The 56,039-nt window shown below is 65.0% G+C and carries 53 protein-coding genes and 1 pseudogene (1 of these 54 running past the window's edge); 34 read left to right on the top strand and 20 right to left on the bottom strand.

Annotated features, from left to right (window positions below; translation table 11 throughout):
- The 6 genes from AB4Z37_RS28715 to AB4Z37_RS28690 form a co-directional block, all read left to right on the top strand.
- A protein-coding gene (locus tag AB4Z37_RS28715; RefSeq protein WP_441520127.1) for a pilus assembly protein N-terminal domain-containing protein crosses the window boundary here: on the top strand, window positions 1–175 show its final stretch. Its footprint begins 365 nt before the window's first position; the window shows 175 of its 540 coding nt (coding positions 366–540); its start codon lies off the left edge, out of view; its stop codon occupies window positions 173–175.
- Window positions 162–737: a TadE/TadG family type IV pilus assembly protein gene (locus AB4Z37_RS28710; RefSeq protein WP_441520126.1), complete on the top strand. Its 576-nt coding sequence runs from the start codon at window positions 162–164 to the stop codon at window positions 735–737. The genes AB4Z37_RS28715 and AB4Z37_RS28710 overlap by 14 nt, the downstream gene beginning before the upstream one ends.
- Before the next feature lies 1 nt (window position 738).
- A complete protein-coding gene (locus AB4Z37_RS28705; RefSeq protein WP_441520125.1) occupies window positions 739–1,263 on the top strand; it encodes a hypothetical protein in 525 nt (174 codons plus the stop codon).
- Window positions 1,264–1,474: 211 nt separating this feature from the next.
- Window positions 1,475–2,782 carry a pilus assembly protein TadG-related protein gene (locus tag AB4Z37_RS28700; RefSeq protein WP_441520124.1) on the top strand — a complete coding sequence of 436 codons (1,308 nt, stop codon included), beginning with the start codon at window positions 1,475–1,477 and terminating at the stop codon, window positions 2,780–2,782.
- Window positions 2,783–2,931: 149 nt separating this feature from the next.
- Window positions 2,932–3,330: a PaaI family thioesterase gene (locus tag AB4Z37_RS28695; protein ID WP_441520123.1), complete on the top strand. Its 399-nt coding sequence runs from the start codon at window positions 2,932–2,934 to the stop codon at window positions 3,328–3,330.
- A 42-nt stretch (window positions 3,331–3,372) separates the two neighbouring features.
- Window positions 3,373–4,248, top strand: coding sequence for a sulfurtransferase (locus tag AB4Z37_RS28690; protein ID WP_441520122.1), 876 nt, complete (start codon window positions 3,373–3,375; stop codon window positions 4,246–4,248).
- Between the two features lie 21 nt (window positions 4,249–4,269).
- On the opposite strand, the gene AB4Z37_RS28685 is transcribed toward AB4Z37_RS28690, so the two are convergent.
- Window positions 4,270–5,625 (bottom strand): protoglobin domain-containing protein, encoded by a 1,356-nt coding sequence (locus tag AB4Z37_RS28685; protein ID WP_441520121.1) that lies wholly within the window; start codon window positions 5,623–5,625, stop codon window positions 4,270–4,272.
- Window positions 5,626–6,081: 456 nt separating this feature from the next.
- On the opposite strand from AB4Z37_RS28685, the gene AB4Z37_RS28680 reads away from it, so the two are divergent.
- The gene (locus AB4Z37_RS28680) at window positions 6,082–6,735 is read left to right on the top strand and encodes a Crp/Fnr family transcriptional regulator (protein ID WP_441520120.1); all 654 of its coding nucleotides are present in this window, start codon (window positions 6,082–6,084) and stop codon (window positions 6,733–6,735) included.
- Between the two features lie 30 nt (window positions 6,736–6,765).
- Here AB4Z37_RS28680 and AB4Z37_RS28675 read toward each other — a convergent pair whose 3' ends face one another.
- Window positions 6,766–9,039: a putative bifunctional diguanylate cyclase/phosphodiesterase gene (locus AB4Z37_RS28675; protein WP_441520119.1), complete on the bottom strand. Its 2,274-nt coding sequence runs from the start codon at window positions 9,037–9,039 to the stop codon at window positions 6,766–6,768.
- 287 nt (window positions 9,040–9,326) lie between these two features.
- Between AB4Z37_RS28675 and AB4Z37_RS28670 the strand changes: the two genes are divergently transcribed.
- On the top strand, window positions 9,327–10,637 hold the full coding sequence (locus AB4Z37_RS28670) for a TadE/TadG family type IV pilus assembly protein (RefSeq protein WP_441520118.1): 1,311 nt from the start codon (window positions 9,327–9,329) through the stop codon (window positions 10,635–10,637).
- An 87-nt stretch (window positions 10,638–10,724) separates the two neighbouring features.
- Complete coding sequence (locus tag AB4Z37_RS28665; protein ID WP_441520117.1) at window positions 10,725–11,621, top strand: hypothetical protein; 897 nt, start codon at window positions 10,725–10,727, stop codon at window positions 11,619–11,621.
- 241 nt (window positions 11,622–11,862) lie between these two features.
- On the opposite strand, the gene AB4Z37_RS28660 is transcribed toward AB4Z37_RS28665, so the two are convergent.
- Window positions 11,863–15,264, bottom strand: coding sequence for an acyl-[ACP]--phospholipid O-acyltransferase (locus tag AB4Z37_RS28660; protein WP_441520116.1), 3,402 nt, complete (start codon window positions 15,262–15,264; stop codon window positions 11,863–11,865).
- Between the two features lie 214 nt (window positions 15,265–15,478).
- Window positions 15,479–15,733 (bottom strand): hypothetical protein, encoded by a 255-nt coding sequence (locus tag AB4Z37_RS28655; RefSeq protein ID WP_441520115.1) that lies wholly within the window; start codon window positions 15,731–15,733, stop codon window positions 15,479–15,481.
- A gap of 116 nt (window positions 15,734–15,849) precedes the next feature.
- On the opposite strand from AB4Z37_RS28655, the gene AB4Z37_RS28650 reads away from it, so the two are divergent.
- The 3 genes from AB4Z37_RS28650 to AB4Z37_RS28640 all read left to right on the top strand — a co-directional run bounded on the left by AB4Z37_RS28650 (window position 15,850) and on the right by AB4Z37_RS28640 (window position 18,631).
- On the top strand, window positions 15,850–16,464 hold the full coding sequence (locus AB4Z37_RS28650) for a TetR/AcrR family transcriptional regulator (RefSeq protein WP_441520114.1): 615 nt from the start codon (window positions 15,850–15,852) through the stop codon (window positions 16,462–16,464).
- A 167-nt stretch (window positions 16,465–16,631) separates the two neighbouring features.
- On the top strand, window positions 16,632–17,726 hold the full coding sequence (locus AB4Z37_RS28645; protein WP_441520113.1) for a hypothetical protein: 1,095 nt from the start codon (window positions 16,632–16,634) through the stop codon (window positions 17,724–17,726).
- A gap of 275 nt (window positions 17,727–18,001) precedes the next feature.
- Entirely contained in the window at window positions 18,002–18,631 is a 630-nt protein-coding gene (locus AB4Z37_RS28640; protein WP_441520160.1) for a trimeric intracellular cation channel family protein, read from the top strand.
- A 62-nt stretch (window positions 18,632–18,693) separates the two neighbouring features.
- On the opposite strand, the gene AB4Z37_RS28635 is transcribed toward AB4Z37_RS28640, so the two are convergent.
- Window positions 18,694–20,121: a CoA transferase gene (locus AB4Z37_RS28635; protein ID WP_441520112.1), complete on the bottom strand. Its 1,428-nt coding sequence runs from the start codon at window positions 20,119–20,121 to the stop codon at window positions 18,694–18,696.
- 251 nt (window positions 20,122–20,372) lie between these two features.
- The gene (locus tag AB4Z37_RS28630; RefSeq protein WP_441520111.1) at window positions 20,373–20,855 is read right to left on the bottom strand and encodes a winged helix-turn-helix transcriptional regulator; all 483 of its coding nucleotides are present in this window, start codon (window positions 20,853–20,855) and stop codon (window positions 20,373–20,375) included.
- Window positions 20,856–20,968: 113 nt separating this feature from the next.
- Between AB4Z37_RS28630 and AB4Z37_RS28625 the strand changes: the two genes are divergently transcribed.
- The 3 genes from AB4Z37_RS28625 to AB4Z37_RS28615 all read left to right on the top strand — a co-directional run bounded on the left by AB4Z37_RS28625 (window position 20,969) and on the right by AB4Z37_RS28615 (window position 23,124).
- Window positions 20,969–21,847 (top strand): dienelactone hydrolase family protein, encoded by an 879-nt coding sequence (locus AB4Z37_RS28625; RefSeq protein WP_441520110.1) that lies wholly within the window; start codon window positions 20,969–20,971, stop codon window positions 21,845–21,847.
- 48 nt (window positions 21,848–21,895) lie between these two features.
- Window positions 21,896–22,285 (top strand): hypothetical protein, encoded by a 390-nt coding sequence (locus tag AB4Z37_RS28620; protein WP_441520109.1) that lies wholly within the window; start codon window positions 21,896–21,898, stop codon window positions 22,283–22,285.
- Between the two features lie 140 nt (window positions 22,286–22,425).
- Window positions 22,426–23,124, top strand: coding sequence for a hypothetical protein (locus AB4Z37_RS28615; RefSeq protein ID WP_441520108.1), 699 nt, complete (start codon window positions 22,426–22,428; stop codon window positions 23,122–23,124).
- 178 nt (window positions 23,125–23,302) lie between these two features.
- On the opposite strand, the gene AB4Z37_RS28610 is transcribed toward AB4Z37_RS28615, so the two are convergent.
- Window positions 23,303–23,524, bottom strand: coding sequence for a hypothetical protein (locus tag AB4Z37_RS28610; protein ID WP_441520107.1), 222 nt, complete (start codon window positions 23,522–23,524; stop codon window positions 23,303–23,305).
- A gap of 92 nt (window positions 23,525–23,616) precedes the next feature.
- On the opposite strand from AB4Z37_RS28610, the gene AB4Z37_RS28605 reads away from it, so the two are divergent.
- A complete protein-coding gene (locus AB4Z37_RS28605) occupies window positions 23,617–24,516 on the top strand; it encodes a helix-turn-helix transcriptional regulator (RefSeq protein WP_441520159.1) in 900 nt (299 codons plus the stop codon).
- 91 nt (window positions 24,517–24,607) lie between these two features.
- The gene (locus tag AB4Z37_RS28600) at window positions 24,608–25,345 is read left to right on the top strand and encodes a YbhB/YbcL family Raf kinase inhibitor-like protein (RefSeq protein ID WP_441520106.1); all 738 of its coding nucleotides are present in this window, start codon (window positions 24,608–24,610) and stop codon (window positions 25,343–25,345) included.
- Between the two features lie 104 nt (window positions 25,346–25,449).
- Here the strand turns inward: AB4Z37_RS28600 and AB4Z37_RS28595 are convergent, their stop codons facing one another.
- The 4 genes from AB4Z37_RS28595 to AB4Z37_RS28580 all read right to left on the bottom strand — a co-directional run bounded on the left by AB4Z37_RS28595 (window position 25,450) and on the right by AB4Z37_RS28580 (window position 27,362).
- The gene (locus AB4Z37_RS28595; RefSeq protein WP_441520105.1) at window positions 25,450–26,208 is read right to left on the bottom strand and encodes a sulfite exporter TauE/SafE family protein; all 759 of its coding nucleotides are present in this window, start codon (window positions 26,206–26,208) and stop codon (window positions 25,450–25,452) included.
- 4 nt (window positions 26,209–26,212) lie between these two features.
- Entirely contained in the window at window positions 26,213–26,395 is a 183-nt protein-coding gene (locus AB4Z37_RS28590; RefSeq protein ID WP_441520104.1) for a hypothetical protein, read from the bottom strand.
- A 362-nt stretch (window positions 26,396–26,757) separates the two neighbouring features.
- On the bottom strand, window positions 26,758–27,216 hold the full coding sequence (locus AB4Z37_RS28585) for a DUF3237 family protein (RefSeq protein ID WP_441520103.1): 459 nt from the start codon (window positions 27,214–27,216) through the stop codon (window positions 26,758–26,760).
- Window positions 27,216–27,362 carry a hypothetical protein gene (locus AB4Z37_RS28580; protein ID WP_211968933.1) on the bottom strand — a complete coding sequence of 49 codons (147 nt, stop codon included), beginning with the start codon at window positions 27,360–27,362 and terminating at the stop codon, window positions 27,216–27,218. The genes AB4Z37_RS28585 and AB4Z37_RS28580 overlap by 1 nt, the downstream gene beginning before the upstream one ends.
- A 286-nt stretch (window positions 27,363–27,648) precedes the next feature.
- Between AB4Z37_RS28580 and AB4Z37_RS28575 the strand changes: the two genes are divergently transcribed.
- Window positions 27,649–28,563 (top strand): LysR family transcriptional regulator, encoded by a 915-nt coding sequence (locus AB4Z37_RS28575; protein ID WP_211968934.1) that lies wholly within the window; start codon window positions 27,649–27,651, stop codon window positions 28,561–28,563.
- Between the two features lie 108 nt (window positions 28,564–28,671).
- Here AB4Z37_RS28575 and AB4Z37_RS28570 read toward each other — a convergent pair whose 3' ends face one another.
- A complete protein-coding gene (locus AB4Z37_RS28570; protein ID WP_441520102.1) occupies window positions 28,672–29,997 on the bottom strand; it encodes an epoxide hydrolase family protein in 1,326 nt (441 codons plus the stop codon).
- Between the two features lie 86 nt (window positions 29,998–30,083).
- Window positions 30,084–30,767, bottom strand: coding sequence for a hypothetical protein (locus AB4Z37_RS28565; RefSeq protein WP_441520101.1), 684 nt, complete (start codon window positions 30,765–30,767; stop codon window positions 30,084–30,086).
- A gap of 393 nt (window positions 30,768–31,160) precedes the next feature.
- Between AB4Z37_RS28565 and AB4Z37_RS28560 the strand changes: the two genes are divergently transcribed.
- The 3 genes from AB4Z37_RS28560 to AB4Z37_RS28550 all read left to right on the top strand — a co-directional run bounded on the left by AB4Z37_RS28560 (window position 31,161) and on the right by AB4Z37_RS28550 (window position 34,289).
- Complete coding sequence (locus AB4Z37_RS28560) at window positions 31,161–31,622, top strand: (2Fe-2S)-binding protein (RefSeq protein WP_211968937.1); 462 nt, start codon at window positions 31,161–31,163, stop codon at window positions 31,620–31,622.
- 5 nt (window positions 31,623–31,627) lie between these two features.
- A complete protein-coding gene (locus AB4Z37_RS28555) occupies window positions 31,628–33,805 on the top strand; it encodes a molybdopterin cofactor-binding domain-containing protein (protein WP_441520100.1) in 2,178 nt (725 codons plus the stop codon).
- 76 nt (window positions 33,806–33,881) lie between these two features.
- A complete protein-coding gene (locus tag AB4Z37_RS28550) occupies window positions 33,882–34,289 on the top strand; it encodes a hypothetical protein (RefSeq protein WP_441520099.1) in 408 nt (135 codons plus the stop codon).
- A 266-nt stretch (window positions 34,290–34,555) separates the two neighbouring features.
- On the opposite strand, the gene AB4Z37_RS28545 is transcribed toward AB4Z37_RS28550, so the two are convergent.
- Window positions 34,556–34,903, bottom strand: a complete 348-nt coding sequence (locus AB4Z37_RS28545) for a hypothetical protein (RefSeq protein WP_441520098.1) — start codon at window positions 34,901–34,903, stop codon at window positions 34,556–34,558.
- Between the two features lie 68 nt (window positions 34,904–34,971).
- Entirely contained in the window at window positions 34,972–35,385 is a 414-nt protein-coding gene (locus AB4Z37_RS28540; protein WP_441520097.1) for a class I SAM-dependent methyltransferase, read from the bottom strand.
- A gap of 143 nt (window positions 35,386–35,528) precedes the next feature.
- Here AB4Z37_RS28540 and AB4Z37_RS28535 point away from each other — a divergent pair, with 143 nt between their 5' ends.
- The 4 genes from AB4Z37_RS28535 (at window position 35,529) to AB4Z37_RS28520 (ending at window position 40,761) form a co-directional block, all read left to right on the top strand.
- Complete coding sequence (locus tag AB4Z37_RS28535; protein WP_441520096.1) at window positions 35,529–36,413, top strand: LysR family transcriptional regulator; 885 nt, start codon at window positions 35,529–35,531, stop codon at window positions 36,411–36,413.
- Between the two features lie 351 nt (window positions 36,414–36,764).
- Window positions 36,765–37,469 (top strand): LuxR family transcriptional regulator, encoded by a 705-nt coding sequence (locus tag AB4Z37_RS28530; protein WP_441520095.1) that lies wholly within the window; start codon window positions 36,765–36,767, stop codon window positions 37,467–37,469.
- 410 nt (window positions 37,470–37,879) lie between these two features.
- Complete coding sequence (locus AB4Z37_RS28525) at window positions 37,880–38,572, top strand: hypothetical protein (RefSeq protein WP_441520094.1); 693 nt, start codon at window positions 37,880–37,882, stop codon at window positions 38,570–38,572.
- 284 nt (window positions 38,573–38,856) lie between these two features.
- On the top strand, window positions 38,857–40,761 hold the full coding sequence (locus AB4Z37_RS28520; protein WP_441520093.1) for an autotransporter outer membrane beta-barrel domain-containing protein: 1,905 nt from the start codon (window positions 38,857–38,859) through the stop codon (window positions 40,759–40,761).
- Window positions 40,762–41,074: 313 nt separating this feature from the next.
- On the opposite strand, the pseudogene AB4Z37_RS28515 reads toward AB4Z37_RS28520, so the two are convergent.
- A pseudogene (locus tag AB4Z37_RS28515) lies at window positions 41,075–41,185 on the bottom strand (DUF2285 domain-containing protein); the annotation flags it as partial.
- Between the two features lie 132 nt (window positions 41,186–41,317).
- On the opposite strand from AB4Z37_RS28515, the gene AB4Z37_RS28510 reads away from it, so the two are divergent.
- The gene (locus AB4Z37_RS28510) at window positions 41,318–42,166 is read left to right on the top strand and encodes a hypothetical protein (protein ID WP_441520092.1); all 849 of its coding nucleotides are present in this window, start codon (window positions 41,318–41,320) and stop codon (window positions 42,164–42,166) included.
- A gap of 2 nt (window positions 42,167–42,168) precedes the next feature.
- On the opposite strand, the gene AB4Z37_RS28505 is transcribed toward AB4Z37_RS28510, so the two are convergent.
- Genes AB4Z37_RS28505 through AB4Z37_RS28495 form a run of 3 tightly spaced genes read right to left on the bottom strand, consistent with a single transcriptional unit; the run spans window position 42,169 to window position 45,360 of the window.
- Window positions 42,169–43,122: a glycosyltransferase family 2 protein gene (locus AB4Z37_RS28505; protein WP_441520091.1), complete on the bottom strand. Its 954-nt coding sequence runs from the start codon at window positions 43,120–43,122 to the stop codon at window positions 42,169–42,171.
- Window positions 43,119–44,339: a DegT/DnrJ/EryC1/StrS family aminotransferase gene (locus AB4Z37_RS28500; protein ID WP_441520090.1), complete on the bottom strand. Its 1,221-nt coding sequence runs from the start codon at window positions 44,337–44,339 to the stop codon at window positions 43,119–43,121. The genes AB4Z37_RS28505 and AB4Z37_RS28500 overlap by 4 nt, the downstream gene beginning before the upstream one ends.
- Window positions 44,329–45,360, bottom strand: coding sequence for a dTDP-glucose 4,6-dehydratase (locus AB4Z37_RS28495; RefSeq protein ID WP_441520089.1), 1,032 nt, complete (start codon window positions 45,358–45,360; stop codon window positions 44,329–44,331). The genes AB4Z37_RS28500 and AB4Z37_RS28495 overlap by 11 nt, the downstream gene beginning before the upstream one ends.
- A 292-nt stretch (window positions 45,361–45,652) precedes the next feature.
- Here AB4Z37_RS28495 and AB4Z37_RS28490 point away from each other — a divergent pair, with 292 nt between their 5' ends.
- From AB4Z37_RS28490 to AB4Z37_RS28460, 7 genes are all read left to right on the top strand, one after another.
- Window positions 45,653–46,243, top strand: a complete 591-nt coding sequence (locus AB4Z37_RS28490) for a class I SAM-dependent methyltransferase (RefSeq protein WP_441520088.1) — start codon at window positions 45,653–45,655, stop codon at window positions 46,241–46,243.
- A gap of 4 nt (window positions 46,244–46,247) precedes the next feature.
- Complete coding sequence (locus AB4Z37_RS28485) at window positions 46,248–46,724, top strand: acyltransferase (protein WP_441520087.1); 477 nt, start codon at window positions 46,248–46,250, stop codon at window positions 46,722–46,724.
- Window positions 46,721–47,701, top strand: a complete 981-nt coding sequence (locus AB4Z37_RS28480) for a Gfo/Idh/MocA family protein (RefSeq protein WP_441520086.1) — start codon at window positions 46,721–46,723, stop codon at window positions 47,699–47,701. The genes AB4Z37_RS28485 and AB4Z37_RS28480 overlap by 4 nt, the downstream gene beginning before the upstream one ends.
- 4 nt (window positions 47,702–47,705) lie before the next feature.
- Window positions 47,706–49,655 (top strand): hypothetical protein, encoded by a 1,950-nt coding sequence (locus tag AB4Z37_RS28475; RefSeq protein WP_441520085.1) that lies wholly within the window; start codon window positions 47,706–47,708, stop codon window positions 49,653–49,655.
- Window positions 49,656–49,849: 194 nt separating this feature from the next.
- Window positions 49,850–51,916, top strand: a complete 2,067-nt coding sequence (locus AB4Z37_RS28470) for a ParB/RepB/Spo0J family partition protein (protein ID WP_441520084.1) — start codon at window positions 49,850–49,852, stop codon at window positions 51,914–51,916.
- 133 nt (window positions 51,917–52,049) lie between these two features.
- Entirely contained in the window at window positions 52,050–52,472 is a 423-nt protein-coding gene (locus AB4Z37_RS28465) for a hypothetical protein (RefSeq protein ID WP_441520083.1), read from the top strand.
- Between the two features lie 65 nt (window positions 52,473–52,537).
- A complete protein-coding gene (locus AB4Z37_RS28460) occupies window positions 52,538–53,029 on the top strand; it encodes a hypothetical protein (RefSeq protein WP_441520082.1) in 492 nt (163 codons plus the stop codon).
- A 574-nt stretch (window positions 53,030–53,603) separates the two neighbouring features.
- Here the strand turns inward: AB4Z37_RS28460 and AB4Z37_RS28455 are convergent.
- The gene (locus tag AB4Z37_RS28455) at window positions 53,604–54,641 is read right to left on the bottom strand and encodes an IS110 family transposase (RefSeq protein ID WP_441520081.1); all 1,038 of its coding nucleotides are present in this window, start codon (window positions 54,639–54,641) and stop codon (window positions 53,604–53,606) included.
- Between the two features lie 843 nt (window positions 54,642–55,484).
- Here AB4Z37_RS28455 and AB4Z37_RS28450 point away from each other — a divergent pair.
- The gene (locus AB4Z37_RS28450; protein WP_441520080.1) at window positions 55,485–55,808 is read left to right on the top strand and encodes a DUF736 domain-containing protein; all 324 of its coding nucleotides are present in this window, start codon (window positions 55,485–55,487) and stop codon (window positions 55,806–55,808) included.
- Window positions 55,809–56,039 lie beyond the last annotated feature (231 nt).

The following is a 56,039-nucleotide window of genomic DNA, read 5'->3' as shown; positions in this document are numbered from 1 at the left end:
CATGTCCTACAGCTGCGCCGATCAGTGCCAGCCGGTGCTGCAGCTCGGCGACACGGCACGGCAGGCGAACGATCTCGATACGCAGGTCCTCGGCCGCAACGGCCAGGCCGCGGCGCCCTCGGCGGCGGCGAAGCCGGCCGCGAACAGGATCGTGGGCAAAGATGGCGCGCTCTAGCGGATGGCCATGGCGGCGGGCGCGTATCGCGCCCGGTCCGCACCGGCAGCGGCTCGCGCGTTTCGTGCGCACCGAGCGCGGCGCGACCGCGGTCGAGTTCGCGATCGTCGCGCCGATCTTCATCGGGCTGCTGATCTCGGTGCTGCAGACCGGCATCTTCTTCTTCGCCCAGGAAACGCTGCAGGCCGCGGCGATGCAGTCCGGCCGCCTGCTCATGACCGGACAGGCGCAGAGCAGCAACATGACCCAGACCCAGTTCATCAACCAGGTCTGTCCGTCGGTCCAGGCGCTGTTCAACTGCAGCCAGCTGATGGTCGACGTGCAAAGCTACACTTCGTTCAGCGGCGCCAACACCGGCAGCCCGACATTGACCTACAACGCCCAGGGGCAGGTCACCAACAACTGGGCGTTCAGCCCGGGCACGCAGGGGCAGGTGGTGGTGCTGCGGCTGATGTATCAGTGGCCGCTGATCGGTGGGCCGTTCCAGCTGATCCTGCCGAACCTGTCCAACGGCACCGCCCTGATGATGGGGGTGGCCGCCTTCCGCGTGGAGCCCTACTGAGATGACAGCGGTGCGCGTGATTCGCCGTTTTGTGGGCTCGACACGCGGCGTTGCCGGCGTCGAGTTCGCCATGATCGTTCCGCTGCTGCTGCTGGCGCTGCTGGGGTTCTACGACGCCGGAACGGCGATGGCGATTTACACCAAGACGCGCTACGCCACCGCGACCCTGGCCGAGATCACCAATCAGTACACCACCATCCACGATTCCGACATGCAGCAGATCATGGGGGCGACGGCGGCGGTGATGGCGCCCTATGCCAGCACGCCGGCCACGGTGAGCGTGTCCCAGATCGCCATCGACGCCAACGGCAAGGCGACCGTGAGCTGGAGCACCACGCTGACGCCGGGGGCGTCGTTCAGCCTGCCCGCCGCGCTCGCGGTTCCCAACTCGTGGCTGATCTACAGCCAGGTCGGCTACACCTTCACCCCGGTCACCGGCTTCTTCATCCGCACGCCGCTGACGCTGTCCGACAGCCTCTATGTCGCGCCACGCAAGAGCGCGTCGATCTCGCGTATCTCGCCGTAACCGCCGTGCGTTGTCGCGGGCGGTCATCTCCAGACACATTCAGCAATATCGCTCGTCGCGGCGGCGAACTTCGTGGGTGGCGTTGCCGGTTCCCGAGCGAATGCAGCCGTATCCGGTAAGCTTCTATTAGCTGACCCTCCCCATACTACCGCCCGCTGTCGGTCGGATTGCGGTTTTTAAGTCAGTTCATTTTGGGCAAGGCAGGCCGTTCATGTTGTCATGGCCATACAAATTGTCGGGTCGCGCGTCGCGCTGGACCGCCGACACCCGCGGTGGCGTCGCGCTGACCTTTGCGATCGCGCTGATCCCGATGGCGCTCGCCACGCTCGGCGTGCTGCAGTACGCCATGATCATCGCCACCCGCGCCAAGCTCAATGCCATCGCCGACGCGGCGGCGCTGCAGGCCGTCTCCAATGTCGCGATGCTCACCTATGTCAACTCCGGCACCACGGGCCAGAGCCAGGCCCAGGCCATGTTCAATACCCAGGCGGCCCAGGTCAGCGGCGTCACCATCACCACGCTGAATGTCAGCGTGGTGAACAACGCCGCCTCTACCGGCGCGGCGGCATCGCTCACCGCCACCGTGAGCTACGTGGCCAAGATCCCGAGCCTCGTGCCCGGGCTGATCGGCTCTGCGTTCACCACCGTCGGCGGCACCTCCACCGCGAACTCGTCGCTGCCGGCCTATGCCAACTTCTATCTGCTGCTCGACGACTCGCCGTCGATGGGAATCGGGGCGATGCCGTCGGACATCACCGCCATGCAGAACGCCAACAATGGCTGCGCCTTCGCCTGCCATTCGCCCAACGCCTACAACGGCACTTATCCCGGCTACACGCTGCCGAGCGTGCCCGGTACCCAGCTGCGCATCGACGCGCTGCGCAACGCGACCGCCCAGCTGATCTCCACCGCGATGAATCAGCAGACCATCCCGAACCAGTTCGGCATCGGCCTCTATACCTTCGACAATACGGTCACCACAGTCAGTCCGCTGACCACCAACCTCGCCACCGTGCAGGCGGCGAATGCGGCGATCCAACTGCCGACCACCGATCTCGGTACCCAGATCGGCGACGCCATCGACTGGCTCAGCCGCAAGGTCGTGACCACCAACTCCGGCAATGGCACCAAGTCGTCGCCGTTCGAGTTCGTGTTCCTGGTGACCGACGGCGTCGAGGACCAGGCCTTCAATTTCACGCCGGGCAACTACGATACGCTGAGCAATCCCTATGGCAGCTGGTATGGCACCCCCTACAGCGGCTATCTCAACTCCGCCGCCTGCACCAGCCTGAAGAACAAGGGCGTCACGGTCGCGGTGCTCTACACCAACTACAATCCACTCAGCGACAGCCGCTACACCAACATGGTGCAGCCATTCGCCAGCAATATCATGCCGGCGCTGCAGGCCTGCGCGTCGCCGAACTTCTTCTTCCAGGCCGACAACGCCAGCGACATCAACACCGCCATGCAGCAGATGTTCGCGCTGGCGCTGCAAAAGACCGCGCACCTGACCAACTGACCGCGGGCCGGTCTGCCGGTTACGCAAAACGCTGACCTTCCCAAATCGCGCGGTCTGGCGTTACTGTGCCGGCCTCCATGCGCGGACGCCGGGCGCTGCGCGGAGGGCAGCGAAAAACACGCCGGTCACGACAATCGGGGAGACATGCAGTGAGCCTGCTGGAGCAACTGAAGGCGCAACCGCTGCCGTTCGCGGCGCTGCTTGGCATCGATCTGGTCAGCGCCGAGCCGGACAGGATCGTCGCGCATATGGACGTGCGGCCCGACCTCTGCACCCGCCCCGACGTGGTTCATGGCGGCGCGCTGATGGCGTTCGCCGACACCCTCGGCGCCATCGGCACCATCGCCAACCTCAAGGAAGGCGCGGGCACCACCACGATCGAAAGCAAGACCAATTTCATCGGCGGCGCGCCGCTGGGCACGCGGCTGGTGGGCGAGAGCACGCCGGTGCATCGCGGCCGGCGCACCATGGTCTGGCAGACGCGGATCACGACCGCGGACGGCAAGCTGGTTGCGCTGGTGACGCAGACCCAGCTGGTGCTCGGCTGATCGAGCGGGCGTGATGCGGGCGGTGAACAGGAGACGCCGGACATGACCGACCGGGGAGGTGTGATCACCACGGCGGAGCTCGCCGAGGCGCTCGGCGCGGTGGAGCTGCGGGTGTTCGACTGCACCACCTATCTCGAACCGGCCCCGGACGGGCATCCCGGGCCCTATGTCACCGTGCCGGGCCGCGCCAGCTTCGAGGCGGCGCACATCCCCGGCGCGGATTTTCTCGACCTGCAGGGCGAGTTTTCCGATCGCGATTCGGCGCTGCATTTCATGATGCCGTCCACGGCGCAGCTCGCAGCGGCGTTCGGTCGCCACGGCGTCGGCCCGGGCACGCGGGTCGTACTCTACAGCATTGGCAGCATGATGTGGGCGACGCGGGTGTGGTGGATGCTGCGCGCGCTCGGCTTCGACGAGGTGGCGGTGCTGGATGGCGGGTTCGAACGCTGGACCGCGGACGGCCGGCCGACGGAAAGCGGCCATGCGCGCGGCTATCCGCCGGCGACATTCGTGGCGGCGCCGCGCGACGGCCTGTTCGTCGATCGCGGGCAGGTGCTGGCGGCGCTCGGGCGTGCCGATGTCACGCTCATCAATGCGCTGGGGCCGCAGTTCTTCAGCGGCCGCACGCCGAGCCGCTACGGCCGGCCCGGCCGCATTCCCGGCAGTGTCAACGTGCCGGCGGCGAGCCTCGTCGATCCGGAGCGCAAGACGCTGATCACGCTCGCCGCCGCGCGCGACATCTTCGCCGCTCGGGGCGTCGACCGCGGCAAGCGGGTGATCGCCTATTGCGGCGGCGGGATTTCCGCCACCCTCGATCTCTTCGTGCTGCATCGCCTAGGCTACGACGACCTGACGCTGTACGACGCCTCGATGGGCGAATGGGCCACCGACCCGGAGCTGCCGATCGAGACCGACTGACCGGGACGACGCCCGCGGGGCTCACGCCGCGCGGATCGCGGCGAAGAACGCTTCTACCTGGTGGTGCAGATCCGTCGACTGCCGGGAAATCGTCTGTGCCGCGTCGCGCAGCTGGGCGGTGGTGCGATCGGTTTCGCCGGCCATCTGGCTGACGCCGGCGATGTTGCTGGACACGTCCTGTGTCCCCTTGGCCGCGTCCTGCAGGTTGCGGGCGATCTCCGATGTCGCCATGCCCTGCTGCTCGACGGCTGCGGCCACAGCGGTGGCGATCTCGTCCATGGCGCCGATGGTGGTGCCGAATTTTCCAATCGCGCCGACCGAGCGCGCCGTCGCCTCCTGAATCGACTGCACCTGCTGGCTGATGTCGTCGGTGGCCTTCGCGGTCTGCGCCGCCAATGCCTTGACCTCCTGGGCGACCACGGCGAAGCCTTTGCCGGATTCACCGGCGCGCGCCGCCTCGATGGTGGCGTTCAGCGCCAGCAGGTTGGTCTGGGCGGCGATCGACGTGATCAGGTTGACGACGTCGCCGATCCGCTGCGCGGCCGAGGCGAGGCTCTGCATCATCGTGCCCGAGCTCTCGGCCTGCTCCACGGCGGTGCGCGTCATGCGGCTGGATTCGGCGACCAGGCGGCCGATCTCGCCGACCGACGAGGTCAGCTCCTCCATCGCCGAGGCGATGGTCTGCACGCTCGACGACGTTTCCTCGGATGCGGCCGCGACGGTGTGGGACTGCTGCAGGGCGCGTTCGGCGCCGGATGCGAGCGTGTCGGCGGTGTGCTGCAGGCCGCTCGCCGCATCGCCGAGGCCGCCGAGCAGCAGGCGTGCCTCGCCGTCGAACTGCCCGATCGCGGCCTCGATCCGGGTCTGCCGAACCGCGCGTTCGGCCATCGTCGTGTCCTGATAGACCGAGATCGCGATATCCATGTCCAGCATCACCGCGCTCTGGGTCGCGCACAGGACGGATGCCAGGCGCCGCGGCGTCCAGCGATAGCGCTCGACCGCGAGCGTCGTCAGTCGCGCCAACACATAATTGTAGCCGCCGATGTACCAGCGCGGCTCCAGTCCGATCCGGCTGTGCATCACGCCGATGCTGCGCGCACCCTGCATGTAGCGCGCGTCGAACCGTCCGTTGAACAGCCGGCGCCAGTGATTGCCCTGGGCGGTCTTCAACCGCGGGATGTCCGCGCCGATCAGGCCGGCGAGGCGCGGCTCCGCGGCGACATGCCGGTAGAACTGATCGAGGATGTCCGGCAGCTTCGGCTCGACCACCGCCCAGAACAGGCGCAGGCAATGGCCGGTATCCGGATCGACGCGCATGAAGCGCAGGCGTGTCTCCGGATCGAGATGGTCGACTTCAGCTTCGGGCGTGGCTGCCATGGCGTCTCGTCCAGCAATAGGATGTGTCGAGCGATGAGCGCGGGTCCGGCCGGGCGAAGAACAAGCAAAACAATGACGCCGGCATCAGCAATGACTGCAACCTACGGCCGCAGGGTTAACATCCCCGACGTGCAGTTTGATCTGGATTGTTGATCCAGGTTAAGCGGTGCGCGGCGCGATGTCCGGATTGCGCGCGCAAGGCGCGATCGCGGTGCGCGAACGGTGGTCATCCTGGTTGCGCACCGGCGATTCCGTCTCAGCCGAACAGATTGCTGTTGCAACGATCTGTCAAATGTTGAACACTTTTGTGCATCCCCGGATGGATGATGCCTGCGGCAGGTTGAGCTGTCGCTCCCGCGCAAGAGCTGTCGTGATTCAATTGTCCCCGTCGTTCGCATGAGATCCGCGTCGCTTTGTGTCACCTGCCCGAACCGGGAGTTGGGATTTTGCGGCGCTTTGCTGGAGCCGTCACACCAGTCCGCAGCTGACGAGCCGCCCAACTGGCAGCGCTTTCTCACGGCCCGCGCCGGGGAGCAGATCGCGACGCGCAACCAGAGCTCCAGCGATGTCTTCGTGCTGTGCACCGGCTGGGCGTTTCGCTTCCTGCAGCTGCCAGACGGCCGTCGTCAGATCCTGAATTTCCTGCTGCCGGGCGACCTGCTGTCGGTCGTCACCATCTTCGACAAGCAGTTTCAGTTTTCCGCCAAGGCTGTGACCGCCATCCAGCTGAGCGGCTTCGTGCGCTCGGAGATCTTGACACGCTGCAAGGTCAGCCCCGGCATCCAGAGCGCCATCGGGCGCTGCTGCGTCGAGGAGAGCCGTGCCGCCGGCGAGCTGGCCGGCGTGCTCGGTCAGCGCTCGGCGGACGAGCGCATCGCCTATCTCTTTCTTCATCTCATGCACCGCATCAGCGCGCGCAGCGTGGTGCGCGACCATCGCTATCCGCTGCCGCTGCGCCAGCAGCAGATCGCCGACGCGGTCGGCCTGACGCCGGTGCATGTCAGCCGGGTGCTCAGCATGTTCCGCGATCGCCGCATCTGCGTTCTGTCGGAGAATGTCCTCAATGTCCTCGATCACGCCGAGCTGGAGCGGATCGGCGCGATCGGTTGAGCGGGCCGCCGTCGCGACGGCGCGGTGGCGCTACGCCGCGAGGATGGGCTCCGCGATCCGCGCCGGCGCGTCGAGCTCGATCTCGGCCAGTGGACGCGGCCGGCCGAGCAGGAAGCCCTGCATCTCGTCGACGCCGGCGCCGTGCAGCAGCTCGAACTGCGCCCGCGTCTCCACGCCTTCGGCGGTGACGGCGATGCCGAGGGATCGCGCCAGCGCCAGGATCGAGGCGACGATGGCGGTGCAGTCGGTGCGGGTGGCGAGGTCCTGCGTGAAGCTGCGGTCGATCTTGATCCGGTCGAACGGGAACATCAGCAGGTAGCTCAGCGAGGCGTAGCCTGTGCCGAAGTCGTCGAGCGCGATGCTGACGCCCATCGCCTTGATGTGGCGCAGGGCCGCGACATTGCGCTCCTGATTGTCCAGCAGCAGCGTCTCGGTCAGCTCGAGCTCGAGCCGGCGCGCCGCCAGTCCGGTTTCGGCGAGCGTGGCGGTGATGGCCTCGAACAGGTTGCCGGTGCGAAACTGCGCGGCGGACAGGTTGACCGCGACGCGCAGGTCGTCCGGCCAGGTGGTGGCATCGATGCAGGCCTGCCGCAGGATCCAGCGCCCCAGCGGCGCCATGAAGCCGGTCTCCTCGGCGAGGCCGATGAAGTCGGCCGGGCCAAGCAGGCCCGCCTCCGGATGGCGCCAGCGCACCAGCGCTTCCAGCCCGCACAGGCGGCGGGTGCGGACATCGAGCAGCGGCTGGTAGTGCAGCTCGAACTCGTTGCGGCGCAGCGCCCCGGCCATGTCCGCGGTCAGCTTCAGCCGGGTCCGCGCCTTCTCGCCGAGGGTGTCGTCGAAGAAGCTGTAATTGTTGCGCCCCTCGGATTTGACGCGGTAGAGCGCGAGGTCGGCCTTCTTCAGCAGTTCACCGGCGCTGCAGCCGTTGGCCGGAGCAAAGGCGATGCCGATGCTGGTGCCGATGGTCAGCTCCTGGGCCTCCAGCATGAAGGGGCGTGCCACCACCTCCAGCAATCGTTTGGCAAGGCGGGTGGCATCCTGGTGCGGATCGGCCCCGCTCGCCTGCAGGATGGCGAACTCGTCGCCGCCGAGCCGCGCCACGAATGCATCGTTGCCGAGCATGGCCGCGATCCGTCTGGCGAGCTGCCGCAGCAGCGCATCCCCGGCGGCATGGCCGAGCGTGTCGTTGACATGCTTGAAGCCGTCGAGATCGAGCAGCAGGATCGCCTGTGTGCCTTTGTGCCGGCGCACGTCGAGCAGCGCGGCTTCCAGCTGCTCCAGCAGGGCGGCGCGGTTGGCGATGCCGGTCAGCGCGTCATGCCGCGCGGCATGGGCAAGCTGGGCCTCGACGCGCTTGCGCGCGGTGACATCGACGCGGATCGCCATGTAGGCCACCGGCTTGCCGTCCGGGCCGAGCTGCGGCGTGATCACGGTGTCGACCCAGTAGTGCGAGCCGTCCTTGGCGCGGTTGCACAGCTCGCCGCGCCACACCCTGCCGCGGGCGATCTGCCGGTACATCTCGCGGAACAGCGTCGGCGGATGCATGCCGGACTTCAGCAGGCGATGGTTCTGTCCGAGCAGCTCGTCGCGGCTGTAGCCACTGATCCGGCAGAAATTGTCGTTGGCGTAGATGATCCGCCCCTGCACGTCGGTCAGCGCGACGATGACCGCCTGGTCGATGGCATATTGCCGCTCGATCAGCTCCTGCCGCGCCGCTTCCGCGCGCGCCTCCGCGAGATGGGTGTCGGTGACGTCCTTGTGGACCTCGATCAGGCCGCCGTCGGCCATCGGGTGCCGGCTGATCTCGATCATGCTGCCATTGGCGAGCGTGATCACCGCGCGTCGGGCGCCGGCTGAATCGGCGTCCGCGAGGCGGAAGGCGCGAAAGCGCGTGGCATCGATCGGCGCGCAGCCGGCGGTCGTGAGGTGGGCGTCGATGAGGTCGGCGAGCGGCTGGCCCGGGGCGAGATGCCGGTCCGTGAGACCATAGGTCCGGCCATAGCTGGTGTTGGCGACGACCAGCCGGCGGCGGCGGTCGAGCACGCACAGCCCGTTCGGAATGCTTTCAAGCGCGAGGTCGATCAGGCGCCGGTCGCGGCGGTTCAGCACCCGCCATGCTGCGCCTGACCCCCGGCCGGCGCGGCGGCCTGCGACAACGGCGGCGATCGCGCCGAGCCCGGCCGGCCAGGCCAGCATCGGCGTCGTCACCTGCGGGATACAGGCGAACAGGCCGATCGTCGCGCCGAGCGCGGCGGCGCCTGCAAATAGATACCGCCTGTCTGTGGCATGTCGTGCAACTCTCATCCGCTGCCCGTCCCGGTTGATCCGCGTCGGAAGAAGCATGTCGGAGGCGCTTTAAGCGTTCGCCGCGTGCCGTTGACCTGGATTGTTGATCCAGATCAACCGCGGTGCAGCGTTTGTCCCGGCGCTATGCCGCAGGGCGGGCACAACGTCATGCCCGGCGGGGCAAACTTACCGCCATCGCCCCGAATCTCAGGGAAACCCCTGAAAACCCGACGATCATCCTACCGTTTATTAACGCATGGTTGCCTACGTTTCCCGCCCTGTTCATTGCGTTCAGGGGTCAACGGATGTCGATCTTCAGCAGCTTTCGCAGGTTTTGCGAGGATCGGCGCGGAAACGTCGCCGTGCTGTTCGGCATTGCCATCATTCCTGTGCTGGGGTGCGTCGGCGCCGCCATCGACTACTCGCTGTACAACCAGCGTCGCGCCAAGATCACCACCGCGCTCGACGCCGCCGTGCTGATGGCCACCAGCAAGACCGAGGCCAGCCTGCCCGCGGATATCGTCAAGGTCCACGCGACGAACATGTTAAACGCCCAGCTCGCCACCTATGGCGTGACCGTGGACAGCTCGAACTTCGACATCAAGGACAATGCCAGCGGGCGCATCGTGACCGGCACCGCGTCAGGGGTGATGCAGACCAACTTCATGCAGATCATGGGGGTCAGCTCCATGACCGTGAACGGCTCCGCGACGGCCCAGGTCGGGTTGCCGCCCTATATCGACTTCTACCTGCTGCTCGACAACTCGCCGTCGATGGGGGTCGCTGCGACGCAGAAAGATATCGACATGATGGTCAGCGCCACGCCGGACCAGTGTGCGTTCGCCTGCCACAACATCTACAAGAGCAGCAACCACAGCAAGCTCGACAACAACACCTACTACAACATCGCCAAGACGGCCGGCGTCACCATGCGGATCGACGTGGTACGGCAGGCGACGCAGAACCTGATGGATACCGCGACCGCCACCGCGACGCTGCCCAACCAGTTTCGCATGGCGATCTATACTCTGGGCGCGTCCTGCTCATCGACCTCGCTGACCACGATCGCGCCGCTGACCTCGAACCTCGTCAGCGCCAAGACCGCGGCCAACGGCATCGACCTGATGACCATTCCCTGGCAGGGCTACAACAACGACCAATGCACCGATTTCGACGGCGTGTTCTCGGCCCTGAACGGGGCAATTCCGACATCGGGCACGGGCGGGGCGACGGATCCGCAGAAGTTCGTGTTCTTCGTCTCCGACGGTGTCGCGGACGCCTATTATCCCTGGTCCTGCCAGCAGCCGACCACCGGTGGGCGGTGCCAGGAGCCGCTGAACGTCGACAACTGCACCGCGCTCAAGAGCCGCGGCATCAAGATCGCGGTGCTCTACACCACCTACCTGCAGCTGCCGACCAATGGCTGGTACATGAACTGGATCGACCCCTTCAACCAGGGGCCGTTCGGGCCGTCGCCCAACAGCGAGATCGCCCAGAACATGCAGGCCTGTGCGTCGCCCGGCTTCTATTTCGAGGTCAGCCCGACGCAGGGCATCAGCGATGCCATGAATGCGCTGTTCCAGCGCGCGGTCACCCAGGCGCACCTGACCAACTGATGCGGCCCTGATCCGCGCAGCCGACGGAGCGCAACTGTCACATTTCACAGCTTGATCGCCGCCCTGCGGAGAGATTTAACTCCTCCGATGCGAGCGACGATCCTCCGTGCATTGCTGCTGCTCGGCCTTTTCTGGCCGGCATGGTCGCTTGCCCGGGCGGAAGAGGCCGGAGACGACAAGCCGGGCGGACGCGAGCGGATCGATACCCAGTTCATCTTCGGTTTGACCGCGGGGGCTGACGTCGGCGAGGTCGGCGAGAAGGAGCTGGAGCACCAGACCGCCGTGCAGTGGGGTAAGCGTGACGGCGCCTACGCCGCCCTGACCGACCAGTTGCGGTTCGAAACCTCGCCGGTGGACAACATCCGGTTCGAGGTCGGCGTCCCCGTGGCCTACCAGCGCATCTCCGGCGTCAGCGGGCTCGACGACCGTAACGGCGCAGCCTTCAACGGCGTCGTCGCCGAATTGCGCTATCGTCTGCTGGATCGCGAGCACGCCCCGTTTGCCCTGACGGTCGGTATCGAGCCGCACTGGAGCCGGGCCGACGAGACCAGCGGCGTGCCGGTCGACAATTTCGGCGGCGAGCTGTCGGTCGCACTCGACCGTGAAGTGATCAGGGAGCGTGTGTTTGCTGCACTCAACGTCGTGTACGATCCGGAAGCGACGCGCCTGCGCAGCACCGGCATATGGCAGCACGATTCGACGCTGGCGGTCGCGGGGGCCGTGACCACGCAGGTGTCGTCCGGCGTGTTTGTCGGTGCGGAAGCGCGCTACCTCCGCAAGTATGAAGGGCTCGGCCTCGGTTCGCTCGCCGGCAAGGCGCTCTATGTCGGTCCGACCACCTTCGTCCGGCTGTCGAAGACGCTGGCGGTGTCGGGGGCCTGGGACATCCAGGTGGCGGGCCGAGCGACGGATCTGCCGGGCTTCCTCGACCTTGCCCATTTCACCCGTCATCAAGCGTTGCTGCGCGTCGAATACAATTTTTGAGCCCGCGTAGCCGGGGCCGTCCGTCCCATAGCGGCGCGATGGCCACCAGACGCTGGCGTTTCTTCGGTGCGGACGGTTCAGTCGCGACGGCTGATGGTCTTCAATCCTCATGGTGAGGAGCGGCCTTCGGCCGCGTCTAGAACCATGAGGCCCCAACGTATCACCCCCATCCCTCGAGACGGCGACGATGTCGCCTCCTCGGGATGAGGGCGAAGGACTCGTGGCTCAATATCGCGCCCGCTTACGCCACCTGCTGCGGCGGCGCGGCGAGTTCGCGGGCGAGCGCGGTGGCGCCGACATAGTCGGTCTTGCCGGAGCCGAGCAGCGGGATCTTGTCGAGCACGCGAACATCGGCGGGCACCGACAGCTCGGAGGCGCCGGTCGCCTTGGCGCGGGCCTGCAGCGCCTCGCGGCTGGCGTCGCGCTGCGTCGTCAACAGCACAATGCGCTCGCCCTTGCGCGCGTCGGGCACCGTCACCGCCGCGGACAGTGCCTGCGGCCACAGCACTGACGCCATCGCCTCCACCGCCGACAGCGACACCATCTCGCCGGCGATCTTGGCGAAGCGCTTGGCGCGGCCCTTGATGGTGATGAAGCCGCCGCCATCGATGCTGACGATGTCGCCGGTGTCATGCCAGCCGTCGGGCAGCGGTTCGAGCACGCCAGGATTTTCGGCACGCAGGTAGCCGAGCATGACGTTGGGGCCGCGCACCGACAGGCGGCCGCCGTCCTCGATGCCGGGCACCGCATCGAGACGGTACTCCATCAGCGGCGACAGCCGGCCGACCGTGCCGGGGCGGTTCGCCATCGGCGTGTTCATCGCCAGCACCGGCGCGGTCTCGGTGACGCCATAGCCCTCCAGGATGCGGATGCCGAAGCGCTCCATGTAGATGGCCCGGGTGCGCTCCTTCACGGCTTCCGCGCCGGCGAGCACGAGGCGCAGGGTGCGGAAGTCATAAGGATGTGCTGAGCGGGCGTAGCCGGTGAGGAAGGTGTCGGTGCCGAACAGGATGGTCGCGCCGGTCTGGTAGATCAGCTCGGGCACGATGCGATAGTGCAGGGGCGAGGGGTACATGAAGATCGGAATGCCCGACAGCAGCGGCATCATCAGGCCACCCGTGAGACCGAACGAGTGGAACACCGGCAGCACGTTGAACACCTTGTCGTTGGCGTTGGCATCGACCCGCGCCAGCGCCTGCGCGGCGTTGGCGAGGATGTTGCGGTGGGACAGCACCACGCCCTTGGGCGTGCCTTCGGAGCCTGAAGTGAACAGGATCACCGCCGGATCGTTGGCCTTGCGGCGCACGCGCGGCTTGCTGCCGTCGAGCAGGCCCATGAGCTTGTCACGGGTGGTAACCGTCGCGCGGATGTCTTCGAGATAGACGACGCGCGCGGCGGCGCCGATCGCGGTGATCAGCTTGTCGAGCTTGCCTTTCTCGATGAAGGCGCGCGAGGTCAGCACGGTGCGCACCTTCGCCGCGGTCATGGCGCTGACCACGCTGCCCGGACCGGCCGAGAAGTTCAGCATCGCCGGCACGCGGCCGATGGTCTGCAGCGCCATCAGCACCACGGTGACGCCGGCCGAGTTCGGCAGCAGCACGCCGACATTCTCGCCGACCGCCGTGCCGTCCTCGAGCTTGCGGCTCAGCACCTGGGCGCCGAGGATCAGCTTGCCGTAGGTCAGCGCCGTGCCCAGCGCGTCGGTGATGATCGGCCTGCCGGTGTCGTGCAGCTTCCTCGCATGGACGAGGGCCTCGAACAGCGTGCGGTCGAGCATCGCGGTTTTGACCATGGCGTCGATCATCACGTCCTGCAGCGCGGCGCCGGCCTGGATGCGCCGCACCTTGCCGCGCAGCGCCGGGTCGACCGGCAATTTCACCGGCGGCAGGAACGAGATGGTGATCTTGGGAAACCACACCCGCTTGGCCTGGCCGTTCGAGAGATAGCCGAGATAAGAGCGCTGCGCGCCGTCGATGCGCACCGGCACCACCACCGCGTCGGCCTTGTCGGCGATCATGGCGGCGCCGTCATAGACCTTCATCAGGCTGCCGGTGACCGTGACGCGGCCCTCGGGGAAGATCACCACCGGCTCGCCGCGGCTGACGAGATGCACGAGGTCGCGCGTCGCCAGCGGCCGCGACGGGTCCATGGTGTAGTGACGGATCATCTTGAGGAAGGGCTTGGCCCACCACGCCTTGGCGATGCCGGTATCGACCGCGAACGCGGCATCGATCGGCAGCACCGCATGCAGCAGCGGGCCATCGATCAGGCTGCCATGGTTCGGCGTGATCAGCATCCGCGTACCGGCTGGCGGCAGATTCTCCAGGCCGCGCACCTCGACACGGAACAGCGCCTTGAACAGCAGCGCGCCGAGGTCGCGCACGCCGGCCTCGCCCCACTTGCGCATCACGAACACCGTGACGGCGAAGCTGGCGACCGCAAGGCCGAAGAAGATCCAGGCCACCGCGAGGCCCGCCGACTGCAGCAGCGCGACGCCGAGCGAGGCCACCACCATGAATGCCGCCGACATCACGTTGCCCGCGGCGATGACGCGGGCGCGCTCCGCCGCCGCCGACCACGCCTGCACCGCCGCGAACGACGGCACCACGAACAGGCCGCCGCCGATGGCGAAGATGAAGAAGTCGACGAGGATGTGGAGGCCCGTGCCGCTGGTCGCGAACGCCAGCGGATGGATGTCGTTGCCTGCCGCCGCATGGCCGATGGTCCAGGCGAGGTCGAGGCCGACGAGGCCCATCACGATGCCGCCGAGCGGCACCAGCGCGAGGTTCGGCCGGACATGGCTGAGCTGGGCGGCGACCAGCGAGCCGGTGGCGATGCCGACCGCGAATACGGTGAGGCACAGCGTCACCACGCCCTCGGTGCCGCCGATGCTGGCCTTGATCACGGCGGGCAGCAGCGACAGCACCACCGCGCCGACCAGCCAGAACCACGACACGATGATCATGCCATCCCACAGCCGCGGCTCTGCCTTGAGCGAGGCGAGCAGCCGCAGGGTCGAGGTCAGCGGATTGCGGGTGATCGTGAGATCGGGCGCCGCCGGCGTCGTCGCCGGGATCTGGCGCGCCGACAGCCAGCAGGCGATCGCCAGCAGCACCACCGCGCCGGAGACATAGCCGGGATGGCTCGATTCCGACACGAACAGGCCGCCGCCAATGGTGCCGCCGAGGATGGCGAGGAAGGTCGCGCCCTCGACCAGGGCGTTGCCGGTCGCGAGTTCGCCGGTGGAGAGCTGGTCGGGCAGGATGCCGTACTTCACCGGGCCGAACAGCGCCGCCACGATGCCGAATAGGCCGAGCGCGACGAACAGCAGCGGCACCGAGTGCAGGAAGAAGCCGGCGGCGGCGAAGGCCGCTGCAAAAATCTCGGCGAACTTCAGCCGCCGCGCGATCAGCGCCTTGGGATACTTGTCGGCGATCTCGCCGCCGAGCGCCGAGAGCACGAAGAACGGGAAGATGAACACCGCGCCGGCGACCGTGACCAGCGAATCGCCATGACCGGTCGCGGCTCCGAACAGGATCAGGATGACGAGGGCGTTCTTGAGGAAGTTGTCGTTCAGCGCCGAGAAGAACTGCGCCCAGAACAGCGGGGCGAAGCGCCGGGATGTCATCAGATCCTTGATCATGGAAAGGTCCTTGCAGACTTGAAATCGGCTGACGTGCGGAAGCGGTCGAGCGGGGTGGCGACAATCGCAGCGGTGCGGGCGTGCGCCTGCCTTCGGCAATGAGTCGCAATCATGCCGCCGAAAGTTCTTAACTTTCGATGAGAAGGGCGGTGGCAGGCCGCGAGGTGCGTGCGGATCGTCAACGGAGCGTTGCGCCGATCCCCGCGATCGGCCCTCAGGTGAGATGCTTGAGGTGCTTGAAGCCGGCGCAGGGCGACAGGTTGCGCAGCCGGAACACGGCGCGGGCGCGCGGCCGGCCGGCCGTGCGCTCCTCCAGCACATGGCCGACATCGGCCGCCCGTGCCAGGCGGTCGATCGGGGCCATCACGCGGTCCCGGATGGACTGGACAAGACGCTGCCACAGGCCGCGGCTGGTGCCGCGATGGGACAGGGTCGAGGCGGGGAACTGGATCAGAAGAGCTTGCGTCATAGCTGTCTCCCAGGCATGAACATTGTTCACAAGATGGATGTAGCAAGTTTATGAGCATCGCTCAAGAGCGATGCTCATAAGTCACGGATTCGTGATCGATGACCGCGGACACAGGAATGCCGAGGGGCGGTGAGGTCCCGCAGGACGACTTGAGCGCGCGCGGCCGGCAGCTGCGCGACACCGCGCGCGACCTGATCGCGGACAACGGCCTGCGCGCGTTGAAGGTGCGCGACGTCGCTGCCGCCGCCGGCTGTGCGGTCGGCTCGGTGTATCTGGAATTCAGCGATCTCGACGGCCTCGTGCTCGCGGTCAGCCGGCAGACCGTGGGCGCGCTGCATGCGGTGATGGCGGCGATCACCGCGCCCGATCCGGCGCGGCACCTCCATGCGCTCGGCGCGGCCTATCTGGATTTCGCCGCCGCCCATCCCAACCTGCTGCGCGCGCTGTTCGAGCACCGCATGGAGGGCGACCGGCCGTTCCCGCAGGACCTGCTCGACCGCGTGCAGGAAACATTCGCGCTGCTGTATCCGCCGCTGGCCGCGCTGCTGCCGGCGGCGCCGGCGGACGAAGTCGCGCTGCTCGCACGCACCATGTTCTCGGCGGTGCACGGCATCGTCTCGCTCGGTCTCGAGGATCGTCTCATCGCCGTCCCCGCGCCGCTGCTGCGCCAGCAGGTGGCGCAGCTGGTGGATGTGTATGTCGGGGCGTTGGGGCGCACGCACCGGCATTGATCAAAAGACGCCTGCCTTTCACCCGAGAGCGGCAGGTGCATGCCCCGCACGCGAGAGCGCCGGTCGTAACATCTTCATCGGAAAATGTTTTCCGACGTTCTCGGACATACGTCTTGCACTCCACCGGAGGTTGCGGAATCCTAGGGAGTGCCGCTGGGGAGTGAGTGATGAGGCTTTCAAAACTGGTTCTGGTGCTGGCCGCTTTCATGAGCGCAGCTATGCCCGCGTCTGCCGGCGGGCCCTACGGCTCCATCCGTGTCGCCGGCTGGTCCGGCGGTGGCTATACGGATGATAACAATGGCCAGTTTACCGGCTGCATCGTCACGGCGTCCTACAAGAGCGGGATCAGTGTCGTGATCATGGTGACTCAAAACCTCGCATGGCGGCTGGGGTTCGGTAATGAGGCCTGGCAGTTGAATCCTGGAGGTCAGTTTCCGATCGTGCTCACCTTCGATGGCCGGCAGCCGTTCAATGTCACGGGACGCATCATCGGGCGAAGCTTGGTGTCTGTGGACATGCCGGACAATTCGGCGCTGATCACGCAGTTTCGTGGCGCGCGAACGATGTCGGCGTTCGCTGAGGGCAATCTGTTTCAGTTTTCCTTGAACGGCACCGCTCAGGTTCTGCCGGCGCTGGTGCGCTGCGTGAAGACCATCAACGACGGCGGATTGGCCGCTGCAACCAATTTCAGCGCGCCGCAGCCCAAGCCCGCCGTCGCGGCCGCAGCACCGCCGCCGCGCGTCGGCAGCAGCTTGCGCCCCGATGCCGGCGGTGCGTCGTCTCCAGAGCTGCAGATCGAGGCACTCGAACTCGCATCGAACTTCATCATGAAGGCCTCGCTCAAGAACGCCAAGGTGCTGTCGCGCGCCGAGACGCCGGTGGCGCTCGCATCGAACGGCGCCGCCTGGCGCGCCGACGACGCCCTCGGTTTTGTGCGTATCATTCCCGCTCAGGACGGCATCAAGGGGCTCGACGTCGCCTCTGCGATCGTCGCCGGCGATGCCAAGGACTGCAAGGGCAAGTTCGCGTCGGCGCGCAACAGTGAACTGGTCGACAGCGACGTCGTCTTCCGCGGCATGTCGTCATGCGAGGACTCCGAGCGTGTCGCCGTTTCGGAATATTTCATCCTCCCCCGCAAGAGGGGTGGCTTCGTCATGTTCTCTGTCGTCGCCGGCGCCAAGCTCGGCGAATTCAAGCCCACCGAGCGTGAAACGAAGAATACCGATTTTCGCAAGGCGGCGCTCGTCGCCGTCGGTCCCTAGCCTGGACACAGGAAGGCCCGGGTGGGCCCCCCGATGATGATGCAGGCGGCCGAGCTCGTGATCGTCGATGTCGCCTTCGCCGTCACGCGCGGCTGACGTCGCCACGTCCGCACCGATCCAGCCTTTTCCTCCCGCGCGCGGGACGATACGTTGGGGTGGGCTTGGCGGTCGTCAGGAACGGGCATTGGCGTGAGACTTCGCAATTGGATGAAAAATACCGTCGCGTGTGAGGCATGTGCCTTGCGCTCCGCAGCGCGGTCGTGACCGGCGCGGCTATGGAATCCGCGCTGCTGTTTCAAATCCTCTATTTCGTCGCCATCATTGCCGAAGCGATGACGGCGGCGCTGGCGGCCGGCCGGCGCGAGATGGACTGGGTCGGGGTCTGCCTGCTCGGCTGCGTCACCGCGCTCGGCGGCGGCTCCGTCCGCGACGTGCTGCTCGGCCGCCATCCGCTGTCCTGGGTGGAGCATCCGTCCTACCTGCTGATCACCGGCGCCGCGGCGCTCGCGACCATCGCCATCGCCCGCTACATGCATCACCTGCGGCGGCTGTTCCTGTTCCTCGATGCCGTCGGCCTGGTGGTCTTCACCGTCATCGGCTGCAATGTCGCGATCGGCCTGCAGATGCCGGTGGTGATCGTCATCGCCTCGGGGATGATCACCGGCTGTGTCGGCGGCGTGCTGCGCGACATTCTCTGCACCGATATTCCGCTGCTGTTCCGGGCCGAGCTCTATGCCACCGTCTCGGTGGTGACCGGCGGCATCTATATCGCGGGCCTGCACACCGGCATTCCCCACGACATCATCATCGTCTTCGCGATGCTGGTCGGGCTGTCCTTGCGCCTGCTGGCGCTGCGTTTCGGCTGGCGCATGCCGAAATTCGTCTATACCCAGTCGCTGCACTGACCGCGCGATTGGTCTTGATCGCACGCCGCCGCCGTTGATCACGCCGGCTTTTTTCAGAGCAGTCAGGTCTCGTCCGCGGCCCATGCCGCGGGCGACGATCCCAGCCGGGGTGCCGGCCGCGCCCAGCGCATCGCGATGCCGTCGATCGCAGCCGGCGGCCGCACCCGGCGGGCCGGGCCCCAGCCCGTCGCCTCGATCGCGTCGGCCCAGTCGGCGGCCGTCTCCGGCGCGAGCGGCGCGGCGTCGCTCGCCTGGCTGCCGCCCGAGATCAGCAGCCGCGCCGTGCGCGCCAGCGACGCACGCGCTTCAGAGGCTTCTCCCGTCCGCAGCCGCTGCGTCAGGCCGCGGATGGCGGCGGCGGCCAGCAGGTAGCCGGTGGCATGGTCGATCGCCTGGTTCGGCAGCGGCGTCGGCCGGTCGCGCGTCATCGCGCGCATGCCGGCGTCGGCAATGCCGGTGCTCATCTGGATCAGGCTGTCGAAGCCGCGGCGGCCCTGCCACGGCCCGCTCCAGCCATAGGCGTCGAGCGAGACGTCGATCAGAGCGGGATTGAGCGCGCGCCGCCGCGCGCGATCGAGCCCGAGCCGTGCCAGCGCGTCGGGACGATAGCCGTGCACCAGCACGTCGGCCCGCGTCAGCAGCGCTTCCAGCGTGCGGCGGTCGGCGGGGTTCTTCAGGTCGAGGCGGGCGCAGCGCTTGCCCAGCACCACCTCGGGCACGGTGCCGGGCTCTTCCCAGCCGAGGGGATCGATGCGCAGCACGTCGGCGCCGAAGCCGGCGAGGAAACGCGTTGCGACCGGGCCGGCGAGGATGCGGGTCAGGTCGAGCACGCGCAGGCCGCGCAGCGGGCGGCCCGTGGTCGGTGTCCAGTGCGGCGGCGCGGCCGCGGGAATCGCGGTCCGATGCAGCAGCGGCTCGGCGTTGACCGCGCGGCCCTGCGGATGCGCGGCCCAGGCGTCGACCGGGCGCATCGCGGCCGCGCAGCCATTGCCGGCGACGATGGCGCTTTCCAGGTCTGTCGCGTTCCAGCTCGCCACGGCGCGTGCCACGGCGTCGCGGTCGACCGCCGTCTTCAGCACCGCCATCGCGGCGTCGCGGTGATGCGGCGCGTTGGTGTGCAGCCGGATCCAGCCGTCCGCGGTCGCATAGTCGCCCGCCACCGGATCCCACGGCGGCGGCAGGCGCCACCCTTGCGGCCGCAGCGAGGTGCCGAACCACAGCGAGGCGAGGCGGCGGTCGATCTCCACGGCGGGGAAGGCCGCGGCGTCCAGCGACGACAGCTCGGCGAGCGCAAGGCTTGCCGCGCCGATCGCGGCGGTGGCGAGTTCGCTGACATGGAAGGCGGAGGACAGCGATCCGGCGCCTGCCACCGTCAGATGCCGCAGCTGCGCACCGTCACCGCCGACCGCCCGCCAGAAGTCGGCAAGGAAATGCGCGGTCGGGTCCACCGGAGTGGTTGCGGACGGGGACAGGGGCGTGTCGTCTGACATGGCAGGCCTCGCGGGCAAAAACGGCGGCGAAGCGCGCTCGATCGCGCGGCGCCGGCAGAGCGGCCCATGATGATGGGCCTCGCTTGATCGCGCTGCAGCCGCGGCGGGGTCAAGATTGATTGTGCCAATCAACCTGTCGCGGCGATCCCACCCTGAACTGCCATGACCTGAACTGCCATACCCTGAACCGCTGTCGCTCCACCGCGGACGGCATCGACGATGTCGAGGATCAGCGGCCCCTCACGGCGGCATCATGTCTTTCGGCCGCCTGGCCTCGTGGTGATAACGGTGTCGATGTCCGCGGGCCGCACGGCCTTTCCGGCCTCGTCAACGAGCGCGACCCTGAGCCGCTCGCCGCTTGCCTTCGAGCGCAGCGTCAGCGGAGAATGGCCGTCGCCGAGCCAACGATCGCCCCATTCCGTCATGGCGATGAACGGCAGGCTCAGGGCCTGCCCCATCTTGGTCAACGGGTATTCGACACGGGTGCGCTGGCCGTCCTCGCGATAGTCGCGCCGTTCCATGATCCCGCTCTCGACCAGGCCCGCAAGACGGCTGGAGAGCACGGTGCGCGGGATCTCCAGCTCCGTCTGGAAATCGTCGAAGCGGCGCAGCCCGTAAAGCGCCGAGCGCAGGATCATCAGCGACCAGCGGTCGCCGATGAGCGCGAAGCTTTTCGCGAGGTTGCAATCGCCGGGCGGCACCGGCGACCGGCGGATCAACGCGGAATCTGTCATGGCGCCCCTTCTATCTGAGTTGCATTTATGGATCTAGGCATGTATAGCTGCGTCCAATAATTGGACCTAAGCGGCGCCTGCCGTGAATTCAACCCTTGGCGGGCGCGGGTCAATTGCACCAGTTCATCATCCGCCATTGCCAGTGTGCCGAAGGAGAAGAGTACGCCATGCCTCACCGCAGCATGAAGATGGACGATACGCTCGACGACTTTGCTCCGCGCGACATCTCGCTCAACGACGTCACGAAAAGGGTCTACGTCGCAGGACACGGTCCGGCTGTGATCGTGATGACGGAGATGCCGGGCATCAGTCCGCATGTCGCACGTTTTGCGCGCTGGGTGCGCGATGCGGGCTTCACCGTCTACATGCCGTCATTGTTCGGTCGCGACGGAGCGGTGCCGACCGCGGAAGAGGGAGTGGCGGTCTTCCAGCACGCCTGCATGAGCGCGGAGTTTCGTGCGTTCCAGGCCAATGAATCAAGCCCCGTGACCAGGTGGTTGCGTGCGCTCGCCCGCCATGCCCATCAGGAGTGCGGCGGCCCCGGCGTCGGGGCGATTGGCATGTGTTTTACCGGGAACTTCGCGCTGACGATGATGCTCGAGCCCTCGATGCTGGCGCCCGTCCTGTCGCAACCGTCGCTTCCCCTCAGAGACCCGGCCGGTCTCGAAATCGCGCCGGACGAACTGCACGCGGTCAAGGAGCGCCTGGATCGCGACGATCTCACGGTCCTGGCGTATCGCTTCAAGGGCGATCAGATCTGCCGCGCCGAGCGCTTCGCGGCCTACGCCGAGGCGCTGGGCGATCGCTTTGTCGCGCGCGAACTGCCGGACGATGCCGTGAACACGGACGTGTCGCCGTTCTTCGCCAGGCATGTGCCTTATCCGCACAGCGTCGTCACACAACACCTGATCGATGCCGCCGGCGAACCGACGATGGCCGCGCGCGACGAGATCCTGGCGTTCTTCACGAAACGACTTGCTGCGGCCGGGTAAAGCGGCCGCCAGCAGGATCACTCCCGGGTATCAGCGGAACTGGACACAATGACCGCCATTGCATTCATCCTCATCGTCAAGATCGCCGTCACCGCCGTGCTGACGGCTGCGCCCTTCCTGCTGACGCCGGAGCCGCAGCTCGCGGCCATGTTGCGAACGACCGGTGATGGCGCGAGGGTCATCTTCCGCCTCTACGGTGTTGCCGTCCTCGCCCTGCTCGTTGGTTATGGCTCCGGCTTTTGGACGATCGCCGAGGGGCGCTTTCCGTTCGGCGTCGCCGCGATGGGGGTTGTTTCAAACGGCGGCGCTGCCGCAGCGCTGCTCATCACCGGCGGATGGCGGCGCGCCAGGTTGGTTACGGCGTTTGTCGCCGGCATCGCCGTTGTGCTTCTGCTGGCCGCGGCCTTCAGTCGTCAGGCGCTGGCACCGTTGTGGTGACGGGGTTGCGTTCCCGCGTGCTGAGGGCGCGCCTGTCGGCAGGACGTAAAAGGAGAATAAATATGATAGCGCAACTTGTGAGATAGTAGAGTGTGTGCTCTAAGGGCCCATTGCCGATGGTGCCGTCTCTGGAGCCGGGAATGGGATTGTTCGATTGGATGAAGCCCAGGAGGCGAACGCTTGGGCCGACCCCGGAGGGGCTTTACGGCGAATTGCCTCGGGGCGCGCACTGGGTCGGCGGCGCCGATCCTGCAGGTCCCCCTCAGCATTTTACACCGACGTCTGAAGCGCTGGTGTTCGATATTGCGGAATGGAAATGGGACGCACAGCTTTGGATCGCTGCGACAGCCACCTTGGCCGGCGACACGGCGGGGTTCGGTCTTGTTCTCGGATTATCCGATGGCAGTCATACGGATGCCGTTGAGGTCTGGGAGCACAAGGGGCGTGCGGGCCCGGCCTTGAAAGAACGCCAGGAATGGACGATTCCGCGTGGCCATCCGACACGAGAGATGGCGCTGGTGTCGCACGGCGAGCAAACGACCCGTGTGCTCCGCAGGCTTGAGCAGTGTTTCGGCTACGAGCCGCATCCGCATTCAGCTTTGCCCGACAAGACCGCGGTGATCTGCGAGCTGGTTATCCTGCGCGGGGTGATCAATCCAGGCGAGGGCCGCTTCACCGCTCGCATGAAGGGGGTGTTCCCGGACAAGGATGGCTGGCCTTACGGCGAGTTTTTCCTGAACGTCAATTCTGTTCGCAAGCAGATCTGGGTCTCGGAAAAATCCGGCGACTACAGGAGCGTGATCTTGAACCGGATATCTCACCCCGGCGGCGCGACATAGGCCTGAGGTCGGCCCCGTCTCGGCTATCGAGACGGGTGATGGTGGAGTTGAACGGCCCATCTTCCGGCAGGAAGTGGCGCCGGCGGCCGCGACCGAATTCCACATCGCAGCGAAATGACGCGAGGGCCCCAACCCGGAAGTCTGCGCGAGTCGACGTATTGAGACGCTGGATGCACCCTCAGGTTTCGGAAATGTCCGTCGGTGCCTTGTCAACATAAAGCCCAATGCTGCCGTTGCTGTCCGGCCCGCGTTTGAGGTCGTTGACGATCAGGGCGGGTTGCAACGCATCGCCAGCGAAGAGTTTCGCAGTGGTACCCTTGACGTCGATGCGGGTGGTGGTCCACTCACCTGGTGCGAAATCGACGTAGGATTCATATTGTGCGGGCGCTTCCCGACACAAGCGGGCGAAATCATACCCGGGATAGGGGTTGTTCAGATCATCCTGCGTCTAGGTCAGTACGTGCGTACACCAACTGCAGTGGTCGTGTGGCGATGATCGTCAAGTCAAAGGACAGACATGTTCGATTGGAGGTCGCGGGCGCGTTGCGTCCGTTGGCCATGAGCGGCTCTACCGAGCCACTTGAAGGTGAAGGTCCTCCTGTCATTTCAGCTTTTGTGAGCAAGAGGCGCGAGACCATCGCGCAACTTGTTATGCCAACGACCGGCTTGGTCGTCATCGTTGAAGGAACGAAGGAAATCAATACAGGCGTCGACCAGCGCATTTACAATGCCGGCGATGCTTTCGTGCTCCAGGCAAATGCTTGCGTCGATGTCATAAACGTAACGGATCCGAATACTGGTTTCTATCGCGCTCTTTTCATCCGTTTTTCGCGCGAATTGATTATTGAAGCAGCGCGCCGCTGGCCGCAATTCGTCGGCCAGAAAATACGCACCAACGAACCCGTTATCAGCCCTGAACTGTGTTCCGCCATTCTTCATGGCGCTGAAGCCTTGTCGCGTCGAGTGCCGGCTTCGCGATATCTCAAGGACCATCGCATCCTCGAGATTCTGCTGATCCTCGCCGAGCAAGGCGTCATTTCCCTCATTCCAAAATATGTCGATGGCTCGGCCGTCGAGGCAGTTCGCCTGCTTGTCAGGCACCGCCTCCATATGCCGTGGACTGCCGCAGGCGTTGCCGTCGAACTCTCCATGTCCGAAGCCACGTTGCGACGTCGGCTGCGTGCGGAAGGCCAGACGTTTCAAGAATTGTTGCGCGATGAAAGGATGAAAGCGGCTTTCACCGTTCTTAACGACCGAGACGCCGACGTTGCCGACGCACTTGCGGCGACAGGTTATCGATCGCGCTCACACTTTGCCCGGCATTTTCAGGAACGCTTTGGTGCGACACCTTCAGCCGTCCGGCATCGAAGGCGCGAGACGGGTCCCGCCTGATCGGATTGGGCGCAAAGTTGACCGGAACCGGCCGTCGGCCGCTTCTCTCGCTCTCTACTCTCCCCGCAGTTTCGAACGATGGGGATAAGAGATGGGAAGACAGGAATATCGAACCCTCGCGGTCGCGGCCGTTCTCGCAGCAATGATGGCCGCTTCAGTGGCTGTTGCGGCAGATCATCTGACAGTGGAGATCGGTGGCCTGGACCGTTCCGGACGCTTGCCCGATCAGGCCGCCTTCTGTCCGCCGGCATCCAGTGCTTTGAAAGATGTCAGCCCGGCGGTTAAGTGGTCGCCTGGTCCAAGGGGAACGCGATCCTATGCGCTCCTGATGGTCGACCCGGATGTTCCGCGGGATTTCAGCCAAATCAACAAAGCCGGCGTCGTCATTACGGCGGATGCGCCGCGCATCACTGTCCATCATTGGGTGCTGGACGATATCCCGGCCAGCATCACCTCGCTCCCTTCGGGCGTCGAAAGCGAGACGTTGGTTCCCCGGGGAAAGCCGATCGGCGAGACAGGACATGGCCGCCGGGGCGCAAACATCTATACGACGTTTCTCGCTTCGAACGCGGAGACGGCCGGCACCTATGGCGGCTATGACGGGCCTTGCCCACCGGTCAACGATGAACGCCCCCATCGTTACATCGTGCGGGTCTTCGCACTCGATTTGCCATCCCTAGGGTTGAGTGGAGCCTTTGATGGACCATCGCTCGAGCAAGCGATGCGCGGTCATGTCCTCGCCCAAGGAGAAGCTGCCGCGACGTATGCGCTGAACCCTCGTTTGAGGGGGCAACGGGTTGAATACCCTCAGTCTGGCCGCACAGACTAAGCGGTTTCAGTCACGCTAAACGCCTCGCAACAAGGTGATCATTTCCGGCCGCGGCGCGCGAACCTCGACGAGATCGTCGCCGCCAATCCCGGCAGCCGGCGGACCTATGCCATGTAGCCGGAAATTCCGTCCCAGAGCAGCTTCAACGAGGTCACGACCAGCAATCCGTAGCAGGCGCGATAGATCTGGCGCTGGTCCAGTTTGCCGTGAAGACGCCAACCGAGCCAGACGCCGACGGGAATGGCGAGAAGGCAAACCGCCATCACGATCCAGACATTGCCGGTCGGCTTTGCCAGCAGCAGCCATGGCAGCGCCTTTGTCGTGTTGCCGACCGTGAAGAACAGGCTCGTTGTTCCGGCATAAATCTCCTTGCGGAGACCAAGCGGCAGCAAATACATCGCGAGCGGCGGTCCGCCAGAATGGGCGACCATGGTCGTGACCCCGGAGGCGAGACCTGCGGCAACCGCCTTCGGCGACGAGCGCGGACGGATGGTCACCTCCGAACCCGCAGCGAGCCACAGCACGACGAAGATCAGGGTGGTCAGCGCCATTACGATCGCAACGGCGCGATGGTCCAGCACCCGAAACAGCAGATAGCCGCAGCCGATGCCGGCTACGAGTCCCGGCAGGAGCAGGACGAGGTCGGGCTTCGACCAGGTCGAGGGCTTCCAGTAGCGCAGCGCGAACAGGTCCATCGCAATGAACAGGGGCGCGAGCAGGCCGCCTGCGGTCACCGGATCCATGACGAATGACAGGAGCGGGATGCCCACGATGGAGAAGCCGCCGCCAAATGCGCCCTTCATGAAACAGATCAGGAAGACGCCCACAAAGGCAATCAGGATTGTCGTGACCGTCAGCTCCATCGGATCATCTCGATATCTGTCGACGCTGTTCACAGGTGCGCCGCGTGCCATGCAGCGGAGCGCTTCCCGGCCCTGTGCTGCGGTTCGTCCCGACAGGCTTTGAGAAAAACAGGCCGGGCAGCACCGAAATCCCGCCGATGGTCAGCCCCAGGAAGGCCAGGAACGTCTCGAGATAGTTCACGTGCATGTTCGGCTCCGTTGTTGGATTGCGCGGGATCGGCCAGTGCAATTCCGCCAACGGGAGCGGTATGCGCCGATACATTTCTCGGTGCAATCTGGATATTGATCTCGGTGCAATATTTCCCGGCCCGTCCTGGGCGGCGCACGACGCGCGTCGGCTTGCCGATGCCATTGGCTCGCGCGTGCGAAATGGACGGCGCGCCTGCCGTCCGCGAACGCGACAAGCGGCAGCATGCTGCTCATGCCGACGCGACAATGTGGCCGGGCGCAGCCCTGGAGGCCGGCGCAGTTCGACCGGCCCGATCTCATGGTCACGAAGCCGGTCGCTGTTAGGTTGCCGCCGCGTGTTGGCGCGGCGACTTTCGTCCGTCACTGCCTGAACGCGTCGACGCGTATCTTGCCCATCGCCAGGTCTCCCGTCCCGAGACTCCAGATTTGCCTCGAATTGACCCAGTCATACTTGGAGGATGCGGTGGTGAGACGCACGTTCATGACGAGATCGATGATCGGTTCGTTCGCTCGCGGCGTTCCAACGCCCTCAATATGCACGGCAATCCGATGGCCGTCTTCGGCCTCAATTGTGCCTCTGCCGTCGAGATCAGCGCGACCGTCGGCCCGCATCAGAAGGTACTCGACGCCACGGAGTTTGCCTGTGATGCGGCCTTTGATGTCTCCCTCGAACGCCACATCAAATCGTGTCCCTTGCAGGGGCACCTTTTCCCGGCCGCCAAGGACCGCGTCCAGAGCGACACCGTGATCTGTCACTCCTGTAATGTTGAGATCACAATGGTAGATCTTTTCGCCACGCATTTCCTGTACCTCAGACATCACAGCCTCCCTTGCGCATCGGCGGGAATCATCCAGACGGATACCGTCTGCCAAACGCCGTCGCCCGCCTGGCGCCGATAAGCGATGTAATCGGCGCCTTCGTCGTGCATCAGCTCGTAGCGATAGGCCTTGACCATCTTTGTCATCGAACTCTCCTTGTCGGTGGCGGACCGCTCACTCGACGTGGCTTCCGCCCTCATCCAATGACATGGAGTGGCCTGTCGGCTTCAGGAACTGGTCGATGTGGAAACGGTCCTTCCAAATCATGGAAGGGACCTGCCCTGCTTTTCTGCCTCCAGTGGGGGCCGTCAGGAAAAGAGACGTTGGCCCAAGGGCTCCTTATCTGGCGGCGATCCAGCAGGCGGCTTCCGGAATTTGCGCGGGCGTGGCAAGATTGGGGCGCGTCCTTCCGGATAATGGAAGAGGATTTCGATGGATCGCCTGGATGCGATGTCCACCTTCCTGGCCGTTGTCGAGGCTGGCAGCCTGTCCGCTGCAGCGCGTCGCTTGAAGACGCCGCTGACGACCGTCAGCCGCAAGGTTTCGGAGCTTGAGGCGCACCTTCGGACAAAGCTGTTCAACCGCTCGAGCCGTCAATTGGTGCTCACCGACGCAGGCAGTTCCTATTTGACGGCCTGCAAACGCATTCTGGCCGACGTGAGCGAAGCCGAGCGTATCGCCTCCGGCGAATATACCGCGCCGACAGGCGAGCTGAGTGTGACGACCCCGGTCGGTTTTGGCCGCACCATCCTCATCCCGATCATCGCGGATTTCCTCAAGACCTACCCGGATATCAAGACCAGAATCATCCCGACCGATCGGGTGCTGAGTCTGGTCCAGGAGCAGATCGATGTCGGGGTGCGCATCGGCACCTTGCCGGATAGCAGCCTGATCGCGATCCCGGTCGGCACGACGCGCCGCCTCGCATGCGCCAGTCCCGCCTATCTGGCAGCGCGCGGTCGCCCGCGGACACCAGAGGATCTGGCCGCGCATGATTGCATCAGCTATGCCGGCTTTGAGTCACACGATCTCTGGACATTCGTGAGGGACAGGGCAACCGTCGCGGTGCCGGTGAAGACGCGGCTGATCGTCGGCGGCGCCGAGGCCGCCTGTGCTGCAGCCCGCGCCGGCATCGGAATCACCATCGCATTGTCCTACCAGCTGGGGGCAGCTTCGGACGGCGCAGGTCTGATGACCGTGCTCGACGATTTCCAGCCCGCACCGCGGCCTGTCAATCTCGTGTACTCGGCCAACCGGTTTCTGCCGATCAAGGTGCGAGCGTTCCTCGATTTTGCAACGCCGCGTTTGAAGCAGGTCCTCGCGGAGTTCAATCCGCCGCCTCGCTAGGTGGAATGGACTGCACCGCGCCCGGCAGCCACGTCCACCGGCGTTCATTCCTCGTAGCTGACGCGAGACTGGCAGTGGCGCGCGGTGCGCGCCCCGTTTGCGGTCGGCTCAGATCGACTTACGGAGCGACTGGAAGGCAGCCCGCATCTCCGCCGTGAACAGCTCGGGCTGCTCCCAGGCGGCGAAATGCCCGCCCTTGCCGGGCTTGTTGTAGTGGATGAGCTTGGGATACGCCTTCTCGGCCCAGCTCCGCGGCGCCTGATAGATCTCGTCGGGGAAGGCGCTGACGGCGACGGGAATCCGGAGCCCTCTGGCGTCGAAGAAGCCACCTTTCGCGACACGCGCCGTGTCCCAGTAAAGGCGCGCCGACGAGATCGCCGTGTTCGTGAGCCAATAGAGGGTGACATTGTCCAGCACGTCGTCCGGTGTCAGCCCTTCGGGCGTGCCATCGAACGAGCGCGCGATCATGCGGTAGCTGCGGATGTCGTGGTCGAGCATCCACGCCGCAAGGCCGACCGGCGAATCGACCAGTCCATACAGCGTCTGCGGACGGCTGTTCATCTCGATCGCGTAGCCCAGCCCGTTCTTGTAGAAATCGTCGAGCTGATCCCAGGCGTGCTTTTCCTCGCTCGACAGGCCGGATGGCGCGGGTGCGCCGGTGGCCAGCGCCTTCGAGACGTCGGCCGGCACGGTCGCGGCCATGTTGGTGTGAATGGCGAGCAGCCCTTGCGGTTGCTGCAGCGCCATGATCTCGGACACGGCATTGCCCCAATCGCCGCCCTGCGCGACATAGCGCGTGTAGCCCAGGCGCTCCATCAGCGTCGCCCAGGCGCGTGCGATGCGCACCGGCGTCCAGCCGGGAGCCGTCGGCTTGCCGGAGAAGCCGTACCCCGGCAGCGATGGAATCACGAGATGGAAAGCATCCGATGCGCTGCCGCCGTAAGCCGTGGGATCCGTCAGCGGGGCGATGACCTTCATCTGCTCGATGATCGAGCCGGGCCAGCCATGGGTGATGATCATGGGCAGCGCGTCGTCATGCTTCGAGCGAACGTGAATGAAATGGATGTCGAGGCCGTCGATCGTGGTCACGAACTGCGGCAAGGCGTTGAGCCGCGCCTCGACCTTGCGCCAGTCATGGCTGGTCTGCCAGTGGCGGGCGAGCTTCTGGATGGTCGCAAGCCGCACTCCCTGCGAGTCGTCCGTCACGGTCTCCGGGTCGGGCCAGCGCGTGGCAGCGATGCGCCGGCGCAGATCGTTGAGTTGCTCGTCGGTGAATGCGACGCGGAACGGACGTACCGCCTCGGCGGTGGTTGCCGTAGCCTGCGTCGAAGGCAGCAGGCTCGCAGCGCCGAGTGCGGCCGCGCTGAGCGCAGCGGTGCCAAGAAGTCGACGGCGGTCGAGATCGATCGCTTCCGTGTTCCGGTTCGTGGACATGGCGTTCTCCAATACGCGTTCAAATACGGTTGAGGCCGGCTTCGGCCCCTGGGCATGGTGCGGGATTTGCTCCCCTTGATCGCTGGCTAGATGGCAGCGAGGCCGTGCAGGTCGAGCGCACTGTTGCGGAGTTCGACAGCGTCGACGGAGCGCTCAAACGCCCTTGCCAGGACGCCTCTGCCGATACTCCCGAGGATGAAGCCGAGCACCCGGCCCCTGAGATTCTTGCCGTCGCGCACGACGATCACGTCGATATCGGTCGTGCCGTCGGGGCGAGGCGTGAACGTATAGGTATGGCCGGATGCGCCGCCCCAGACATTGGAGCCGGTCGTCGTCAGGACCACGCGATGAGGATCTGACCAGTCATAGTGCAGGCGCTCCCAGACCCCACCCGAACCTTCCGTGACATCCGCGTGCGATGCGCTCTTGTGATGCACCTTGAGATAGTCGTCGGCGCTGTTGCTAAACACCTGCGACCGGCCCGGCCCGAAGTCGGTGAGCGCGGCAATATACTGCTCGGGCGTTGAGATGGTCCTGCGATGAAGATGAATTGTTGTCATGGCTTCCCTGTTCGATGGCTTGCGGCAGAAGCTGCATGTGCCCTGCGGGCACGAGCACTGTGCGGGCGGCGTCTTCGGAGACATGGGGGTGAGGCCGGGCAAAGACAGGCGCGGAAATCGGGAGGAATACTTCCAGATCCTGGAAGGCTCCGGATCGAGCGCAGGTCGCAGGACATTCCGGGCGGGATCCGGCCGGCCGTTCACCGGCATCGCAACGGGATCAATGTCGAGCGCACTCGCCTGGAGATGAGGGCGTGCGCAACGCAGCCATGCGGCGCCCCTGCAGGAAGCATGTCGGAGCCGGCGGCCTCATTACAGCCGATATGCGTTTTGTCGTGGTGAGACAGGGCGTCACGAGCAGTGAGCCGCAACCGCAGGTCTCTGCCAGGAGGTCAATACAGTCCATGAAGGTGCGGGGCTGCCGGCGCACTGTCGCATTTTTCTGCCACGGGACGTGTTGCGTTCACGTCGGAGTTGGTGATTGGATAGAAATAGCTGCGGCCGGCCAGCTGCAATCGCCGATCCCGGTCCGCGAATGAAACGAGGTGAGCTCCGCACGCCGCCTCGCAGCTCGGTCAGTATCATCTTCAAGAGGAGGTCGTCATGACTTTCGAGGTCACGATCAACGGAGATCGCCATTCGGTCGATGTCGACGGCGATACGCCGCTTCTGTGGGTGTTGCGCGACGTGCTGGGTATGACCGGCACGAAATTCGGCTGCGGCATGGCGCTGTGTGGCGCGTGCACCGTGCATGTCGACGGCGAGGCTGTCCGCTCCTGCATTACGTCGATCGATAGTATCGGCGATGCGAAGGTGACGACCATCGAGGCGATCGGCAAGACGCCGGCGGGTCACAAGATTCAACAGGCCTGGCTCGATCGGGAAGTCCCGCAATGCGGCTACTGCCAGTCCGGGCAGATCATGTCCGCGTCCGCCCTGCTCGCGAGCAAGCCGCAGCCAACGGATGCCGATATCGATGACGCGATGTCGGGCAACATCTGCCGTTGCGGAACCTATGTCCGCATTCGCGAAGCCATCAAGCAAGCCGCGCAATCGGGAGGCTGATCGTGATGCTCAAGTCAACCGAAACCAAGCCAACCACAGCTGGCCTGTCGCGGCGCAACTTTCTCGGTGTCAGCGCCATGGCGGGCGGCGGCCTGCTGCTCGGCGTGAGCCTGCCGTTCGCAGGTGGCGAGAGCGCAGCTGCGACGTCCGACGCCTTCGAACCGAATGCGTTCATCCGCATCGGCGGCGACGGGCAGATCGTCCTGACCATGCCTTATGTCGAGATGGGGCAAGGCACCTACACCTCGATTCCCATGCTGATCGCCGAGGAGCTCGAGGTCGGCCTGAACCAGGTCCGCCTCGAACATGCGCCGCCGAACGACAAGCTCTACATGAACCCGTTGCTCGGCGTGCAGGCCACCGGCAATTCGAATGCGATTCGCGGTGCCTGGCAGCCGATGCGCAAGGCCGGCGCGACCGCGCGGACGATGCTCGTCGCGGCGGCAGCGCGGCGCTGGAACGTGGATGCCGGCTCCTGCCGGGCGGAGAACGGCGAGGTGCGGCATCCGGCGTCGGGACGCAGCCTTGGTTACGGTGCGCTTGCGGCCGATGCGGCGCAGATGCCTGTGCCGGAAAACGTGACGCTGAAGACGCCGGCCGATTTCAGGCTGATCGGCACGCCGGCGAAGCGGCTCGACACGCCTGCCAAGATCAACGGCACCGCGGTCTACGGCATCGATGCCCGGCCGCCCGGGGTGAAGGTTGCCACGCTCGCCCAGTCGCCGGTGTTCGGCGGACGGGTGAAGCGCGTCGACGATGCCGCAGCCCGGGCTGTCAAAGGCGTACGTCAGATCGTCCGGCTCGATGATGCGGTTGCGGTGGTGGCGGACCATATGGGCGCGGCCAGGAAGGGCCTCGCCGCGCTGACCATCGAGTGGGACGACGGGCCGCATGCCAGGCTTGCGACCGCCGACGTCGCGCGCGCGCTCGAAAGCGCCACGACGAAAGCGGGCGCGGTGGCGCAGAACGTCGGCGACGTCGACAAGGCGATGGCCGGCGCCGCAAGCAAGGTCGAGGCGACCTATGAGGTGCCATTCCTCGCGCATGCGACCATGGAGCCGATGAACTGCACCGTGCATGTCCGGCAGGACGGTTGCGAGATCTGGGTCGGCAGCCAGGTGCTCGGGCGTGCACAGGCCGCAGCGGCCAAGGTCCTGGGGATGCCGCCCGAAAAGGTGGTGGTGCACAATCACCTGCTCGGCGGCGGCTTTGGCCGCAGGCTCGAAGTCGATGGTGTCATCCGTGCGGTCGAGATCGCCCGGCAGGTCGACGCGCCGGTGAAGGTTGTCTGGACGCGCGAGGAGGACATCCAGCACGACATGTATCGTCCCTATTGGTTCGACCGGATCGCGGTCGGCCTCGACAAGACGGGCAAACCGGTCGCCTGGAATCACCGCTTTGCCGGATCCTCGGTGATCGCGCGCTGGCTGCCTCCGGCATTTCAGAACGGCCTCGATCCCGATACGACCGAAGGCGCCATCGACCTCGTCTACGACATTCCCAATTTCCATGTCGAATATGTGCGGGTCGAACCGCCCGGCATTCCGACGGCGTTCTGGCGCAGCGTCGGGCCCTCGCACAACGTCTTCGTCACGGAGAGCGTCATCGACGAGCTGGCTGCAGCAGCGAAGCAGGATCCGGTCGACTATCGGCGGGCGCTGCTCGACAAGTCGCCTCGCGCCAGGGCCGTGCTGGACCTTGCGGCGGCAAAGGCCGATTGGGGACAGCCCTTGCCGAAAGGGAGCGGCCGCGGCGTGTCGCTGCAGTTTGTGTTCGGCAGTTACCTCGCGCAAGTCGCCGAGGTCGAGGTTGCGAAGGATGGCGCGGTGCGCGTTCGGCGTATCGTCTGTGCCATGGATTGCGGCGCCGTCGTCAATCCCGATACGGTCCGGGCGCAGGTCCAGAGCGGGGCGATATTCGGCACCACTGCGGCGCTCTACGGCGAGATCACGCTGAAAGACGGCCGTGTCGAGCAGACCAACTTCGATACGTATCAGATGCTGCGCATCAACGAGGCGCCGGCGATCGAGGTTCACATCGTGCAAAGTGCCGAGCCGCCCGGTGGAATGGGTGAAACGGGAACCTCTGCGGTCGTGCCGGCGATCGCCAACGCCATCTTCGCCGCGACCGGCAAGCGGCTGCGCAAGATGCCGGTCGACAGCGCCCAGTTGAAGCAGACGTAGCGTTTGATCTGTTTGCTGATAGGAACGCGCCCGATTTGCGGCCTTTGACGCCTTTTCACCGAAGGGGAGGAAGCCAATGCATCCGCTGCGCAAACTGCGAGAAACTGGTGGCGCCACGGCCGCTCAGGTAAGCGCGTTGCTTGCCGAAAACGTCGTATTCAACAGTCCGATTCTGGTGCGGGCGATCGCGGGACGTGATGTCGTCGCAGCGATCTTCGCCCAATCCAGCTCTACGCGAGGCTCGGGCGCTTACACGGCCGAATTCAAGCTCGACGAGCGCACGACGTTCTTGCGCTGGGAAGGAAGCATGGACGGTCACAAGATCGAGAGCCTTGAGGTCATCGTGGATGACGAGCAGGGGCTGATCGTGGAGCGCACGATCGCCCTTCGACCCTATCCAGCGGTGAAACTGTTCCGCGATGCCATGTACGCCTCGCTCAAGGACCAGCTGCCCCCCGATATCTGGGACTACTCGACGTCGTGATGTGACCAGGGCGGATTGCGAAACCGGATCGGTAGCCAGCTGCCGAGCTGCGCGCACCCAGATGCTTCAGTTATCGCGTTGGCAGACAGACAAAGGCTGGCGCGCCGCGCCGGGTGATGATGAGAACTATGTCTACGCTATAGCCCTCTAAGGCCCTCCCTCGTAAGGATCGAGGCTTGTTGCTCTCCATCTCTGCCATTGGCTGGCCTGACAAAAGGGGAGGAGAGCAAAGTCAGGCTTCATCATCCATGATCCGCCGATTGCCGTCATTTCCGTCCCGCCGTCACCAGCAGCGTGTTTGGCCCGTTCCAGCCTAGCGGTGCGTCGAACACGGCGAGTTGCCGGCGAATGTCCGCCCAGGCTGCCTCCTGCGCGCCGGGGTCGAGACGCGAAAGCAACGCGATCACCGGCGCTGCCGCCGCGCGCAGGAAGGCGATGTAATCGTCAACCGACGGTAGCCGGAAAGGCGCCTCTATCTGGAATGTCGACACGTCGCTGAAGCCAGCCTTCTTGAACATTTGATCGAGATGTCCAGGACGGCCAAGGCACAGCAGGCCGCCCGGCGCGAACGGGTCGCGCGGCGGCACGCCGGCATGGCGTGCGGCGGTCGCCATCAGTATTCTGATGCACGGGTTCACGTCCGGCCCGGCAAACACCATCGCCGAGAAGCGGCCACCGGGCTTCAGCGCTGCGTGCGTGGCTGACAGGCACAGGGCAGGCTCCCCATCAGCATGAGGCCGAGCCGACAGATGGCGGCATCGAAGGCGTCGGTTTCGCTGAGCGGCATCTGCGCATCCGCGACCCGCACCTCGACAATCGATAGTCCGGCGCTTGCAGCGTTACCGCGCAGCCGCTCGACCAGAAGCGGGGAAAGGTCGGTGGCAAGGATGCGTCCTTGCCGACCGACCCGTTGCGCGAGCGCCATGGTCTGCTCGCCGGCTCCCGCCGCGATGTCCAGAACATGATCGCCAGGCTCGATCCCGGTCAGATCCAGCATGGTGCGCGTCGGCCTGGAAAGCCACGCGTCCAGTATGGAAGCTTGCGCGTCCCACCCTTCAGCGGCGTTGTCCCACTGCGCCTGCACGGCTTCGGTCATCAGGTTTCTGCCAGGCTGTGCCATAGGTTCCGTGCTCCAACGTCATGTTCGCATCTTGCGCAAAGTGGACGTGCACATGGCAGCGAGAATTATTGCGGAAGGGGGCCGCAAAATTGCATAATGAGGGTATGGGAGGGGCGTCCGTGTTCAACTGGGACGATCTCAGATATCTTCTGGCCGTGGCCGAGAATGGCAGCACCCTTTCGGCGGCTCGCGCGCTGAGGATCAACCAGTCGACCGTGCAGCGGCGCCTGTCCGGACTGGAAACCGCTTTGGGCCTTCGTCTCGTGGAGCGTCTGCCAAGTGGCTACCGCCTTACGCCAGCAGGGTCAGAAATCCTTCCGGCGGCGCAAGCCGTCGCCGCAGCCGTCGAGACGTTCAAACGGCAGGCGGCCGAGGCAGCCCATTCCGGAACGCTGCGCCTTACATGTCCCGAGCCGATCGCCATCCGTCTGGTTCATGCCGGCTTTGTCGACCGGTTCCATGAACGGCATCCGGGCATCCGCATCGAGTTCGTTCTGGCGGATCGCTACATCGATCTTGCCAAGGGCGAAGCCGACATCGCGCTGCGCTCCGGCGATACGGAGGGCGATATGATCGGCCGCAAGCTCGCGGATTCGATCTGGGCGATCTATGCCAGCCTCGACTATGTGGATCGCAATGGCGCGCCGCAGTCCATCGTGGACCTGAAGACCCGGCCGCTGATCGCATTCGATGAAAGCCTTGCCAACCATCGCTTGTCGCTATGGCTCAAGGAGGTTGCGCCCGACGCGCATTACGCGGCGCGCGCCAATAGTGTGCTGGCCCTTGTGTCGAGCACAAAGGCCGGCGTCGGTATCGCGGCCCTTCCCATTGCGCTCGGTGATGCAGAGCCGGACCTGATCCGCGTGCTTGGACCGATCCCCGAACTCACCCGCGCCTGGCGTGTGCTGGCCCATTCCGACGCGCGACACCTGCCGCGTGTCGCGGCCTTCTTCAATTTCGTTGCCTCGGAAAAGGATGCACTGGGGCCGATACTGACGGGATGAGGTGGCGCCTGTTTGGGGTCAAAAATCCACCACTCGGCTATAAGCGATTCGTACTTCTTCACCACCAAACGCCACCGATTCTACGCTTTTCATCCGTCGGCTGGTTCTCGCGTTTCTCTCGGGCGGGCTCCAGCGGCCAAATCGCACTATGGAGGGCAATCAGCGGTATTTGGCGCATCAGATCCGACCCAGAACGCCGTCATGGTTCGGTAATGTTGGCAACGGTCCTTTTGGATAGTGAGAGGTTCTGTGAGTGCAGTGCGCCTGCTTGTGGTATTGAGGCGCGTCGGTGGTTGGAACGTCATAGCGAGATGGGATTCGCTTTTTTTGAATTAGTTGGTGGGGTCGGAGATGGGGGATGAATTCGCCACAGCACTTGAGGTGTGCGCGACGATCGATGCGGTCAAAGCCTTGTTCAAGCGGCGCATCGCAGCACACGGCTATACAGCCAGCGCGTGCGGTGCTTTCCTGACGACCGATATGGGACCGGAGACGCATTTTTTCTTCCAGGACTGGCCGCCGGACTGGATCGAACTCTATACCCGGCGCAATTTCCTTGCCGCCGACTATATGGTGGCCGAGGCCCGGCGGCGCATTGCGCCCTTCACCTGGCTCGAGGCCAAGGCCGAGCGCACGCTGTCGCGCGCCGAGCAGGAGATTTGGGACACTGCCGCCGAATGGGGCTGGACCGATGGGTTCTCGGTGCCGATCTACGGGCCGGGCGGCTATTTCGGGCTCGTCGCAATGGCGGGCAAGGAGCAGCCCATGCCGCCCGCGCTGCGCCGCGAACTGCACCAGATTGCCTTCCTGACGCATGAGCGCTGCCGCGCCTTGACCGGTCTTGCGCCGGTGGCCGATCCGCAGGCGGTGCTTACCCATCGCGAATTGGAATGCCTGCGCTGGGTGGCGGCCGGAAAGACGGATTTGGAGATCGCTCGCCTGCTCGGCGTATCGCAGACCACAGCGAGGACTCATATCGATCAGGCCCGCCGTAAGCTCGGCGCCAGGACGCGCTCGCAGGCGGTCGCGCGCCTGGTGCTGAGTGGACTGTCATAATCCGCGAGGGAACGGACAGGGATATTTTTGTCACTCCTCCTCGTTTTCGAGGAGAGACGCGGCGCTGGAAACCCGCGACTTTGAGCCGAGATTGTTTGCGGATTTGATTCATTTGGGGGCGTCCATTGCGAAACATCGAGGAGGGAGCGAAGACTATCCGGATTTAGTGGGAAGCAGAGACGCGCGGGCCATGCGGGCGCGGCTGTCGCCGTCCTGCTGGCATCGTCGGCACTCTATTCGGCGCTCGCTGACCCGCAGGCGGCTTCGGTGCGAGATCGACGCGCATGCCGCGCTGGCTTTGACGCGGAAGGCCGCGCTCACCGCCGCATGGTTGTCGCGCTTCACCAAGGCCTCGACGAGCCTCGCCGGACGAGTCGGGCTCAGGATCGCTTTTTGAGGAGGAGCACATTGTGCGCATCGTTCTGAGGCAGGCGGAGAAGCCCGACTGGTCTCAGGAGGTCAGTGGATTTCCTTCGGCCTTCGAGGTCGGCGCAACCGTCGAACTCGCGGGCATCGAGGACAAGTTCAACGTCGCCAAACGGACGATTGTCGTCGACGCCGATGGCGATGCCCGGCTCGACGTAACCCTGAAGAGCGGCCGTCGCTGGTTCACTTGGCTCGATGAGCGCGCCAAGACCAACGATATTCTCTATCCCTTGGCGGGCTTCGTGGTGTTCGCCATCTTGTTTCTGCTGTGCGCCGCGCCGTTATGGTTTCTCGCGCTTGATGCCGAACAGCGCATCGCCTGGGGCGGCTATCTGATCGCCCACGCACTTTGGCCCATCATCATCGGCGTTATTCTGGCGACGCAGATCGTCGCCGGCAGGGCCGAACGCCATGTCGGAAAAGCCCTTGGTTTTGGCATTAGCATGGCCGGTGTGCCACTCGGCGTTGCCATCGCCCTTCTCTGGCGCTGGCTTTTTCTACCCGACACCGTGCCGGAATGGCCCGCCGGCTATGCGCGCCTAGCGCGTTCGTTCTGGGAGAGCACGGGCGCGATGTCCGCCGTGGCCCTGGCCTATGCGCCGCTGGCGACGGCCTTGATCAAATGGGATTGGGTTGTGGTGCTGACGTCCCTCTTGACCCGGAAGAAAGCCGCCTGATCCGATCACTGAGGCGTGCTGGCGACCCGCAACGGGCCGAAACGTCGATCAAGTACGGATTTTTTCGCACGCCTCCTCGTTTTCGAGGAGAGACTTCACCCTCGAAAATCGCGATTTTGATCTGCGTTTTATATGGACTTTGATTCTTGGGGGTGTGAGTGTCGGCAAGGGGGTGGGGAAACGGCTGGCTTGGCCGATTGCTAAAGAACGCGCCGACGACCGCGATCACATCATCCCTTAGCTGCTGTAATCGACTGCGCCGCTGCCGCCTTGGGTGACGCGCGTTGTTTCACGATCAAAGGGGCGAGGCGATGGCTACCTGTTACTATTGCAGTGGCTCCGCGCGCTGCGCGGGGTGCGGCGGAACCGGGGTTCAAGCCGACGGACGGGTGTGCAACCTGTGCGGCGGCAACGGCCGGTGCCAGCATTGCACCAACGGCGTGATGCGCGTTGCGGAAGAAACCGGCCCCCAGCGGATGGCCCTGTCCGCCACACCAAGGTTGGCGAGCCTCACGCGTGCGATCCTTGCATTCGGATATCCCGTCGCCTCCCGCGCGAGGTTAGCCCGTCACCGGCTGCTGGCGATCGCGGTTTCGCTGGTGGCCGGGCTGATGACGGCGACCGGCGCGCAGGCGCAGGTGGTCGGTACGCCGGGTAATACAACGACAACCTCAACAAGCGAATCCATCATCTTCCAAACGCCTGTCACAACGACCGTCACGTCGAATAGCTATTCGACGCAGGTGTTGGGCCGCGTGAACGGCGGCACCGTCTACGACCAGACCTTCGGCGTCGCGGTGAGCAATCCGGCCGTTCAGAGCGCTTTCGGCACGGCCACATTGGCTGTCACCAATGCGGGCGGGCCGGGCGTCGTGATCGCTGCGCCGCATCTCGTCTCCTCGACCACGACGACCTCCAGCAACACGACGACCGTCTATAGCGTTGCTCCCTATAGTGGGGCGGATTTTCTCGTTACGCCTTATGGAAGAGCCCAAGGGATTTCCACCGCTGAAGTGGTAATTGGTCCCGGCAGCACTCTCATCGGCCAACGCACGGTCTGCACCGGCCTTTCGGGACTTCCAGGCGCGACACGCCCCACCTGCGGCGCCGGTACGCCGACGCAATTCACCGTCGTGGGCGGCGAGTTCAACGTAAACGTCAACATCGAAACCGTCTACAGAATCAATCAGACGAACACGACGACGCTGACAAGCCTGTTGTCCGAAATCTGGGCGGTAGACGGCTACGTTCAGTCGATCGGCGTGGTGCATACGGCGGTGCAGTCGGGCGCCTTCGACGCCACCTCCCGCTTCCTGCGCCGCATGGGCGACGAGACGGGCAATGGCTCGAGCGGAACTGGCTTCGGCCCGGCGAAGTTCGGCGGATGGGCGGAGGTCTATGGCGCCACCGCCCGGACCAGCGCCGACGGCGCCATCCCCGGCGACCGCCGCCGGGCTTACGGCCTGGCCGGCGGCTTCAACGCCCTGCTCACCGAAAATCTCGTGCTGGGTTTCGGCATCGACCAGGGCCGCACCGACATCGACCTCGACAGAGCCTTTCAGGAAAGCGGCACGGTCAACCTGACCCAGTTCGGCGTCAACGCCGGCTACCGCTCGGGGCCGTTCTTCGTCAATGCCGCCGCGACCTATGGCGTGGGCGACGCCGACACCACCCATTCTGTCGGCGGCGCGTCCACCGCCAGCTACAACCTTGCCACCTGGGGCGTGCTGGGCGAGACCGGCTACCGCTTCGACCTCGGCGGCCTGTGGCTGACGCCGAGCATCGGCCTCGATTACACCAGCGTTCACAGCGACAGCTTCACCGAGACGGGCGGGCTGGCGCTGGCGGCCAATGGCTATACCGCCGACCGCACCCGCGCCTGGCTCGGCCTCAGGGTCGGCCATAGCTGGCAGATGGCCTCTGGCGGCAGCTTCGATCTTTCCGCCTATGGCCGCGTCGTCGATGTGCTGTCGGGCCAGGACCGGCTGCTGCCCGTCACCTTCGCCGCGACGCCCGGCACACCGATGACCATCACCGGCAACAAGGAAAACCGCGTCGGTTTCGATCTCGGCGTCAAGGCGAGCTACACCATCACCGACAGGACCAGCCTGTTCGCCGGCTATGACGGCGCCTTCCGCGACGGCTTCTCCGCCCATCAAGGCCGCGTCGGGCTGAAGGTGAATTTCTGATCTTCCGCATCTCCAAGCGTTCGCTCTGTCGGGCAAGACCGGGCAGTTGATGAGATAGCGACTGGGAGAACAAGGCGTCCGCAGCCACAGAGTTTTGCCATCTCCGCCATTTCATCATTGGCCGAGCATGACAGCTTCCGCCGGGACGGGCTGGCTCCCGCCGCTCAGACCGCGCAGCCCGCTTGGTTGACGGGCGAGCAGCCGGACGCGCCGCGCACTGAGGCCGGGACGCCCGCGAAGCGGGCGAGCCCGAAGCCTTCGCCGGCTATCGCCTCCTGCTGCACTATCCCATCAAGCCGCGCTGATCGCCGGCTTACAGGCTGCCCCGCTTGGCCTGTTCTAATATCTTCCGATAGCCGCCCTTCGACAGCCATTGCGCGCGGGCGAGATGGCTTTCCCAGCAATGGCGCGTGCGCGCTTCCTCGGCATGTCGGCGCTGCTACGTTTGGCGAGCGGCACGGGCTAACCAGCGTGGAGCATAGATATTCTTGACGGCTAAGGATTTTGCCGCTTTCGTCGATCCAGAGACAAGAACATTGAAATTTGATCGCCGGTCATGCCACAGGACTATTTGACGCCCCGGATCGAATCCGACCTCACCGCCGAGTTCGTGTCGGTGGGCAAGGGCGTTGTGGTCGAACCCGGCGTCACCTTCAAGGGCAAGGATGGGCCGATGCGCAGCATCGTGCTCGGTGATTTTTGCTTTCTGGGCGGCGGCACGAAGGTCGTGGTGCCCGAGTTCCGGCTGGGCGACTATTCCAAACTACACGGCCCCTCGCTGCTGATCGGCGACCTGCCGCTGCGCATCGGCCGCAATTGCTGGATCGGCCAGGGCAGCGTGCTCGACTCTAATGGCGGGCTCGATATCGACGACAATGTCTGCGTCGGTGTCCAGTCGCAATTATTGACTCATGCGCGCTTCGGCGACATCGTCGAAGGCAGCCGCTTCCACTGCACCAGATATATGTATGTTCCGCCGGACGTCTGGTTCGCCGGCCAATGCACCGTGCAACCAGTGAACATCGAGCGGCGGGCGATGGCGCTCGCCGGCTCCGTCGTCACGCACGACATGGTGGAGAACCATGTCTATGCCGGGGTGCCCGCCATCGACATCACCGACAGGATCGGCCCGCAATTCGCCGATGTGACCGTCGAACAGAAGCGCGACAAGCTCACGGAGATTCTCGACGCCTTTCTCGTGAGCCGACCCGAACATGCCGGGCTGATCCGCGTCATTACCGACGAAGGCGATGAGAAGCCGGGCGTGACCAACGTCAACGTCGCCACGCGGACCTATACCCAGACGTTCGGCCGCGCCGAAGTGGATTTCTTCCGGGTGCATGTGCCCATCATCAAGTTCACTCCGAAAGGCGCGCCGCCCTTCGTGGTCCGGGGCGGAGCCTGACTCTACGTTCTGTCGTTCGTCCGCTTCTCGATGACATAGCGCGGGCGCCCCCGGCTTTCGTCCAACGCCCGCCAGATATACTCGCCGAGCACGCCAAGCATGACCATCTGAACGCCGCCGATCAGCAGCACCACCACCATCAGCGACGACCAGCCCTCCACCGGACGGCCCAACGCGGCGTTGGCGACGACGATCGCCGCATAGACGAACCCCAGCGCGGCGGTCAGGAAGCCGAGCGTGGAGATCATCTGCACCGGTCGCACGCTAAAGCCGAGCACCGAGTCCAGGGCCAGCCGGATCCGCTTGCTCATAGTCCAGCCGGACCTGCCGCCGAGGCGCGACTGCTTGTCGTAGAGAATCCTCGCCTGGTCGAAGCCGAGCCAGGCCAGCAACGCTATGATGTTGGTGTTGCGCTCGCCGAGCGAGTTCACCACGTCGATCACTGGCCGCGACACGAGGAAGAAGTCGCTGCCGCCGGCGCCGGGACTGTCGAGACCCGACAGCCGGCGAAACGCAAAATTGAACAAGCGCGAGGTGGCGCGCTCCATCGGTCCCGCAACGGGCGCGCGCTTCTCCGCCCAGACGATGGCCTTGCCCGCCCGCCAGCTCTCCACCAGACACGGGATTTCCTCCGGCGGGTCCTGTCCATCGGCGGCTAGCACGATGGCTGCCTCGCCCTGTGCCTCGGCCAAGCCGCAGATGATCGCAGCGTGCGACCCGCTGTTGCGCGCCAGCCGCACACCGCGAATCCGCGTGTCGCTCCCCGCGAGGCAGCGTATCGTGTCGAAAGTGGCATCGGTTGAATGATCGTCCACGACGATCCATTCCCACGGCAGCCCCAGCCGGTCCATCGCAGTGACCACCCGCTCGTGCAGCGCCGGCAGGTTGCCGGCCTCGTTGAAGGCAGGCATAAGCACCGAAAGGACGGGACGGATGGACGCCTTGGCCTCGTTCATGCCGCGCACACCCGCAACAGGGTCTCGATCACCCGGTCCTGCTCGTCCTCTTTCAGCGCGGGAAACAGGGGGAGTAGGATGTGTCTGTCGCGCCCGCGCTCGCTTTCGGAGAGCGCGGCGCAGGTTTGCGGCGCGCAGGTGCAATCCGCGCCGATGCGCCAGGCGCAGCCCCAGCCGGCCTTCGGCCAAGCCCGCTCCATATGTGCGTTCATCACGCCGCGCCGCACCGCGATGTTTTCGTCCAGCATAAGCTGCATTACCTTGCGCTGGTCGAGGGGGTCGGCGAGGCGCACCGGATAGCTCTGCCAGTTGGAGCGCGCCCAGCCCGGCTCGCTCAGCGGGCGGACCACGTTGCTGCCGGCGAAGGCCGCAGCGTAGCGTGCTGCGAGCGCGCGGCGGCGAGCGACGATGCCCGGCAGGCGCAGCAATTGCTGCCGCCCGATGGCGCCGGCAATGTCCGAGAGCCGCAGGTTGTAGCCGGGCGTCACATATTCCTCGAACATCACGGCAGGGGATTCGTGCCGCGTAACCGCAGAGATCGTCATGCCATGGCTGCGCAGCCGGCGGAGCCGTTCCGCGACCTCGGTGTCGCGGCAGGTGATGATGCCACCTTCGCCGGTGGTGATGGGCTTGCGGGCGTGCAGGGAAAAGCAGGCGATGTCGCCATGCGGCGCCCCTATCCGATGCCATTGCCCGTCGATTTCGATCTCGCTGCCGGCGGCGCAGGCGGCGTCCTCAATCAGATGCAGGCCGAACGACCGGCAGGCGCCGAGAACGGCCGCAAGGTCGCAGGGCATCCCCACCTGATGCACCGCCAGCACCGCTCGCGTGCTGCCGGTGACGAGCGGTGCGATTCCCGCAGGATCGAGATTGAGCGTGTCGGGCGTCACGTCGGCAAAGACTGGCTGCGCCCCGACGGCGTGGATGGCGTTGGCCGTGGCGACGAAGGAATGGCTGACGGTGATGACCTCGTCGCCGGCGCCGATGCCTAGCGCCCGCAGCGCCAATTCGATCGCCGCCGTGCCACTAGATACCGCAACCGCGAAAGGCGCGCCGGTGAAGGCCGCGAACTCATGCTCGAAGGCTTCGACCTCCCGGCCTTGGCTGACCCAGCCCGAGGCGATGACACGCGCCGCGGCGGCGCCCTCCGCCTCGCCGAGATCGGGACGGTGCAGCGGGATGAAAGGATACTCAGCCGGCAAATGCTCAGACGACATGGGAGACCCGCCGTCGCGGCAGCCAGTTATGCTCGATCTCCTCCACCAGTAGCGACACAGGCGAAACTGGACGGCTCGCGTACCATGCGGCCAGCCGCGAAAGACCTTTGGCGAAGGGCGTCGTCGGCAAGTCTCCGAGCAACGCTTTCGCCCGCGCGGTTCCCGCGCACAGGTCGCGGACATCGCCCGGCCGTTCGGCGTCATGCCGGATGTTCACGGGGCGCCCCACGGCGCGGCTGACCTCCTGCGCCACATCGAGAATGCTGCGCGCCGCGCCGCTGCCGAGATTAATTGTCTCGCCCGCCGCCGCCTCGCAGCGTGCCGCCAGCGCGATCATGGCGGCGGTATCGTCCACATAGTTGAAATCGCGGGTCTGCAAGCCGTCCCCGAAAACGATCAGCGGCTTGCCCGTCAGCGCGCGCAGCATGAATTTCGGGATCACTTCGCCGGCGTCGCCTTCGTGATGGCAGCAAGGACCGTAGGCGTTGAAAGGCCGCAGGATCGTCACGCTCATGCCGCCCGCATCGTGAAAGGTTCGCGCATAGGCTTCGCCCGCGAGCTTGGCCGCGCCATAGACGGTGGTCGGGCGGGTCGGATGGACCTCGGACATCGGCACGGTCCGAGCCGTGCCATAGACCTCGCTGGTCGAGACATGGATGAAGCGCGGAACGCCGGCCTGCCGCGCCGCTTCCAGCAGCATCAGTGTGCCGGTGGCATTGACCGCATGGTTTTCCTCGGGCGCATGAAGGGAATGCCGCACCCCGAGGCAGGCGAGATGGAATACCGCTTTAGCGCCCGCAAGCTCGGATGCGAACAGATGGGGGGAGCGGATGTCGGCTTCAACCAGGCGGAGTTGCACCGACGCGATGCCGGCAAGGTTCTCACGCTTGCCGTTGACGAGATTGTCGATGACGACGATCCGCTCGCCGCCGTGTGCAAGATGCGCAACCAGCGCCGAGCCGATGAAGCCCGCTCCTCCAGTTACAACCACATGATTGCGTTGACCCATCGAAAACAACATGCCCCAGACACATACCGAGTTGTTCCCACATACCAACGGCCTCATCCCCGCGAAAGCGAAAGAAGGCCGCACCATCGACGAACGTTGAGGGAAGGTACGAGGCGCGAGGGCCTGATCGGCCGAGATCCGCTCAGAACCTTACCTCTTGCCCGAGGCTAAAATAGATTGATCCAACTTTTGAACCAAGATTAAAAGACGAAGAAACCGGATTTCTTTTGATTCAAGAGTGGCTTGTCGACTCATTCACAATTCATATCCTACAAGACATAGGTGCCGGCATAGGGGGAGCGTTTTGAGACATATCCTGGAACCGGCGCTGCACGAACTCAGCCAGACCGTGCTGGCACCTGGTGCGCGGACGCATGTCCGCGAGCGGCTGGGGCGGCTGATCGGTGGTGACGCGACCCCGGATTCGATCTTGGCGCTGGATGTCGGCTGCGGCTATTTCTCGCCCCTCGCGGCTTTCGGCTGCGAGGTCACAGGGCTCGACATCGACGCCGGCCGCATCCGGCATTTCGGGCCGCGCGGCATCGTGGGTTCAGCCACCAGCCTGTCCTTCGCCGACGGGCATTTTGATATTGTCCTAAGCATCGGTCTTTTACACCATCTGGACGATGCCGACGCCCGACGCGCCATCGGCGAGATGCGGCGCGTGGCGCGCCTCGGCGGCCAAATCGTGATTTTCGACGCTGTGCTGCCCGAAACGGCCTGGCGGCGGCCGCTCGCCGCTGCGATCCGCACGCTCGACTTCGGCGCCCATATGCGCGGTCAGGCTGCGTTGAGGATGTTGTTCGATGCTTCGGACTGGCGCTGCGAGCGCGTCACCTACGCCGCGACCGGGCTCGAAGGCGTGTGGTTCCTGTCCCGCGGCGGGGAGGAGTAGCGCCATGCCCGTTGCTGGCAACGTCGTCCTGGGTCAAGGAGTGACAATCGCGCACCCCGAATTGGTCAACCTCTATGGCTGCACCATCGGCGAAGGCACGTCCATCGGCCCGTTCGTCGAAATTCAGAAGGACGCCACTGTCGGGCGGCTGTGCAAGATTTCGTCGCACAGCTTCATCTGCTCGGGCGTCACGCTCGGCGACGAGGTGTTCGTCGGCCATGGGGTCATGTTCATCAACGACCGGGCGCCACGCGCCACGGTCGAGGGCCGCCGGGCCAGCGACGGCGACTGGCGCCTCGAAACGACCCTGGTCGAGGATGGCGCCTCCATCGGCAGCGGTGCGATCATCCTGTGCGGGCTCACGATCGGGCGCGGCGCGATGGTGGGTGCAGGCGCCGTCGTCACGGGCGATGTGGCCGCCGGCGCGGTGGTAGCCGGCGTAGCGGCGCGACTGGTGCGGCGTGGGGAGCAGTCGGAATGATCGGGATGGCGGTCGTCGGCTATGGCTACTGGGGGCAGAAGCTGGCGCGCAACGTCGCGGGACAGAATCGCGCGCGGCTCGTGGCGATCGCGGAGCCGAACGCGGCGCGCGGCGATCGCGCCCGGCACGATCATCCGGTCGCGCTGATCGAAGGCGACGCGCTTGCCGCTGTCACCGCACCGGGGGTCGAAGCGGTAGTGATCGCAACACCGCCGGCGCAGCATCGGGCCGTGGCGCTCGCCGCCATCGCCGCCGGCAAGAATGTTCTGATCGAGAAGCCCTGCGGCGCCAGTCTCGACGACGCGCGCGCCATCGTCGCGGCGGCGCAGGCGCGCGGCCTGGTGCTGATGGTCGATCACACCTTCATTTACGCACCGGCGGTCGAGGCGCTGGCGCAGGCCGTCGGCGAGTTGGGCGATCTCGTTTATGTGGAGAGTACCCGCACTAATCTTGCTCGGTTCGACTCGGCGGCGGGCGTGGTGCGCGACCTCGCCATCCATGATCTCGCCATTCTCGATCATGTGCTCGGCCGAACGGCGCGTCTCGTCACAGCGCGCGGCCGGACGCCGCCCGGCGAACACGAGGATTTCGCTTTTCTCACCCTCGACTATGCGGGCCTGCCGGCGCATCTGCATGTCGATTGCCTATCGCCAGTCAAAATCCGCCGCATCACCATCGGCGGCACGCGCGGCACGGTGATCTTCGACGATGTGGAGCCGGTGGAGAAGATCCGGCTTTATCGCCGGGGCGATATGTCCGCAGCCGAATTGCGCGCCGGCTTGCGCTCGGGCGAAATCGCAAGCCCGCCGGTGTCGAGCGCAGAACCTCTGGCCCGGTGTGTCGCGCATTTCATCGATTGCATCGCCGACGGCCGCCGCCCCCTGACGGACGGCGCGAGCGCGCTGCGCCTGCTGTCGGTCGTCGAGGATGCCGAGCGGCAACTGACTGCGGCAAGTCCGCGCCATCAGCCGGGCTGATGTCATGGAGCGGCCGGGCCTCCTGCGGCGACTGACGGTATCCGCTTTGGCTCGGTCGCGGCTACTGTGGCTCGTAACGCTCGCCGTGGCCGCGATCGTCGTCCTTCAATACACCGCCCCCGTCGCCGACGGAGACCTGTTCTTCCACCTGAAATACGCCGAGCAGATGCTGGCGCGCGGCACTCTGGTTCCCGACCACACGCTCTATTCGTGGATGCCGTCGGACAACAACACGATCTATTGCACCTGGCTCAGTGACCTTGTGCTCTATGGTCTGTATCGGGTCGGCGGCCTCGGTCTGTTGATGGCCTTCCGCTATGCCTGCATCGCCGCCTGCGCCACCATGCTGGCCTTCTTCGCGCGGCGGCGTGGTCTGAAGTTGTCGGTGCCGCTGCTGGCGACAATCGCTCTCAGCCTGATGGCAGATAGCGCCGGCAGCATGGTCAAATCCGAAATCTTCTCGTTGGTCGCGATCCACGCGCTGGTCTTCGGCTACCTGATGGCGCGCGACGCCGACCGCGCCGGACGCGATCCGTTGCACTGGTTCCTTGCCTTGCCGGCCATCGTTCTGGTCTGGGTGAACGCGCATGGCGGCTTCATCTTCGCTGCGCCGTTCCTCGCGGCGATCTTCGTGGCCGAACTCGCGTTGCGCTGGCGCGCGCCGTCGGCCGCCCTGTCGCGCCGGGGCTTCCGAGCCCTGTTTCTCGCGCTGCTGCTATGCGCCGTGGCGATCTTTCTGACGCCCTATGGCTGGCACTACCCTGCCCAGCTCGTCGCCGACATCTTCCACACCGGCCCGCGCGTCGGCGAAGCCTGGAATAACGCCTATCAATCCCCGCTCGCCTTGCCATGGTCCAGTTTCGCCGAGTTCGGTGTGTTGATGGCGCTGGCGCTGACCGCGTTGCTGGCGCTGACAGTCGTTTGGCGTGAGCGCCGCGCGCTTGACTGGCAATTGCTGCTGGCGACCATCGCATATATGCCGCTCTACCTCGCTTACGTGCGCACCACCTTCTATGTCGCGGTGCTGTTCGGCTTCCTTGGCATTGCTCTGCTGGAAACGCTGCGCGCCGGCGCTTCGCCGGGCAAATCCGGGCGGCTTTCACCGGCGCTGGCGCCGGGCGGCGGCCTCGCGCTACTGGTCGCGGCCTCGTTCGTCAGCCTCGAAACCTCGCGCATCAACGACAAGGGCGCTTGGATCGGCTTCGGCATCGGCTATGTCAACCCGGTGGTCGAGGCGGATTTTCTGGCCGCATCGCGGCTCGGCCCTCGCCTTTACAATATCTTCGACGCCGGCAGCTATCTGCTCTGGCGGCTCGCCCCCGGATACAAGGTGATGATCGACACCCGCTTTTTTCCCTACAAGGGGTGGTTCGACGAGCTGTACGCCTTCTCGACCGGCCGGGATTTCGAGGGTTTCACGGCGAAATATCCCGGCGATACGGCGGTGATCGACCTCGACCGCCCTCAGCTCTGGCGGCATTTCCTGTTGTCGAAGCAATGGCGGTTGATCTTCTTCGGCCCGACCTCGGCAGTATTCGCAAAAGCCGATGTCACGGACGACCAGTTCCCGCATGATTTCGCGCCGGACCGCTTTGACCATCTGCGTAACGGCGTGGTGGCGCTCAACCTGTTCGATTTTGCGCTGGTGATCGGCGATTACGCCACCGCCTGGAAGGTGCTCGATCAGGCCGAGCGGATGGCGGTCCAGATCGACGGCGACAGACTGCGCTATGCGCTCGCCATCCGCGATGGATACAGGGCGTTGGCAAAAGGCGACTACGACGCGGCGGCGAAGGCTTTCGCTGTCGAACGGTTCCGGTCCGTTCGGGGCTGGCGGGAGGAGTCGGTCACCAAGCTGCTCGGGGACAGGGCGGCTGCGCAAGCCGCAGGCGACGCCGCTGCGTTCACGAAATACGACGCGGCGCTGCGCGAGTTGTCGCTGCCGATGTCCTGAGCATCTTGGAGATCGGCCTGCTTAGGGCCAGCCCTCGGCGCACTTCGGAGTGGGCTTCCGCCCAGCTTCGGTCGCTGCGCTCCCTGCAGCCGGTTCCCCGCGAAGCCACCCCTCCGTTTGCACACCCGGTCTCGGCGACGGCCAGGGTTGCAGCGCAGCGCTGCGCTTCAACCCAAGCCCATTGGAGAGCGACCATGACCGCGAATGCAAACACCGCCCCGACCGCCGAGAATGGCGCAACGGCTTTCATCCCTCTCAACAAGCTCAGGAGGCATCCGAAGAACGCCCGGAAGACCCCGCACAGCGAGGCGTCTATCGAGGCGAAGGCAGCGAGCATCGCCGCCAAGGGGATGCTGCAAAACCTTGTGGTGGAGCCGGAGCACGATGGCGAAGGCGAGCCGACCGGCTTCTATCTCGTCACCATCGGTGAAGGCCGCAGGTTGGCGCAGTTGCTGCGCGTGAAGCGGAAACAGATCAAGAAGACCGAGCCGATCCGCTGCGTCGTCGACACGACGAACGACCCCGCCGAGATCAGCCTTGATGAGAACGTGACGCGTGAAAACCTCCATCCTGCCGACGAGTTCGAGCGCTTCCGCGAGCTTGCGGAAATGCGTGGATGGGGAGCGGAGGAAATTGCCGCTCGCTTCGGCGTGAGCGCGCATGTGGTGAAGCAGCGGCTTCGCCTCGGCGCTGTCAGTCCCAAGCTGATGCAGGTCTATCGCGATGGCGATTTGACCTTGGACCAGTTGATGGCCTTCGCGATTACCGAGGATCACGCACGGCAGGAGCAGGTTTACGAGAATCTGTCCCACAACCGCGAGCCGTGGATCATCCGCCGCGATCTGACCAAGACCAATGTCGCGGCGACGGATCGGCGCGCGATTTTTGTCGGTGCGCAGGCCTATACCGAGGCAGGCGGCAACATCATCCGCGACCTGTTCACCGAGGATCGCGGCGGCTTCTACGAAGACGCCGCGCTGCTGGACCGGCTTGTCATCGACAAGCTGGAGCGGATCGCATCGCAAGTGCAGGAGGCGGAAGGCTGGAAATGGGTTTCGGTCCATATCGACTATCCGCATGGGAATGGCATGCGCCGCGTCTATCCGCATCCGGTCGAGCTTTCCGAGCAAGATGAAGCAGCATACGCCGCCGCACAGGAGGAATATGACCGCCTGTCGTCAGAGTATGAGGGCGCGGACGAGCTTCCCGACGATGTGGACGCGCGTTTTGGGGAGCTTGAAGCCGAGATCGAGCGCATCGATGCTTTGCGTCACGCTTACGATCCAGACGAGATCGCGCGCGGCGGCATGTTCGTCGTGCTGAGCCATGACGGGACGGCTCGCATCGAGCGCGGCTTCATCCGCGCCGAGGACGAGAGGCCCGAACCGGAAGCCGAGGACGGCGCAACCATCATCGACGGCGTTCGCGTCAACGGTGATGGCGAGATAATCGGGGATGACGAGGACGACGACCACGTTTCCACGCTCGAGGCCGAGGATGAGGAAGCGGAGGAAGACGGCAAGCCGCTCTCCGATCTTCTGGTCCGGGACCTGACCGCGCACCGGACGCTTGGCCTTCGCCTTGCGCTTGGCGAGCAGCCGGACATGGCCTTGATCGCCGTCACCCATGCGCTTGCCGCGCAGACCTTCTATCGCGGGGTGGACGCAACCTGCCTCGAAGTCCGCCCGACCTCCGCGCATCTTGGCGGGCACGCGGACGGCATCGAGGATATGGCGGCGGGCAAGGCGCTGGCGGATCGTCATGCGGGATGGGCGGCGGACATGCCGCGCGACGTGGCGGACCTGTGGGGCTTCATCGCCGGGCTGGATCAGGCGAGCATCATGGTGCTGTTCGCGCATTGCGCTTCGCTGACCGTGAACGCTGTAAAGCTCCCATGGGAGCGCAAGCCCCGCGCCCATGAGACGGCGGACAGGCTGGCGACGGCGGTTGCCCTCGACATGACGGCGCACTGGACGACCACGGCGCGAACCTATCTCGGTCGCGTCACTAAGGCGCACATCCTCGCTGCCGTGCGGGAGGCGCTTGGCGACGAGGCGGCAGACCGGATCGCGGACTTGAAAAAGCAACCGATGGCGGAAGCTGCCGAGCAGTTGCTTGCCGGGACCGGCTGGCTCCCGCCGCTCATGCGGACCGCGCAGCCCGCTTGGTTGACGGACGAGCAGCCGGACGCGCCGCGCACTGAGGCTGGGGACGCCCACGAGGTGGGCGAGCCCGAAGCCTTCGCCGCTGCGGCGGAGTGACGACCGGCCGGGATCGCGTCAGCGGTCCCGGCCTTCCTGCCTCTCAACTTCCAAAAAATCGCGGTCGCGCGGGGATTGCCCCGCGCGACCGACCGATGACCGCGATGGTCATCGGCATCAGGAGGATGTTGCGATGATTGCGCTCATGGTGATGGCCGTCGCGCTGGTTGCCGGCTTCTGTGTCCTGGCCTACACGCTCGCCATCTATGCGTTGCCCTTCTTGCTTGGTGTGGAGGCGGCGCGTCTGGCCTACGCCACCGGCTCCGGCCTGATCGGCGCAGGACTGGTCGGCCTTGTGGCCGCTGCCGCCGCTTATGGGCTGCTGGTCGTGCTGTTCATGGCGGTGCGCCCGCCGATCCTACGGCTCGCCGTGGCGCTCGTCTTCGCCGCGCCCGCTGCCGTCGCCGGCTATGCGCTGGTCCATGGCGTAACGCGCGAGTCCGTGCCATCCGAGGTCTGGCGGCAAGTCTTCTGCGTTCTTGGCGGCGGCTTGGTTGGCGTGTCGGCGTTGGCGCGACTTCTCGCAACTGTGCGATTGATCGATCAAAGCGCGTGAACCGCATGGCAACTGGCTCTATTGTCTCGGCGCTCAAGAATTTTTGAAATCAATAGAAAGATGCCATGTTCAAGAGTGCGCTCAACCTGACTGACCCCGACCCCTATTTTGCCGGAACCGCAGGATTTGTCGGGAGCACGCTTCTGGACCTGCACAAGGACATGCGCGCGTTCGAGCTTCCGGAGGCCGTGCCCGAAAGCGTGCGCCGAGCGCACAATGCGGTTCGACACGCCTATGTCTACGCCTATTTCTCGTATGATCTTTTGACCTTGGCAGCCAGCCAGACATTTCCCTGTTTGGAGTTGGCCCTACGCGAGCGCATCGGGCATCAATTTGCTGGCAGGATGGATAAGAAGGGAAAGCCTCGTCCGGCGATGCTCGACGAACTGTTGCGGGTGGCCAAGGAACAGAATTTGATCCTTTCCGAGATCGAGCATCTGAGCCGAATGCGCAATATGTTTGCCCATGGCAGCGACACTGTTCTTAATCCGCCGTTGTTTCTAATCCCGTTTGAGATCGTCACGAATATTATTCGAGAACTCTACACCCCTCGATAGCCGAGAATCTTCGACAGTTCCTTTGCCTCGGATGACGTTGCCCTTCTCTAATCGGCGTGGTGAGGTCAAGCACTTTCGAGCTTTCCGCCTGCGTGACGTTTAATGTATTGATTGGCCTTCACATTTCCCTTCAATAATCGTCAGAATCCTTTTCCCGGTCGCGCCGAAAGACTGATGCGGTTCAATCTCCGGGACATCCTGATAGCCTGGCAGGCGGATCGGATAGCGAACGCGGCGAACTCACATCATCCTCGCCCGCAAGGGACGCCTTTCCGCCGTCAGGCGGAACCTCATATGACGCCCGCAGTGCGTCGCGGGTCGTCGTCGCCCGTCGCACGGCCGACGTAATTTTCATTTTGCAGCATTCAACATCCTTCGCGGCCCGCGCTTCTCTCCGGGATCGGCATCAAAAGCCCTCCCACCATGGGATAAGAAGAACGATGTGGTCCAATCTTCGGGGCATCCTGATCGCGTATCGCGCAACCGGAATAGGGCAACGCCCGAACTCACATCATCCATCGTCCGCGAGGGACGTCTTCCGCCGCTAAGCGGAACTCTGCCTTCCCCGAAGGGATCAGGCATTCACAGGGGCATCATCCCGCGTCCAGCGGAACTCGGTGCCGTCAACCCATATCCGATGCAGGATGACCGCCAGCCGACGCGCGACCGCAACGATAGCTTTCCTGCCGCTGCTTCGTTTGGCGACATTCATGCCCCATGCTTTCAGCCATGACCATTTCGTCACCCGCGACAACAAGACCTGCGCGGCCTCAAATAGCAGGGTGCGCATCATCGCGTCGCCGCATAGCGAGATCCGGCCTATTCGACGGCTCTCGCCCGATTGATTGAGCACCGGCGCCAAGCCCAGAACCGCCCCCACAGCGCGCGAGTTTCTGAAGCGCGCGGGAATGTCAATCGTCGAGGCATAGGCCAATGCCACAATAGCACCAACGCCAGGAACCGACATGAGCCGTCGGCAAACCGGATCGGCTTTCGAAACCTGACGAACCTTCCGGTCCAGCTTCCCAAATTCATCGCGCAGGCTCTGCCGTGCGGCGAGTAGTGGTTCGAGTATTTCGCCCAGCTCTGGCATCCCCTCAATGAGTTCCCGGATACGTTCCTCGTATTTGCCCGCACCTACAGCACCAACCTTGAGGCCGAAGTTGCGCAACAGCCCACGAATGTCGTTCTCGATTGCTATCACCTTGCCCTGCAAAAGCGTTCGGGCCGTCAGGAGAGCGCGGCGCTTCTGGCTTGTCAGCGTCTTCACATGCACCGGGCGGAACAAATTCACCCGCATCATCTGCGCGATGCCGCGAGCGTCATTGCGGTCGCTCTTATTGGGCTGCGCCTTCAGAAAGGCTTTCGTGTGCCGCGTCTCGATGCAGATCACCGGCAGCCCCGCCTTGGCCAATCCATCGAACAACCATTGCGACATCGGGCCTGCTTCAAGCCCGGCGCGCTCAAGTGGCACCTGAAGACCATGCAGAAGATCAACGAGATCGTCGGGGTGCGAGACCACCTTCTGTTCCCGGAAAATGTTACCCTTCTCATCGACAATGCAAACAGAGGTCTCTTTCACAGAGACATCGAGACCGGCATAATATTTCATGCTGCGCTTCCTTTCCTGATGCTTGTGGCTGTCCAGTGCAGACCACGTATTACCATCAGCTCGAAGCGCAGCACCTCCTTTCAACGGTCGAAGATGGGCGCGAAGCCGATTATCCCATCTTCGGGCCGTGCTCTCGGCTGCGCCGGAACCACGCCCACGGGCGCGTTTCCGCCATTCGGCTTCGATCACTAACGCAAAGAGGCGCTGTGCCATTTCTCCGGAGCCCTGCGGGGCGGCGCATCTCGTGCTTCGCCTTGCATCACCGTGCAACGGACTCATGCGTTGGGTCGCTTCCTCATCGTAACCGACATTGCGGGTCGAGCCGCATGGAATGCCGGATCATTCAGCAAGCAGAGAAGTGCTTGACATCGTGCGAGCGCCTCCCTTCCAGATACACCAATCACGGCGCCGCCGGCGGCGAGCAAAGATCGGGAGGTCACGCGCGCGAGTCTCGGCTCGGCAGAGATCGTCACCTCGCTTGGCATCTATGATCACGGTGGCGATGACGCATCTCGATTCAGCCGGGCTGTCCCGCATCAACTGGCGCATACACCGGCGCCGCCATTGCCGTGTTCTTCCCGATTTCCCAGTCAGCCGCCCCTAAGGCGTCCTCGATCGGCATGGGTCTGACCGAAGACCGGCTTCGCCTCGCTCGTCCCCCGCAACGGCCGCCGACAGCTTTTTTCCGCTGCCTTCGGCTTTGCATCGCGAGGCAAAAAAGCTGTCGCCTGCCGCCTTCCACTTCGTTCCAGCCCTGACGGGTGCAGGGCCGATCGTCCCCGGTCGCACGACCCGCATCGAGGTCGCGATAGGCGCGGCCCGATCGAAAAAAGGAACACGGCAGTGGCGATCATCGGCACCTTCACCAAGAACGAGAACGGCTCGGCCGGCTTCACCGGCTCGGTCAAAACCCTGACCCTCAACGTCAAGGCCAAGTTCGTCCCCACCGAGGGCGAAAGCGAGCGCGGCCCCGATTTTCGCATCATCGCCGGCAACAGCGTTGAGTTCGGCGCAGCCTGGAAGAAAACCGCCCGCGAGACGCAGCGCGAATATCTCTCCGTCAAGCTGGATGATCCGAGCTTCCCGGCGCCGATCTACACCAGCCTGGTCGAAGCCGAGGACGGCGAAGGTCACAATCTCATCTGGTCCCGCCGTACCGGCGACTGAGGCCGGAACCCCAAGGAGCCCCGCTCACCCGAGCGGGGCTCCGTCATGCTCATGGCCGCACCGCCTTTCAGGGGAATAGGGAATCAGGATGTGGGTGTTGACGGCTTTCAGGCTTTACAGATCCTGATCGATGTCTCTCGCCCGGCTCCCGCTGGCGCTCACGCCGGACAGCGTGCTTAGGGCCAGCCCTCGGCGCACTTCGGAGTGGGCTTCCGCCCAGCTTCGGTCGCT

Source organism: Bradyrhizobium sp. 2TAF24 (assembly GCF_052115025.1).
Taxonomy (GTDB): Bacteria; Pseudomonadota; Alphaproteobacteria; order Rhizobiales; family Xanthobacteraceae; genus Bradyrhizobium_A.
This window is presented reverse-complemented; position numbering and strand designations above follow the sequence as displayed.

Coding starts and splice junctions, on each gene's coding strand:
- AB4Z37_RS28555 (WP_441520100.1), top strand. CDS start 31,628: ATGCTCAAGTCAACCGAAACCAAGCCAACCACAGCTGGCCTGTCGCGG.
- AB4Z37_RS28645 (WP_441520113.1), top strand. CDS start 16,632: ATGAGGCTTTCAAAACTGGTTCTGGTGCTGGCCGCTTTCATGAGCGCA.
- AB4Z37_RS28635 (WP_441520112.1), bottom strand. CDS start 20,121: ATGTCAGACGACACGCCCCTGTCCCCGTCCGCAACCACTCCGGTGGAC.
- AB4Z37_RS28630 (WP_441520111.1), bottom strand. CDS start 20,855: ATGACAGATTCCGCGTTGATCCGCCGGTCGCCGGTGCCGCCCGGCGAT.
- AB4Z37_RS28500 (WP_441520090.1), bottom strand. CDS start 44,339: ATGTCGTCTGAGCATTTGCCGGCTGAGTATCCTTTCATCCCGCTGCAC.
- AB4Z37_RS28540 (WP_441520097.1), bottom strand. CDS start 35,385: ATGACCGAAGCCGTGCAGGCGCAGTGGGACAACGCCGCTGAAGGGTGG.
- AB4Z37_RS28545 (WP_441520098.1), bottom strand. CDS start 34,903: ATGGCGACCGCCGCACGCCATGCCGGCGTGCCGCCGCGCGACCCGTTC.
- AB4Z37_RS28585 (WP_441520103.1), bottom strand. CDS start 27,216: ATGTCTGAGGTACAGGAAATGCGTGGCGAAAAGATCTACCATTGTGAT.
- AB4Z37_RS28700 (WP_441520124.1), top strand. CDS start 1,475: ATGTTGTCATGGCCATACAAATTGTCGGGTCGCGCGTCGCGCTGGACC.
- AB4Z37_RS28465 (WP_441520083.1), top strand. CDS start 52,050: ATGATTGCGCTCATGGTGATGGCCGTCGCGCTGGTTGCCGGCTTCTGT.
- AB4Z37_RS28595 (WP_441520105.1), bottom strand. CDS start 26,208: ATGGAGCTGACGGTCACGACAATCCTGATTGCCTTTGTGGGCGTCTTC.
- AB4Z37_RS28685 (WP_441520121.1), bottom strand. CDS start 5,625: ATGGCAGCCACGCCCGAAGCTGAAGTCGACCATCTCGATCCGGAGACA.
- AB4Z37_RS28650 (WP_441520114.1), top strand. CDS start 15,850: ATGCCGAGGGGCGGTGAGGTCCCGCAGGACGACTTGAGCGCGCGCGGC.
- AB4Z37_RS28560 (WP_211968937.1), top strand. CDS start 31,161: ATGACTTTCGAGGTCACGATCAACGGAGATCGCCATTCGGTCGATGTC.
- AB4Z37_RS28510 (WP_441520092.1), top strand. CDS start 41,318: ATGCCACAGGACTATTTGACGCCCCGGATCGAATCCGACCTCACCGCC.
- AB4Z37_RS28655 (WP_441520115.1), bottom strand. CDS start 15,733: ATGACGCAAGCTCTTCTGATCCAGTTCCCCGCCTCGACCCTGTCCCAT.
- AB4Z37_RS28485 (WP_441520087.1), top strand. CDS start 46,248: ATGCCCGTTGCTGGCAACGTCGTCCTGGGTCAAGGAGTGACAATCGCG.
- AB4Z37_RS28530 (WP_441520095.1), top strand. CDS start 36,765: ATGGGGGATGAATTCGCCACAGCACTTGAGGTGTGCGCGACGATCGAT.
- AB4Z37_RS28580 (WP_211968933.1), bottom strand. CDS start 27,362: ATGACAAAGATGGTCAAGGCCTATCGCTACGAGCTGATGCACGACGAA.
- AB4Z37_RS28570 (WP_441520102.1), bottom strand. CDS start 29,997: ATGTCCACGAACCGGAACACGGAAGCGATCGATCTCGACCGCCGTCGA.
- AB4Z37_RS28600 (WP_441520106.1), top strand. CDS start 24,608: ATGGGAAGACAGGAATATCGAACCCTCGCGGTCGCGGCCGTTCTCGCA.
- AB4Z37_RS28660 (WP_441520116.1), bottom strand. CDS start 15,264: ATGATCAAGGATCTGATGACATCCCGGCGCTTCGCCCCGCTGTTCTGG.
- AB4Z37_RS28670 (WP_441520118.1), top strand. CDS start 9,327: ATGTCGATCTTCAGCAGCTTTCGCAGGTTTTGCGAGGATCGGCGCGGA.
- AB4Z37_RS28620 (WP_441520109.1), top strand. CDS start 21,896: ATGACCGCCATTGCATTCATCCTCATCGTCAAGATCGCCGTCACCGCC.
- AB4Z37_RS28480 (WP_441520086.1), top strand. CDS start 46,721: ATGATCGGGATGGCGGTCGTCGGCTATGGCTACTGGGGGCAGAAGCTG.
- AB4Z37_RS28455 (WP_441520081.1), bottom strand. CDS start 54,641: ATGAAATATTATGCCGGTCTCGATGTCTCTGTGAAAGAGACCTCTGTT.
- AB4Z37_RS28640 (WP_441520160.1), top strand. CDS start 18,002: ATGGAATCCGCGCTGCTGTTTCAAATCCTCTATTTCGTCGCCATCATT.
- AB4Z37_RS28575 (WP_211968934.1), top strand. CDS start 27,649: ATGGATCGCCTGGATGCGATGTCCACCTTCCTGGCCGTTGTCGAGGCT.
- AB4Z37_RS28710 (WP_441520126.1), top strand. CDS start 162: ATGGCGCGCTCTAGCGGATGGCCATGGCGGCGGGCGCGTATCGCGCCC.
- AB4Z37_RS28605 (WP_441520159.1), top strand. CDS start 23,617: ATGATCGTCAAGTCAAAGGACAGACATGTTCGATTGGAGGTCGCGGGC.
- AB4Z37_RS28590 (WP_441520104.1), bottom strand. CDS start 26,395: ATGCACGTGAACTATCTCGAGACGTTCCTGGCCTTCCTGGGGCTGACC.
- AB4Z37_RS28475 (WP_441520085.1), top strand. CDS start 47,706: ATGGAGCGGCCGGGCCTCCTGCGGCGACTGACGGTATCCGCTTTGGCT.
- AB4Z37_RS28550 (WP_441520099.1), top strand. CDS start 33,882: ATGCATCCGCTGCGCAAACTGCGAGAAACTGGTGGCGCCACGGCCGCT.
- AB4Z37_RS28690 (WP_441520122.1), top strand. CDS start 3,373: ATGACCGACCGGGGAGGTGTGATCACCACGGCGGAGCTCGCCGAGGCG.
- AB4Z37_RS28460 (WP_441520082.1), top strand. CDS start 52,538: ATGTTCAAGAGTGCGCTCAACCTGACTGACCCCGACCCCTATTTTGCC.
- AB4Z37_RS28470 (WP_441520084.1), top strand. CDS start 49,850: ATGACCGCGAATGCAAACACCGCCCCGACCGCCGAGAATGGCGCAACG.
- AB4Z37_RS28675 (WP_441520119.1), bottom strand. CDS start 9,039: ATGAGAGTTGCACGACATGCCACAGACAGGCGGTATCTATTTGCAGGC.
- AB4Z37_RS28665 (WP_441520117.1), top strand. CDS start 10,725: ATGCGAGCGACGATCCTCCGTGCATTGCTGCTGCTCGGCCTTTTCTGG.
- AB4Z37_RS28705 (WP_441520125.1), top strand. CDS start 739: ATGACAGCGGTGCGCGTGATTCGCCGTTTTGTGGGCTCGACACGCGGC.
- AB4Z37_RS28505 (WP_441520091.1), bottom strand. CDS start 43,122: ATGAACGAGGCCAAGGCGTCCATCCGTCCCGTCCTTTCGGTGCTTATG.
- AB4Z37_RS28565 (WP_441520101.1), bottom strand. CDS start 30,767: ATGCCGGTGAACGGCCGGCCGGATCCCGCCCGGAATGTCCTGCGACCT.
- AB4Z37_RS28615 (WP_441520108.1), top strand. CDS start 22,426: ATGGGATTGTTCGATTGGATGAAGCCCAGGAGGCGAACGCTTGGGCCG.
- AB4Z37_RS28495 (WP_441520089.1), bottom strand. CDS start 45,360: ATGTTGTTTTCGATGGGTCAACGCAATCATGTGGTTGTAACTGGAGGA.